At 42.3% G+C, this 57,671-nt stretch carries 50 protein-coding genes and 1 tRNA gene; 30 read left to right on the top strand and 21 right to left on the bottom strand.

The annotated features are described in order from the left end of the window. Nucleotides 1-49 precede the first annotated feature (49 nt). The 7 genes from EGI32_RS00800 (at nucleotide 50) to EGI32_RS00770 (ending at nucleotide 5,377) form a co-directional block, all read left to right on the top strand. Nucleotides 50-121, top strand: a tRNA-Met gene (locus tag EGI32_RS00800). A gap of 128 nt (nucleotides 122-249) precedes the next feature. Next, on the top strand, nucleotides 250-687 hold the full coding sequence (locus EGI32_RS00795; protein ID WP_255153446.1) for a lipocalin family protein: 438 nt from the start codon (nucleotides 250-252) through the stop codon (nucleotides 685-687). Nucleotides 688-761: 74 nt separating this feature from the next. Then, nucleotides 762-1,631: a GTPase Era gene (gene era, locus EGI32_RS00790; protein ID WP_255153445.1), complete on the top strand. Its 870-nt coding sequence runs from the start codon at nucleotides 762-764 to the stop codon at nucleotides 1,629-1,631. 167 nt (nucleotides 1,632-1,798) lie between these two features. Then, nucleotides 1,799-3,106, top strand: a complete 1,308-nt coding sequence (der, locus tag EGI32_RS00785; protein ID WP_255153444.1) for a ribosome biogenesis GTPase Der — start codon at nucleotides 1,799-1,801, stop codon at nucleotides 3,104-3,106. Between the two features lie 213 nt (nucleotides 3,107-3,319). Beyond that, nucleotides 3,320-3,586, top strand: a complete 267-nt coding sequence (locus tag EGI32_RS00780) for a hypothetical protein (RefSeq protein WP_255153443.1) — start codon at nucleotides 3,320-3,322, stop codon at nucleotides 3,584-3,586. 202 nt (nucleotides 3,587-3,788) lie between these two features. Beyond that, nucleotides 3,789-4,007, top strand: coding sequence for a hypothetical protein (locus EGI32_RS00775; RefSeq protein ID WP_255153442.1), 219 nt, complete (start codon nucleotides 3,789-3,791; stop codon nucleotides 4,005-4,007). After that, nucleotides 3,983-5,377, top strand: coding sequence for a deoxyguanosinetriphosphate triphosphohydrolase family protein (locus tag EGI32_RS00770; RefSeq protein ID WP_255153441.1), 1,395 nt, complete (start codon nucleotides 3,983-3,985; stop codon nucleotides 5,375-5,377). The genes EGI32_RS00775 and EGI32_RS00770 overlap by 25 nt, the downstream gene beginning before the upstream one ends. An 18-nt stretch (nucleotides 5,378-5,395) precedes the next feature. On the opposite strand, the gene EGI32_RS00765 is transcribed toward EGI32_RS00770, so the two are convergent. From EGI32_RS00765 to EGI32_RS00740, 6 genes are all read right to left on the bottom strand, one after another. Then, nucleotides 5,396-6,436, bottom strand: a complete 1,041-nt coding sequence (locus EGI32_RS00765; protein ID WP_255153440.1) for a PfkB family carbohydrate kinase — start codon at nucleotides 6,434-6,436, stop codon at nucleotides 5,396-5,398. Nucleotides 6,437-6,445: 9 nt separating this feature from the next. Further along, the gene (locus EGI32_RS00760) at nucleotides 6,446-7,576 is read right to left on the bottom strand and encodes a hypothetical protein (protein ID WP_255153439.1); all 1,131 of its coding nucleotides are present in this window, start codon (nucleotides 7,574-7,576) and stop codon (nucleotides 6,446-6,448) included. A 1-nt stretch (nucleotide 7,577) separates the two neighbouring features. After that, nucleotides 7,578-9,458: a hypothetical protein gene (locus EGI32_RS00755; RefSeq protein ID WP_255153438.1), complete on the bottom strand. Its 1,881-nt coding sequence runs from the start codon at nucleotides 9,456-9,458 to the stop codon at nucleotides 7,578-7,580. Then, the gene (locus EGI32_RS00750; protein WP_255153437.1) at nucleotides 9,455-10,555 is read right to left on the bottom strand and encodes a hypothetical protein; all 1,101 of its coding nucleotides are present in this window, start codon (nucleotides 10,553-10,555) and stop codon (nucleotides 9,455-9,457) included. The genes EGI32_RS00755 and EGI32_RS00750 overlap by 4 nt, the downstream gene beginning before the upstream one ends. Then, nucleotides 10,521-12,464 carry a hypothetical protein gene (locus tag EGI32_RS00745; RefSeq protein WP_255153436.1) on the bottom strand — a complete coding sequence of 648 codons (1,944 nt, stop codon included), beginning with the start codon at nucleotides 12,462-12,464 and terminating at the stop codon, nucleotides 10,521-10,523. Before EGI32_RS00745 ends, EGI32_RS00750 begins: the two co-directional genes overlap by 35 nt. Before the next feature lie 117 nt (nucleotides 12,465-12,581). Further along, complete coding sequence (locus tag EGI32_RS00740; RefSeq protein ID WP_255153435.1) at nucleotides 12,582-13,133, bottom strand: hypothetical protein; 552 nt, start codon at nucleotides 13,131-13,133, stop codon at nucleotides 12,582-12,584. 198 nt (nucleotides 13,134-13,331) lie between these two features. On the opposite strand from EGI32_RS00740, the gene EGI32_RS00735 reads away from it, so the two are divergent. Beyond that, nucleotides 13,332-13,562: a helix-turn-helix domain-containing protein gene (locus tag EGI32_RS00735; RefSeq protein WP_255153434.1), complete on the top strand. Its 231-nt coding sequence runs from the start codon at nucleotides 13,332-13,334 to the stop codon at nucleotides 13,560-13,562. 47 nt (nucleotides 13,563-13,609) lie between these two features. Here the strand turns inward: EGI32_RS00735 and EGI32_RS00730 are convergent, their stop codons facing one another. Genes EGI32_RS00730 through EGI32_RS00705 form a run of 6 tightly spaced genes read right to left on the bottom strand, consistent with a single transcriptional unit; the run spans nucleotide 13,610 to nucleotide 17,664 of the window. Then, on the bottom strand, nucleotides 13,610-13,843 hold the full coding sequence (locus EGI32_RS00730; RefSeq protein WP_255153433.1) for a hypothetical protein: 234 nt from the start codon (nucleotides 13,841-13,843) through the stop codon (nucleotides 13,610-13,612). A 16-nt stretch (nucleotides 13,844-13,859) separates the two neighbouring features. Further along, nucleotides 13,860-14,075 carry a DUF3606 domain-containing protein gene (locus EGI32_RS00725; protein ID WP_255153432.1) on the bottom strand — a complete coding sequence of 72 codons (216 nt, stop codon included), beginning with the start codon at nucleotides 14,073-14,075 and terminating at the stop codon, nucleotides 13,860-13,862. Between the two features lie 47 nt (nucleotides 14,076-14,122). Beyond that, on the bottom strand, nucleotides 14,123-15,289 hold the full coding sequence (locus EGI32_RS00720) for a hypothetical protein (RefSeq protein WP_255153431.1): 1,167 nt from the start codon (nucleotides 15,287-15,289) through the stop codon (nucleotides 14,123-14,125). Between the two features lie 40 nt (nucleotides 15,290-15,329). Beyond that, a complete protein-coding gene (locus tag EGI32_RS00715; RefSeq protein ID WP_255153430.1) occupies nucleotides 15,330-16,412 on the bottom strand; it encodes a hypothetical protein in 1,083 nt (360 codons plus the stop codon). Between the two features lie 54 nt (nucleotides 16,413-16,466). Then, nucleotides 16,467-17,120, bottom strand: coding sequence for a hypothetical protein (locus EGI32_RS00710; protein WP_255153429.1), 654 nt, complete (start codon nucleotides 17,118-17,120; stop codon nucleotides 16,467-16,469). Beyond that, complete coding sequence (locus EGI32_RS00705; protein ID WP_255153428.1) at nucleotides 17,113-17,664, bottom strand: RNA polymerase sigma factor; 552 nt, start codon at nucleotides 17,662-17,664, stop codon at nucleotides 17,113-17,115. Before EGI32_RS00705 ends, EGI32_RS00710 begins: the two co-directional genes overlap by 8 nt. A 573-nt stretch (nucleotides 17,665-18,237) precedes the next feature. Between EGI32_RS00705 and EGI32_RS00700 the strand changes: the two genes are divergently transcribed. The 14 genes from EGI32_RS00700 (at nucleotide 18,238) to EGI32_RS00635 (ending at nucleotide 38,421) form a co-directional block, all read left to right on the top strand. Further along, nucleotides 18,238-18,360, top strand: a complete 123-nt coding sequence (locus EGI32_RS00700; protein WP_255153427.1) for a hypothetical protein — start codon at nucleotides 18,238-18,240, stop codon at nucleotides 18,358-18,360. 12 nt (nucleotides 18,361-18,372) lie between these two features. Further along, nucleotides 18,373-18,957: a hypothetical protein gene (locus EGI32_RS00695; RefSeq protein WP_255153426.1), complete on the top strand. Its 585-nt coding sequence runs from the start codon at nucleotides 18,373-18,375 to the stop codon at nucleotides 18,955-18,957. A gap of 11 nt (nucleotides 18,958-18,968) precedes the next feature. Next, nucleotides 18,969-19,379: a hypothetical protein gene (locus EGI32_RS00690; protein WP_255153425.1), complete on the top strand. Its 411-nt coding sequence runs from the start codon at nucleotides 18,969-18,971 to the stop codon at nucleotides 19,377-19,379. Between the two features lie 414 nt (nucleotides 19,380-19,793). Then, nucleotides 19,794-20,213 (top strand): DUF5675 family protein, encoded by a 420-nt coding sequence (locus tag EGI32_RS00685; RefSeq protein ID WP_255153424.1) that lies wholly within the window; start codon nucleotides 19,794-19,796, stop codon nucleotides 20,211-20,213. A gap of 39 nt (nucleotides 20,214-20,252) precedes the next feature. Further along, nucleotides 20,253-20,471, top strand: coding sequence for a hypothetical protein (locus EGI32_RS00680; RefSeq protein ID WP_255153423.1), 219 nt, complete (start codon nucleotides 20,253-20,255; stop codon nucleotides 20,469-20,471). Continuing rightward, a complete protein-coding gene (locus EGI32_RS00675; protein WP_255153422.1) occupies nucleotides 20,471-20,659 on the top strand; it encodes a hypothetical protein in 189 nt (62 codons plus the stop codon). The genes EGI32_RS00680 and EGI32_RS00675 overlap by 1 nt, the downstream gene beginning before the upstream one ends. Nucleotides 20,660-20,718: 59 nt before the next feature. Next, on the top strand, nucleotides 20,719-21,114 hold the full coding sequence (locus EGI32_RS00670; RefSeq protein ID WP_255153421.1) for a hypothetical protein: 396 nt from the start codon (nucleotides 20,719-20,721) through the stop codon (nucleotides 21,112-21,114). A gap of 392 nt (nucleotides 21,115-21,506) precedes the next feature. Beyond that, nucleotides 21,507-22,943, top strand: a complete 1,437-nt coding sequence (locus tag EGI32_RS00665) for a hypothetical protein (RefSeq protein WP_255153420.1) — start codon at nucleotides 21,507-21,509, stop codon at nucleotides 22,941-22,943. Nucleotides 22,944-22,977: 34 nt separating this feature from the next. Then, nucleotides 22,978-25,887, top strand: a complete 2,910-nt coding sequence (locus EGI32_RS00660; RefSeq protein ID WP_255153419.1) for a hypothetical protein — start codon at nucleotides 22,978-22,980, stop codon at nucleotides 25,885-25,887. A 128-nt stretch (nucleotides 25,888-26,015) separates the two neighbouring features. Beyond that, nucleotides 26,016-30,476 carry a DUF6443 domain-containing protein gene (locus EGI32_RS00655; protein WP_255153418.1) on the top strand — a complete coding sequence of 1,487 codons (4,461 nt, stop codon included), beginning with the start codon at nucleotides 26,016-26,018 and terminating at the stop codon, nucleotides 30,474-30,476. Nucleotides 30,477-30,482: 6 nt separating this feature from the next. After that, nucleotides 30,483-30,977: a hypothetical protein gene (locus EGI32_RS00650; RefSeq protein WP_255153417.1), complete on the top strand. Its 495-nt coding sequence runs from the start codon at nucleotides 30,483-30,485 to the stop codon at nucleotides 30,975-30,977. Nucleotides 30,978-31,652: 675 nt separating this feature from the next. Further along, the gene (locus EGI32_RS00645) at nucleotides 31,653-31,862 is read left to right on the top strand and encodes a hypothetical protein (protein WP_255153416.1); all 210 of its coding nucleotides are present in this window, start codon (nucleotides 31,653-31,655) and stop codon (nucleotides 31,860-31,862) included. Nucleotides 31,863-32,116: 254 nt separating this feature from the next. After that, the gene (locus EGI32_RS00640; protein ID WP_255153415.1) at nucleotides 32,117-35,656 is read left to right on the top strand and encodes a T9SS type A sorting domain-containing protein; all 3,540 of its coding nucleotides are present in this window, start codon (nucleotides 32,117-32,119) and stop codon (nucleotides 35,654-35,656) included. A gap of 134 nt (nucleotides 35,657-35,790) precedes the next feature. After that, nucleotides 35,791-38,421: a T9SS type A sorting domain-containing protein gene (locus EGI32_RS00635; RefSeq protein ID WP_255153414.1), complete on the top strand. Its 2,631-nt coding sequence runs from the start codon at nucleotides 35,791-35,793 to the stop codon at nucleotides 38,419-38,421. Between the two features lie 194 nt (nucleotides 38,422-38,615). Here EGI32_RS00635 and EGI32_RS00630 read toward each other — a convergent pair whose 3' ends face one another. Then, the gene (locus tag EGI32_RS00630) at nucleotides 38,616-38,975 is read right to left on the bottom strand and encodes a hypothetical protein (protein ID WP_255153413.1); all 360 of its coding nucleotides are present in this window, start codon (nucleotides 38,973-38,975) and stop codon (nucleotides 38,616-38,618) included. Further along, complete coding sequence (locus tag EGI32_RS00625) at nucleotides 38,965-39,537, bottom strand: RNA polymerase sigma factor (protein ID WP_255153412.1); 573 nt, start codon at nucleotides 39,535-39,537, stop codon at nucleotides 38,965-38,967. The genes EGI32_RS00630 and EGI32_RS00625 overlap by 11 nt, the downstream gene beginning before the upstream one ends. Before the next feature lie 208 nt (nucleotides 39,538-39,745). Between EGI32_RS00625 and EGI32_RS00620 the strand changes: the two genes are divergently transcribed. Continuing rightward, nucleotides 39,746-40,501, top strand: a complete 756-nt coding sequence (locus EGI32_RS00620) for a C40 family peptidase (RefSeq protein WP_255153411.1) — start codon at nucleotides 39,746-39,748, stop codon at nucleotides 40,499-40,501. On the opposite strand, the gene EGI32_RS00615 is transcribed toward EGI32_RS00620, so the two are convergent. The 7 genes from EGI32_RS00615 to EGI32_RS00585 all read right to left on the bottom strand — a co-directional run bounded on the left by EGI32_RS00615 (nucleotide 40,498) and on the right by EGI32_RS00585 (nucleotide 46,943). Then, nucleotides 40,498-40,920 carry a sulfite exporter TauE/SafE family protein gene (locus tag EGI32_RS00615; protein ID WP_255153410.1) on the bottom strand — a complete coding sequence of 141 codons (423 nt, stop codon included), beginning with the start codon at nucleotides 40,918-40,920 and terminating at the stop codon, nucleotides 40,498-40,500. The genes EGI32_RS00620 and EGI32_RS00615 overlap by 4 nt on opposite strands. 16 nt (nucleotides 40,921-40,936) lie before the next feature. Then, nucleotides 40,937-41,482 (bottom strand): inorganic diphosphatase, encoded by a 546-nt coding sequence (locus EGI32_RS00610; RefSeq protein WP_255153409.1) that lies wholly within the window; start codon nucleotides 41,480-41,482, stop codon nucleotides 40,937-40,939. A gap of 102 nt (nucleotides 41,483-41,584) precedes the next feature. Further along, nucleotides 41,585-41,986 (bottom strand): hypothetical protein, encoded by a 402-nt coding sequence (locus EGI32_RS00605; protein WP_255153408.1) that lies wholly within the window; start codon nucleotides 41,984-41,986, stop codon nucleotides 41,585-41,587. Nucleotides 41,987-42,093: 107 nt separating this feature from the next. Next, the gene (locus EGI32_RS00600) at nucleotides 42,094-42,642 is read right to left on the bottom strand and encodes a DUF4878 domain-containing protein (protein ID WP_255153407.1); all 549 of its coding nucleotides are present in this window, start codon (nucleotides 42,640-42,642) and stop codon (nucleotides 42,094-42,096) included. Between the two features lie 152 nt (nucleotides 42,643-42,794). Beyond that, a complete protein-coding gene (gene kduI / locus EGI32_RS00595) occupies nucleotides 42,795-43,625 on the bottom strand; it encodes a 5-dehydro-4-deoxy-D-glucuronate isomerase (RefSeq protein ID WP_255153406.1) in 831 nt (276 codons plus the stop codon). 10 nt (nucleotides 43,626-43,635) lie between these two features. After that, nucleotides 43,636-45,903: a chondroitinase-B domain-containing protein gene (locus EGI32_RS00590; protein WP_255153405.1), complete on the bottom strand. Its 2,268-nt coding sequence runs from the start codon at nucleotides 45,901-45,903 to the stop codon at nucleotides 43,636-43,638. 5 nt (nucleotides 45,904-45,908) lie between these two features. After that, nucleotides 45,909-46,943, bottom strand: coding sequence for a LacI family DNA-binding transcriptional regulator (locus tag EGI32_RS00585; RefSeq protein WP_255153404.1), 1,035 nt, complete (start codon nucleotides 46,941-46,943; stop codon nucleotides 45,909-45,911). A 321-nt stretch (nucleotides 46,944-47,264) separates the two neighbouring features. Here EGI32_RS00585 and EGI32_RS00580 point away from each other — a divergent pair, with 321 nt between their 5' ends. From EGI32_RS00580 to EGI32_RS00550, 7 genes are read left to right on the top strand one after another with little or no spacing between them, the layout of a single operon-like run. Further along, on the top strand, nucleotides 47,265-48,020 hold the full coding sequence (locus EGI32_RS00580; protein ID WP_255153403.1) for an SDR family NAD(P)-dependent oxidoreductase: 756 nt from the start codon (nucleotides 47,265-47,267) through the stop codon (nucleotides 48,018-48,020). 18 nt (nucleotides 48,021-48,038) lie between these two features. Continuing rightward, nucleotides 48,039-50,234 (top strand): heparinase II/III family protein, encoded by a 2,196-nt coding sequence (locus EGI32_RS00575; RefSeq protein WP_255153402.1) that lies wholly within the window; start codon nucleotides 48,039-48,041, stop codon nucleotides 50,232-50,234. 30 nt (nucleotides 50,235-50,264) lie between these two features. Beyond that, complete coding sequence (locus EGI32_RS00570; protein ID WP_255153401.1) at nucleotides 50,265-50,633, top strand: cupin domain-containing protein; 369 nt, start codon at nucleotides 50,265-50,267, stop codon at nucleotides 50,631-50,633. A gap of 20 nt (nucleotides 50,634-50,653) precedes the next feature. Continuing rightward, nucleotides 50,654-51,652, top strand: coding sequence for a right-handed parallel beta-helix repeat-containing protein (locus EGI32_RS00565; RefSeq protein WP_255153400.1), 999 nt, complete (start codon nucleotides 50,654-50,656; stop codon nucleotides 51,650-51,652). A gap of 22 nt (nucleotides 51,653-51,674) precedes the next feature. Next, the gene (locus EGI32_RS00560) at nucleotides 51,675-52,973 is read left to right on the top strand and encodes an MFS transporter (protein WP_255153399.1); all 1,299 of its coding nucleotides are present in this window, start codon (nucleotides 51,675-51,677) and stop codon (nucleotides 52,971-52,973) included. Between the two features lie 24 nt (nucleotides 52,974-52,997). Then, nucleotides 52,998-56,408, top strand: coding sequence for an S-layer family protein (locus tag EGI32_RS00555; RefSeq protein ID WP_255153398.1), 3,411 nt, complete (start codon nucleotides 52,998-53,000; stop codon nucleotides 56,406-56,408). Between the two features lie 9 nt (nucleotides 56,409-56,417). After that, nucleotides 56,418-57,626 carry an alginate lyase family protein gene (locus tag EGI32_RS00550; protein WP_255153397.1) on the top strand — a complete coding sequence of 403 codons (1,209 nt, stop codon included), beginning with the start codon at nucleotides 56,418-56,420 and terminating at the stop codon, nucleotides 57,624-57,626. Nucleotides 57,627-57,671 lie beyond the last annotated feature (45 nt).

Below are 57,671 nucleotides of genomic sequence, written 5' to 3'. Positions count from 1 at the left end.
TAAAAGTATAATTTTTTGGCTACAAACTTATATAACCTTATTTTTGCACCGCGAAGTAGAGCAGCGGTAGCTCGTCGGGCTCATAACCCGAAGGTCAGAAGTTCGATCCTTCTCTTCGCAACACAGAAGTCCCGTACAGTCGATGTACGGGACTTTTATTTTTCCAGCTTCTTTCTTTATTAGTTTTACCCGGAATTGTCTGTCTGGTTTTTTTATACTATTTTTAAAAAACTAATCTATTCTCACATTATGAAAAGAATTCTTTTAATCCTGTCCCTTGCGGCATTCACATTTTTCGGCTGCAGCAAGAGCAATGACCCGGCACCTGGTTCAGGCTGCGAACTGAATGAAACTAATCTTGCAGGTTCTTACAAGATAACGGCCATCACTTACAAACTGTCGTCCTCTTCCCCTTCAATAGATATTTTTGAAGATTACCTCGAACCATGCCAGCGGGATGACGTATATATACTTCAGGCCGATAAAGTACTCAAATACAACGATGCAGGTGGGTCATGCGATCCTCCCGGCAGTTACACAGGTGTTTGGAACCTTTCCGCAGGAGTTGTAACTATTGATGGTCAGGCATTTACAGTTACCAATTTTACCTGTAACAGTATTACCGGTACAGCTTCCAATATACAAGTTGCCGGTGATAAGGCAACCTTCACATTTACAAGACAGTAATCCCATTAAAATAAACTACTTTTGCCGGTCAATTTAAAAGACCGGCTTTTTGTTTTTTATAAAGTATAGTTTGAATGAAAGTAGGATTCGTAAATATTTTTGGTAAGCCCAACGCAGGCAAAAGCACGCTGCTCAATGCATTGATGGGCGAAAAGATGGCCATCGTGTCGCATAAGGTGCAAACAACCCGGCACCGCATCAAGGCCATCCTTACCAGTAAGGATTACCAGGTGATCCTTTCGGATACACCCGGCATCATCGATCCCAAATACAAACTGCACGAAAAGATGATGCAGGCGGTAAAAGGCAGCCTCGAAGACGCGGATGTGGCCCTGCTCATTGCCGATGCAAGGGAAAGTGTAGACGAAAGCCATGCTATTTTCCAGCAATTGAAACTGAAAGCGCCGGTGATCGTGGTGCTCAATAAGATAGATGCGGTAAAAGATGAAGAAGCATTGAAAGCCAGCAAAGAGTTTTATGCTGCGCAACCCTATTGCAAAGAAGTGGTAAGCATCTCCGCTTTGAAAAAACAAGGCGTGGAAGAATTGCTGCAGCGCATCCTTTCTTACCTGCCCGAAGGGCATCCTTTTTACGAAGGCGACGACCTGAGTGATATGCCTACGAAGTTTTTTGTAAGCGAGCTTATCCGCGAAAAGATCTTCCAGCTTTACCAGGAAGAGCTACCGTATCATGCCACCGTGCTGATACAGGAATTTAAAGAAAAAACCACCCTCATAAAGATCAGGGCCGATATCATCGTTCACCGCGAAACCCAGAAGGGGATCATCCTGGGCGAAGGTGGCAGCATGATCAAACAATTGGGCACACTGGCAAGGAAAGACATTGAAGAGTTCCTGGGAAGCAAAGTTTTCCTGGAACTATATGTGAAAGTGAGGCCGAAATGGAGGGACAGTGATTTGTTTTTGAAAGAATACGGATATTAGCTGAATGGATAATGGATAATTTTATAATGGATAATTTTTTTATCAGAGGGATCATTATCAAATTAAACATTATCAAATTCGACAACAACATGGAGAAGGTTCGAGACGTACATAAAATGCGAATCGGAAACATTATCCATTATCAATTATAAAATTATCAATTAAAAATGAGTTTTACATTAGCAGTTACCGGCAGGCCGAATGTCGGTAAGAGTACCTTCTTTAACCGCTTGCTCGAACAGAGGAAAGCGATCGTGGATGACGTCAGCGGGGTTACCCGCGACAGGCAATACGGCGTGGCCGAATGGGTGGGCAAATCCTTCAACGTGATAGATACCGGTGGGTTTGTAACCGGCAGTAATGATGTATTTGAAACGGAGATCCGCAAGCAGGTGCACATCGCCATCGAAGAGGCGAATGCCATCGTGTTCATGGTAGACGCCTCAACAGGCATCACCAGCCTGGATGAAAGCATGGCCGAACTGCTGCGCCGCAGCCCGAAGCCGGTTTTCCTGGTGGTTAATAAAGTAGATAACCATGCACGTTTGCTTGAGGCCAGCGAATTTTACAGCCTCGGTTTCGAGCACATATTTTTTCTCTCTTCCATCAGCGGGAGCGGCACCGGCGAATTGCTGGATGCGGTAACCGACCTTATAGTAGAAAGCGAAGAGCCTAAATCGGATGATCTGCCAAAGTTTGCCATCATCGGTCAGCCGAATGTAGGCAAATCGTCTTTGCTCAATGCATTGGTGGGTTCCGAAAGAACGATCGTGAGCGATATCGCCGGCACTACCCGCGATACCATTCATACCCATTATAATTTATTCAATAAAGAATTTATCCTCATCGATACCGCGGGTATCCGCCGCAAGGCGAAGGTGCACGAAGACCTGGAATTTTATTCCGTAATACGGGCCATCAAGGCAATGGATGAAGCCGATGTATGTATGCTGCTGCTGGATGCCGGCAAAGGCATTACCGCACAGGACCTTTCGATATTTTCCATGGCGGTAAAAAAAGGAAAGGGGATAGTAGTGCTGGTAAATAAATGGGACCTTATTGAAGATAAAGGCACCAATACCGCCCGCGATTACGAAAAGGAACTGAAGCAGCGCCTGGCGCCGTTTTCCGATGTGCCGATCATTTTCATTTCGGTAACCGAGAAGCAGCGTATCTTCCAGAGCATCGAAACGGCCCTGGTGGTGTACGAAAACCGTCAGCGCAGGGTGGCCACTTCCAAACTCAATGAAGTGATGCTGAAAGCCATCGAGCAATACCATCCGCCGGTGGTGAGGGGTATTGCCATCAGCATAAAATATGTAACGCAGTTGCCAACCAGGACGCCTACGTTCGCCTTCTTCTGTAATTTCCCGGACGATATCAAAACGCCTTACCAGAACTACCTGGAGAATAAACTAAGGGAGAATTTTGATTTTAAAGGGGTGCCGATCCGGTTGTTTTTCAGGAAGAAGTAGGGGAGAGACCACCGACCACCGACGACGGACCACGGACCACCGACGACGGACCACGGACCACCGACGACGGACAACCGCTATCATCCCATCAGGACTGTCATCCTGAGCTTGTCGAAGGATATATCATAAAACAATATTTTTTAAAAGCGCTCCGTTCAACCGGGGCGCTTTTTTGTACGGTACGGGATTTGTAACTTCATCGAAAAAAAAATCATGAAAAATATTCTTTCGGTAATTATTCTGGCAACGGTTTTTAGTTGTACGCAGGCAGATAAGGCCAAAACAAAAGATGTGCTCGACAACACGGCCGATAAAGTAAGCGATGGTGCCGATAAAGTAGCAAAAGATCTTAAAGAATTTGGCGATACCGCCAAGGTAAAGCTGGACAAATTTGCGGATACCGCTTCCGACAGGCTGAAGAAAGCAGGCGATACCATATCTGCGAAGTTTAAAAGGGTGAAGAAGGAGGTGGTGAATTAATATTTTGGAATTCTTGTGTGAGATGACAAAAATTATCAAAAATAGTAATTTTACCATTTTTAAAAGTTTGAAAGTCATTTATATACAAGAATTACACATTTCTATTTGTATTTGTACACAATTCTTTATTAAATTTATGAAATCTCAAAATCTCCAACCAATTTATTGAAGTATATATACCTTCAAATTACATCTTACAACAATGGAAGAATCAAAAACATCTCCGCAAAAGATTCAGTTTAATGATCCTGTTATTGAAGATATTAAGAAGAAAATAATTGAAAATATAATGATCAATTATTTCGAACCAATACCTTCTATCCAGGATCATATTGCTGCTAATTATGTCCCTACTCAAAAAGAAAACAAATCTTCTGACGAAAAACAGAAAGTTGAATGTATCAAAAAGGAGACGAAGTAAAAATACTGAAAGAGACTGAATCTGTTTTAGGGGAGGAGAGTTACCGTACTTGTTATCGACGCGATTATGCTAGGGTTTTACACAGCCATAGTTTTCGCCGTTTACAGGGGAAACAACAATTATACCCTGGCCTAGAGTCCGATTTCTTTCGAAGCCGATTAACCCATTCATTAGAAGTTGCACAAATTGCAAAATCTATCGGAATTCGTTTAAATTCCGAGAATGAAGATTTAAAGAAATTTGGTTTTGAAATTAATACTGATATTCTTGAATTTGCCGGATTAGCCCATGACATCGGGCATCCTCCGTTCGGGCACAAAGGTGAACACGCATTAGATGATATGATGAAAAGCTTCGGTGGATTTGAAGGTAATGCACAAACTCTTCGAGTTTTGACTAAACTCGAAAAAAAGTTTAAACCGGAGGAACATAGGGTTGGTCTAAATCTTACTATGAGGTCTCTAGCCGCAATATTAAAGTATGATAAAGAGATACCGTTAAAAAGAGAAGATGATGAAAAACTTTCTAAAGGATATTATTTATCAGATCGCGAACTCATAAAAAAAATTAAGGAATCAGTTTTAAATGAACCTGATTATACCGGAGAATTTAAGACCATTGAATGTGGTATAATGGATTTGGCAGATGATATTGCTTATTCAGTATTCGACTTAGAAGATGGTCTCAAAGCAGGATTCTACACTTTATTTGATTTTATCTATTCACAAGATCGAAGCGTATCAGAAACCATTTTTAAAAAGGTCGCAGAAAAATTGGGTAAACGGGGTATAGATGGGGTGACAGAGAAAACCGTATACAAAACAATCGAGGATATCATTTATTTTCTATTTGGTTACCCCGACATCCCTGAACAAGTAAAAACATTCGGACCTCAGGAGCAGATCAAATTCTTTAATCAATTTTATTATTCCTTAAATTTAGCTTATGGCCAAGAGGGTCGACTAAGAACTCAAACGAGCAGCCACTTAATTGGCAAATTTATCCGGGGTATAGAGTTTGAGTTTAACGCAGATTTTCCACAATTGTCAAAAGTAAAATTTAACCCCGATATCTTACTTCAAGTTGAAACATTAAAGCTTTTTGTTTATGAATTTATTGTCAATTCACCACGTATTCTAATAAGTGAGTTGAGAGGTTTTGATATCGTTACAAGTATCTTTAAAGCGATACAAATAAATCCTAAGCTTTTGCCCAAAGAGAATTTTACATTTTATGTAGCTACGACTGACGAAGTCAGAAAAAACAGAATAATTTGTGATTTTGTTGCGGGGATGACTGATAGATATGCAATAGAGTTTTATGGAAGATTAAAATCTATGGATCCTGTGACTATTTTCAAAGAATATTGATTGGTGTTTAATAAAGTTTTACAATGTTTTATACAACGATGAGATTTTACGACTTGTCTTTTTAATATTATATTCGGAGGTAAAATCATTCTTTATTAGCTCTACTTGCTCATGTGATTCAACTATATTTAGAATATAAGAAAGCATTTCACTTCTAGATATATTATACATTAAACCCCGAGCCCCCTCATAAGTACAATTTAGTGCACTTAATGCTTGGCCAAAACGAAGTGATTTTACAATCTCTTTATTACTAATGAAATCTATATTTTTATTTAAATTGTAAAGAGTATTTATAACTCCAGCTGTACACCAATCACCTGCTCCAGCGGCATCAACGAGATTGTCAATAGAATAGCCATTAACCGAATGCCATTTCTTTTCCATTGATCTCCTATATTGCAATCCTTTTTCACCTAAAGTTTCTATTTCTAATTTGACTCTGCATTTTTCAAATAATTCTGAGTAGTTAGTAATTCTATCAGATGAAAACTTTACAATATCTGCAACCTCTAAGCATTCTGTAAAACCTTTGATATCTTTAGCACTCGAAGGCTCAAAAAAAATAATTGCGCCTTCAGTTTTGTAAAGTTTAGCGAGTTCTATTGAAGCTCTGTTTATCCGATCAAAGTAAAAGATATCGGTTTTTTTTCTAGTATTAAAGATAGAATCTACAGATTTGGCAAGGCAGGGTTTATATGATGGGAGATATTTTCCATCTTCAGGATTTCTAAATTCAAATCTATGCTTAGGAAACCCCTTTCTATCTTTTAAAATTCTATGAATGATTATCGGTGTGCTTCCATCGTCAGAAACGCTTATTAAATCGGAATTGACTTTCCAATTATGCAGATCCGCAAGTAGAAGTTCTGTTGCTACAGTTTTTGATAATCTGGCTATGGGGTATGAAGACCATCCTAAAAATCCTAAAATAGCATTTACATTACCACAGGAACCTCCAGCTAAAAATTGAGTAGGGGTATCATTTGTGTCACTTATAATTACATCCAAAGCTACTAATCCGGCACCAATGCAGACCGGATTTGATTTATGTTTCATTCTATAAAATTATTGTTGATAAGGTTCACCGGCTAGCCAAATTACAAAAAGTTTGCTTTCCTTTTTCATATCTGCTAGATTTATATTTTCGTCAAGTTTATATCCATGAGAATCTACGTTTAAAACTCCAACCCCAATGTCTTTTACCTTTAATTCATATGCTGCCATAAGGGTGCCAATTGATAACAATTTGCTGGAAAATGTGGACAAAACAGCTTTACATTCGCCTATTTCTTTTAAAGACTTTTTGTAGTTCTGGATTGCTGTGCTTAAGATCATATATGCTTCAAATGGATTTTGCTCAGGAACATACATAATATTTTGCTTTTCAACACCAATCTCATCAAAAAGTAATGAATGATATTGAATCATCAAACTATCCGGTCTCCTGGGATCTCTGCTAGGAAATGGGAATATGGGACATGTCTCGTTGGGTGCAAGATAACTGTAAGCTTTTTGAATGTGTGGTAATTTTTCTTCTCCTAAGATTGGCATCCAGATTAGGGGTTCAAAACTATCAGTTGAAGATCGGTCAATTTCACCTCCGAAGCCATGAAGGAAATTTAATTCTTCATCAGGCGTTTCATCTTTTGTAGCTTTATCAAGAGCCGGATTTTCCGCAACCGTTATGAGTAGATTAGTTTTAGCGTATTTTATATCAGAATCAATCAGTGTCAGAAGTTTGCCAATCATAGAAAAATAAATGCCCCTGGGCAAAGCGCTTATATCTACAATTATATCTGTGTAATTCGAGATGTCAATGTCATCAATTATTTTAGCTGCCTTTCGATCACCAACTCTCCTTTTACTCCTCCCAGCTTGTTGCCAGAGTTGGATTTGTTTTATAATAATTTTATCTGGGGGTAATAGGGAATTGAGTTCAGCAATGTTTTCGTCAACCATTGTTTTATAGTTATGCGAAAATGAATCTGAACCTTCATCGAAAGTTATAAGTAGACAAGTAATATCTAAATCTGAGTTATTATGTAACAACTCAGTTAGAGTTATGTTCATTCTTATATCGAAACCTTTGCTCATGATTATAAGAACTTTACTCTTTGAAGTAAAATGTTGAGAAAAACAATCTTTAACATCCTTTCCTTCTAATAATACATAGGGATTCCAACGGAAATTATTCATATTATTTTGTCCATTTTAGTAGTTCAGAGGGATATCGATGACGAAATCCCCCATAGGAAAAGGGCAGGTTGTAGCGTAGACATATCCAGCGATTTAAATAATAGATAGTCCATTGTTGATTTTCCTTTCCTTGCTTGGTAATTCTTTTTTCTAAAATATTATATGCTAAGCAAGTTGAGATAACATTAACTAATGGTAAAAACACTTTGTCTTCCTTCCAATGTTCATTTTCGATAAGTTTGTTTTCTTTGTTTTCTTTTATAGAAAAACCTGTGACTCCTGGAGCATATGGAGCGTTTGGTTTATAGGTTTCTTTTTGAAAAAAAACTGACAAATTATTTAGAAATTTTAAAACAATATCAGAATACGGAAGTAATCTTATTTGTTCATTCCATTTACTATCAGCAATCTTCCTCAGAAGTTTTTCCTGTTCAGAAGCATCTAAGCTTATATTTTTATCTGAAATTTTCCGGGAAAGCATTATTTCGTACAAATCTCCAGCAAAGGATAAAAATTGTTCAATGTTGTTTGATGAGAGCTTTACTAGATTTTCAAATCCATAATAATAAGGTATCTTATTTTCAATTGAAGCAAAAAGGATAGCTGCCGATAAAATTTCACCTCCCAATTTTTGTTTTAACTCTTCTTCAATAAGAGGAAAATCGAATGCCAGTTGTGCCTTGCCAATTGTTCGAGCAATTATTATTTCTATCTGTTTAGCTAAAATCAGTTTATCATAAGACGTCAGTTGCTGGCTATAATTATTAAAATATGCAATCCACTGTTCGAACTTAGGTCCGAGCGAAACCATTGAGTTTATTTTCTCTTCTGATTTTTTAAATGAAGAAATGAACTTTTCTTCAAAATTAATTTCTTTCAAATGATCTTCTAAAAAATCTTGGAAAGAAGTTACATTTTCAGATGACATCATTGCTCTTTTATCAGCAATATTTGCAACAATTGTTTTAAACTTATTGGTTCCCTGCCAAACTTCTTCTAAATTTATTTCATCATAGTCTCTTTTGATAAAAGAGCCTAAATTCCTTTCAACATCGAATGCATCTAGTCTTTCTGCAATCCATATATTGTTTGCCGATCGCTGGATGGTTAAATATCTTATTAGAAATTCTCGCTGTGATTTATTTAACTTATGAGCATCGTCAAACATGAACAAAACTTTCCCCTGGTAGGGATTGCCTTGGAGAAATAGATTTGAGGGTTGCATTAAACTAAAGGCGAATAATTCATTGTGCCCATTAATACGGTTTTTAATCGGCAAAAAACTATCTATCGCACGAAAGACATTTCTTTCGATTTCCGCAGCCCAGGAAAACAGCTCGGTTCCACTAATAGGAAATTGTAAATCTAAAAATGAGTAATCAAATGGAGAAGCGTTTATCGATATATCATCTAAAGTTAATGTAGGATACAAATTAAGTATGGAGCGCAAAGTTGATAGAATTACACGAGAATTGATAAGAGCAAAAAACATATTTTTCTTTTCACCTTCAGAAACATCTAAGTCCTCTATCACTTCATAATTTCTAGCACAGCTAATGTATACGCCAATAAGATAAATTTTTCCTGAATTATCAATTATGTCTAATTTTTTAAGGTAGTCTAAAATTTCTTTGTAATAGGCTGCCGATTTATTATTAGATAAAGTAAGTAAACTATAAGGTTCAAATATTTTTAAAATAGACGTTTTCCCAGCTCCTGGTGAACTTCTAATGAAAAGAATGTTATTCCATAATTTTCCGTCAGTATTTTTTTCCAATAGTTCATCGAGAATGTACGGGCTGTACATTTTCAAAAAGTTATTTTCTGTTTCTAGTTTTTCTGTAGCCCTTATTTTAAAAGGATTTCTATATCTGTTGCTCATTCTCTATGTCTTGTCACTCTTGGGAATATTCCTCGAAATTGGTCATTCTCAGGATACCACCATAGAATTGGTAATGAATTGTTAGGAGTATTGTGGTGTAGAACTAATGGTAATGCGCATTCGTCAAAACCTAAATAATAATGTAAGTGCTTTCCCTTCTTGAAATGTCTATCTAATATCTCACTTGTAATATACTTTTTGGAAATGTCTAATAAGTCCTTATTAGATTTTGCTTCACTTTCAAATACATCTTCTATCACTTGAATCGCATCAACGGAAAATTCAAAATGCAGGGAATTTATTTGCTGCCACTCTTTTATCTGTTTTTCTAAATAGTTTAAAGAATCTCTTCTGGCAATATAAAAAATTATGTGAAGGTCGAAAGATGAACTGTCTATCAATTCCGAAAGTACCGATACCTTGTTTTCGGCGATTTGAATGTTGAAGATTAATCTTAAAAATTTAATAATTTTTCCTGTTAACACACCGTCTTCTGTTCTCGCATAACTTAGTCCGCTACCTGTAAAATCATCAATTAAATAAACGCTTTGGAATTTCCCTGAAAATCCGTCTTTTTCTAACTCTGATAACAAATCATCTTTTTTCTCTGATGAGATAAAATATGAAGAAAATACTTGCTCATTACTAATACCGCTGCTGCGTCGTAGTAAATCGATCTTGGCGCCATCACTGACGCCCAGAAATAGGGACTTTCTTAAAATCTCTTTGTAACTAATATGATTTCGAAGCTTAGTGACTAAGTAAAAAGGAATAGTTGTTTTTAACGATACCTTTCGCAATAACCAAGGATTAATTTTTTGAGCAAAGCAGATATTGACTAGATGTGTAATTTGATCAGCAGTAATAAATATTAGATTTTCTTTAATAAAGGAATATGCATATTCACGTTCTTTTGAATCAAACTGGCTTAGCCATTGCGCTAGACTTTCGGTGAATCTTATTCCTGGTGAGAATTGTTGATATTCATCATACTTGAGATTGGCCATAGCTTGTATAAGGGGCCTTTCTTGGGCTACTTCTTCGGCCGACCAATTCATAACTTTAATTAGTAACTTTTCCGCGAGAATTGATCTCATAATAGTTAAATCTAAACCCTTCAGAACTTTTTTTCATCAAGGACAAATAATATTGAGTCGCAAGAATATTTTTTACACTTGGTTCAGCAAGATTCCAACAAGAATCTTTGGAAGCTGACACTTCATCAACACTTAAAGAGTGAGGCGTAGATAAAAGCTGATGGTCATTTCCCGGCCATCTACCTTTATCACCAATACATAAAATATTTCTGGCAAGCTTACTTTCGTTAACTAAAGTAGTACATTCTTTTATAATATTTAGTTTATTTGTATTTTTTTGATTTATTACATCCATGGAGTGAGAAGATTCTAACACTTGAATATTTTGTTCATTTAAAGAAATGATAAAATCTATTACACTTTGTCGAACTTTCTGCCAGTTTTCTTTATCACAGATTTCAATCGTAATTTGGTGAGGTTTTAATTCAGGGGTTATAGGATATAAAAATTCTTCTTCAATCAACCGATTGAAAATTCTCTTTAAGGTAATGTCTGGTTTTATATTTTTATTAGGGATTTCAATTTGTGACAGGTTTCCGATATCACTACAATTATAATATCCAATTAAAACCTGATCCCAATATTTTTTTTGAACAATTTTTTCCAAATCTTCTCTTACAGATTTGCCTCGACCCGTAGCGATCCCAATAATAATACCCCAAGATAGAAGCGTATTGAGATATTCGCCAATTTTCTTATTGACACCAGTAAAGCGTTCTTTAGCGGAACAAAGTGTTCCATCATAATCAAAAATAATAGCCCCGTATTCAATACTTGTAAGTCTTTTAACAAATGAATCGTAATATTTACTCCAGTAATTTAATTCTTCTGTTCTAAAATTTTTTAGCGAGGAAAATCCGCTTTTTCGTAAAATGGCAACTTCCTTATTCTTACTGAAAACGTGCTTAGTAACTCCGTATATTTTTTTATAATTTAAGTGATATAGTTTGGAACCATATGCGGGTACTCCTGGTCTACCAGGATCAATTCCTTGTTGATCCCCTAACTTATTGATAAAAAGAAAGGCTTTTCTTAATAATTCTATACTCGAAAGAGAATTGTCTAATTCTGAAGAAATTAATAAACGAGGTATGCCATTGGGCAATAAATCAATTGTTTTTATGGCTAAATCTTTCTCTTGAGGTGTAACAAGAGCAATTATCGCGGAATTATTATTCCGTTTATCAAACCAATTGTGCCTTCCATGTCCAAAATTTCTGTAGTCAGAAAATAAAATATTAGCGAGACCAGCTTCTGCTAACTTAGATTCTAAATCTACAGCTATCGAATGGCCCCAACCACCATATAGGACGACGAATGTATATTCATGATTGACTTGCTTGAAAAATTCGCTGATAGCATTGTTGAAAATTTCGTCCTCTCTTAAGATATCTGCTGTAAATGAATTACCTAAATTGAAGGTTTTATATAAAATAGCATAAAATGCCATTAAACTATTAGTTGCTAAAAAACCATCTTTGCCTGAAGGTAAGTGAAATTCAAAGTGTCGACTAGTCGAAATTGTGGACGCTAATTTACTTAACGGACTATTAAGCTTCATACATAAACTAAATAGTTTAGATGGTTCAGATTCACTTGCTATTTTGTACGAAAATAGAATATCAGTATTTCTTCCACTGGCGCTGATAAACATAACATTTGAATTACGTATTGCATCGCGGGAATAAAATAATTCCATTGGTGTAATTGCTTTTGCCATCATCCCTTGTTGTTGATATAAAGAAGCGAGATAACTACAAGCACTTAAGGAGCCACCAGATCCGACTATAAAAAGTGGTGTTGCCAAGTTCTCAAAAAGTTCGAAGTGTAAATTCGAAATATCCTGGGTCATTGCCCAGGAAAATGTGTCTTCAAGTTTCTGAATTTCAGAAGCAAACGGTCGTCCCATGGTGTAAATTTATAATCAAATAATCGTAAAATCTTTAAAAGCCAAATATACCACCGAAATACTAAACTATTTAGTATTTCGGGGTATATTTGTAAATTTTTGATTTTTGAGTCGGTGCTAACCTTCTCTTATCTCCACTAACCATGCTCCTTCGACAATCTGCGTCATTATCTCCTTCCATTGTATCACTGTTTCTATTGGATACCATCCCTCAACAGTACCAGTACTCAATGCTGCTTCCGTAAGTTCCTGCAGCACTTGTTCCCATAAGGGTATCTCAGTAATCTTATCCAAAGCCCAATAAGGATTCAGGTATTCTTCTGCGCTTAAATGCCTTGGGAAACATTCCCATTCGCTACGCTCTGCCCAGCCGCCAGCGTAATGCTCTGGTAGAGGTTTATCGGCGGTCTGATGAAATAGTACCGGTGATATTTTTTTACCCGTGCTGTAGCTGATAATTTCTGCAGCCGAAAACAACCGATGCAACTGTTGAGAATGAAAAAGAATATTACTTGGTGCGGTCTTTTTATAATACTTCTCTTTGCATGCCCAGGTATACATCCTGTCAAGATCTTCAAGGGCTTCATGAAGATGGTAGGTACTAAAAAATTCGTGGATAGCCTGGTAGGCTTCTTTAAGCGAGTAGATGCGGTGTGAGTAAAGTTTCATGTGTTGTATTATTTGATGGTGAGCGGCACATCAAATAATAGCAATAAAGTTCTCACATCTTCATGCAAGAACTTTATTCTTTCCTGTGCTTATATGTACCAGATTTCAGAACGGAAAGTTGACAGAATAAAGATAAGGAATAAAAATAACATAAGAGTAATTTATCGGGTAATTTTTTTTTAGTCTATTTGCTTTATTATGGCTGAAATAAAAAATGAAGAGTTACTCCGAAAAATCGCAGTTGTCATGAAACAACTCCGTGAAAAAAAAGGTGTTTATCAAATGGACGTTATCGATGATACAGGAATTCACGTGGGACGAATTGAAACTGCCGCAGTAAATATTTCTATTAGTAGCCTGGCTGCGTTGACCGATTATTTTGAAATAAAATTATCCGAATTTTTCAAAATGGTTGAGAAGGTACAATAAGAAACAGGATGCTGTAAAACAGCATCCTTCACACATAAAAATAAGTTTTAATGCCAAACCGCATTTGCCATTTTCCATTTAATACATCTTTCTTTCACCGCCCATAGCAGGTAAGCTCGTAATGCGCTTTCATCCAATTCGATCGCTGCATTATAATACATTTCAAATACAGCCATGCTAATGCTGTCGGCCGCTGGTTTGGATCCCGTCAGGATTCTTGCGTACCTTGTTAAGATAGCATCGTAACGAAAAGCGATATTAATCAGGGTACTTAGTTGCATATAATTCAGTTTAGCGTTATTTAATTCCATAACATCCCAATACAAAGCGGTGTTTTGCTTTAATGTATTTCACAATATTTTTTCGCATAGGCCCGGCCGTCCGTATTGCTCCGCTGATAGCCTGGTGACTCAGCATGTGAAAGGTACGGTGCAGATATTCCACTTCTGAGGGGTCAGCGGCTGCTACGCGTATACGGTCTTGTTTGCCTTTGAGTTTTTTGTTGTCGGGCATAAAAATTATTTTAAGAATTGAAAGATGTTTTGGAATGTTTGTGCCAACTAATGCTCCCGTGCTTTATTAAAAAGATCCATCAGCTTTACCTGCAATTTGCCTGCAACGGATGGTTCGGGTGTGTAGGATTTATTTTGAAAACTTTTGATGGAAATTTCCTTCTGTCTTTTTGTGGCGAACGACCGCACAGCAGTACGCATTACAGTCAGGTAATTCTCATTGACGATCATACCGCACTCCGACATCAGCATAAACAACAAAGCCAGCTCATCTACCGAAAAAGACAGCTCGATCTTTTCGTGCATTTCCGGTACTCGTGGCTGCACTTTGTCCGCCTGTAATTCTCGGCCGGGCGACAGGTAGCAGCCAAGTTCTTTGGCCAGGTGTTGGACCACTACACTGCCTATATCAGGTAAATGTGGATGAAAACTATCGATATCGCCGCTATGCAATCGCTCAATAGAAGAGATGGTACCGGATAAAAAATTGTACCGTTCTTCTTCAGGTAGCAACACTGCGGCCTGCAGCACAGAACGTAAGCAGATTTCTACCGCTTCATGCGTATTGAGCCTCAGTCGGATCAAGAGCAAAACACCATCCTGATCGGTACCCAATTTTCCAAAACATTTTTTCTGAAACAGGCTGCGGTATTTGCGCAAGTATACCAGGTGATAATGTGATACCCTGCTGCCGGGTTTCAAAAATTCTGCTACGGGCAACAATAATTGTTCTTCGATCAAGTAATTGATGGAAGTTTTTTCCAATTTTGAATTCAGCGCCTGCTTGAAAATGAGCACCTTTTTTTGTTTCCGTTGTATCACATAATCCGGAATCTTTTGGTAGATGTTGTAATAATCGCCAAAGTCAATGAAGATATATTCCAGTAACCGTTTGAGTACGTACTGCAACCGCACATAGTAAGCATGAACCGGCGGTTGTAACCCTGCTGCTGATCCCTTGTTCAGCGATTGAAGGTAGAGCTGCAGCATGTCCAGGGCACGGGTAGTATCCCGCTGGCAGAGCGGTACAAGGGTAGCCAGCCTTTGTATATTTCCATCTATTAGTAATTCGCGAAGCAATGCCCGGGTATTATTGACGTACTGGCAGATGGCGGAATATTCTTCTTCTGCCACCATTGCTTCGATCTCTTTGCCGATGGCTGGCGAATAACTGGTTTGCAGCGCTGCCACTGCCAGGTCCATTTCGTATTTCATAACAGCTGGTTTAAGTAGTAAACAAAAATGTGTGGTGATCTTAAAAAGATTGGGTAATGCGGAAGCCGGGTGATACATGCCGGAACAGGTTGGTAAAATAGAAGACTGGTTCAATACTAAGTTTTCCTTTGCCGGTGCTGAACCCGGCAATGCCTAATTTGAAAGTATGCTTGTCGAATACATCGCCACTTCGTTTAACAAGATAAGCTAGCGTGAGGTTGGGGAACACACCCACTATGTTGTTGTTCGCCATATTGAGATTTTTGGTTCTGTACCTTAATGTTATAAACTGATTCGCGTACGTGCTGTTATGCCCATCCTTATCTGGCTGAAAGGTGAAAACAGTTTCGTGCCCCAGCCATATTTCTTCGCGAATGTAATTTTGTTCAGTGATCATACCGATGCCGACATTTACAGATGGGGTAAAGTGATCACGATAATTTTGTGCGCTGAAAGAAATGTTGGCGGTAAAACTTCGCTGGAGTTTTCTTTCGTCGTAGGCACGAATGAGTTGCAGCTCCGGGTACTGGTTGGATGTCCGGAGACCGTTGATGCCGGGGTACCAATGCCGGTTATTATTGGCATCGAGGCTATCAAACATTTTGTGATATTGCCCGGTATTAAAATTGGCGATTTTCCGGAGGTTATTCAATACCATGGTTATTTTTAAAAACGATGGAGGATAATTGTACGCCGTTGGCAATACCCGATGCACATTAATAAATACAGTGTCCTGCAAAAACTTTACAATGGAGTGGGTGCTGTCGTACACCAGTATACGCCGTTCGCTGGGCGGGGTGGAGCCCCAGCCTACACTACGCAGCAGTGTATCGTAAAGATTGATTTCCATCGTTCGGGCATAGTAATCACTTTCCAGGCTGTCTTCAATTAGTTTAAACGATTGTACAGCAATCTCCATCAGGGAGTCAATGTTGTAGTGCAGTGTGGGTGCATAACGATCATACACATCAATCCTCATTTTGTTTCCAATCTTCAGGTCAATAAAATAGGTGTGGCTGTAGGTTTGTAATTCTATCGCCCGGCTTTCATCAGGAGTTTTCACTTGTTGGGCATTGAGTAAGATTGGAAACACCAGGAGAATGAGAAAGAATAAAGTTTTCATCTGTTTGAGTTTAAGGTTAAAAATGTTTGGAAATTATTTTTATTGTCGTGGCTGTCAGCGATATTTTTTAGAAGCAGAGTCTTTTTGAGCGCTCAGTTTCTGCTCATATATTTTATCCGCCCTGCGTTGAATCACATTCAGGATATCGTTGTGATCTACCTGAATCGGCCATTGCCTTTTCAATTGGTTGCTGTCTCGCCGGAAAGGGTAAGTCACCAGTTGCCAGTCGGGAACAGGTAGTAACGTATCATGTTCCCTCTTCTGTAGATTCGTAACCGGGGGTTGGGTAAAACCAACGGTAACGGCATTTTCAGTTCTGGCAGTTGCTGCATCCGAAATAACTGCCGGATTTCTTTTCGACTCACTGATATACCTCGTTTGGCTGTCAGTAGAAAAAGTAGTTGCTAGATTGCCCGGTTTGTTGGCTGGAATTTTTGCAGGCACTGCCGGGGCCGCTGTTACCGGTTCGATGGCAGGAGGCATAGTACGCTGGCTAAAAAATATTCCGCCGATGGTGAGCAGGCATGCAACAGTACATCCGGCCGCTATCCATTTTTGCAGACGTTTTCTGCGGCGCCGGGCATACTGCCCAAGTGCGTTACCGATGAAGAGTTCTACGGAAAGCCTTTCCCATATCTCGTCCTTGCAGGCATCGATAAATTCATCGTCACTCATGTGTTCGTAATTGCGATAGTTGTTGTTAGTCATGAAAGGAATTTTTATGAGGGTTTAATTTTTTTTGTAAAAACTCTTTGCCCCGGAGCAGGTAGGAACGTGATGTGTTGTTGCTAACCCTTAGCCTTTCCGATATCTCACTATGATTCCAATCGAGCATAACATTGAGAATCAAAACCATCACATATACATTATCCTGATATTTCATTACATATTTCATCAGTATAGCCCCATCCATCTTTTCTTCCAGTCGACTTTGAGTATCCTCGGGAACGCCCAGGTCATATTCTTCGACTGGCCGCCATTGCATCTTTTTTTGTCTCCGCTGCCTGAGTATATATACATTACCAAAGCCGGCCAGCCATTTAAATACCGAACTTTCTCCAGCGTATTCAAACCGGTGCAGGTTTTTAAAAAATGCCTGAAAACTTCCCATAACTACTTCACGGGCATCTTCCCTGTTTTTAAAATGTTTCAGACACAACTGCATCATCGGTTTGTGATAGCGGTCAAATAGTTTTTGCTGGGCATCCGCATCAAAAAGCAGGGCCTCTTCTACCAGGGTTTTTATATTCATTTGGGTTCGTTTAATAAAATCGCCTTAGAGTATTCACCAGTTTTGAGGAAAACGTTGCAGAAAAAGCGACTTTTTTTTAAAAAATTTTTTAGCTCATACTGTCACGCCCTTGCATCAACAGCTTTTGCGCCGCCAAAAACGGCTATTTCAATCCGTCATGCAAGAAATTTCGCGGGGAAAATCAACAGATAGTTCGGGGAAAAACACCGGACATTCCGGGGAAAAACAACAGAGAAGTCCGGGAAAAACCTCAAACTTCTGTCCGGCACCCTTGCTGAATTTGGGGGAAGCACAGGATTATATCCCGGCTAAAAGCTGAAAAATCCTCTTAAACTACCTCAAAAAGGGTTGCAGATTAGCCCCAAAAAAGCCCCCGTTTTGCATCTTTTTTCGCCTTTTTTTAAGCCTTTTTTTTTGGCTGTAACCCCCGTCAATACTCAATTCTTCAAAAGGGTTGATCAACCCTTGCAACTGTTTTTGCAGGAAAAATAGCTGGTGCTTTGCATTCTGAAAACGCGGTGAGCGGCACGAAGAGGAGAGAGCAGACAAACAGAAAAAAATTAAATCAAAAAAATGAAGCGATTTCTGAAAAGCGTACCCACTTCTGAAATGGAATTTGAAACGGTCACGAAAAACGTGATCGGTTTCAAATCAAAATGGAAAGTGGGTACGCTTTTTCAGAAACGCTTCATCTGAAACCGCACATATATGGAAACACTACGCGAATACCGATTAAAGGTCAACGTGAGCCAGTTGGTAATGGCCGAAATACTTCAAACTACCCGCAGCCAGATAGCAATGGCAGAGCGAGGAGACCGGCCGCTGCCGCCGACAGCAACCCGAAGGCTGAAAATAATGCAGTCGCTCACCATCGATCTTTCAGCAACCAATGGGCTGGAACTACCGGAAATCAATCCGGCTGAATCATCGCTGGCAGAAGAAGCCCTGGCAGTATGGGAACGCCGCCTGCAGGACAACAATTATCTGCGCTATCGATTAAATGCAAAACTCTCTGATATGAAAGAAGCATTTGCGGCAGTGTGTGCTTTACGCCTGGAGTGGCATAAGGCAGCCATCGCCATCAGGGAGAGTGGAGGCAGCCAGGCGGAGATTGATTACTTCAACAACAAACAAAAACACATTCAACCAAAAATATTGACCTGTGGACGGATTGCGCAACTCCGGCTGCAGTTATCAATCGACTTGCTTTTGGCCGAAGCAAGCCTTTTAAACCAATACCTCTTGTCGGCGACGGCCGACAAGGGATCGCCTATGGAGCCTATTGTCCATTAAAAAACACCGTCATGAACTATTCAGTTCAATTGCTGACCACCGTTGAAAACTGCGACCTCGTTATCGAAGCCGCCACGATGGAAAGATCCGAGTTGGAGTTTAAAAAATACTCCCTCGAAAAAAAGCGCAACACCAGTACCAACAACACCGCTGCCATTGAAGCCGAAATACCGGCGGTGCTGGCGGAGATCTCAGCGTACGAAACCGTACTGCTAACCTTGCCCGAAGGTGAGGCCAAAGAAGGGATGGAAGCCAAGCTGGTAAAGGCCAAGTACAAACTCTTCCTTCTCCAACAAAAACGTGCCAGCTATGGGGTGATCGCCGTGCTGGGAGTAGAACTGGAGATAGGATCGGTAGAAGCCAGCATCGCGGAAATTGTGGTGTACATCGCCGCAGTAAATGCGAGAAAAGCGGGTTTGTAATTGCTGTGAAGGCTGTTGCTAACCTTCACCATTGCACCAGGTGACAACGGACTGCAGCCGTTATTGCCTCCCGCAAGTTGGAATGTGCCTGTGCTGTGTGCCGCCGAATGGCAGGAGGAGCGTTCTGATTTGTCACGAATGCACGAATGAAATGCAAAAAAGAATCGATTCTTAGTTTTTATATGCGGATGCTTCTGCACACCGCATTTGATAGTGCCCGCCTCTATGGTCACATTCATCATCAGGGAAAAACCTGTAAATAAAACTGGTGAGTGATCTAAAGGCTGGCACCTATTTTCAAAAGAATAAGCAGGTGAAGATGATACAACAGGGTAGTGATAATAAACCTGCCACATAAGCTATGTACTTGCTCCTGCTTATTCTTTTTCCATTCAATCATCAAAAGCCAGTGTTATGGAACTGGAACTCAAACGAACTTACTTGCCCAAAGGAACGAATGGCGAATTGTTTTTCAACTCTAAAAAAGTATGTGCAACTATTGAACTGCCATGGAAAAATAACAAGCCAGGAATGTCCTGCATACCCGAAAAAAGATATCAGGTGGTAAACCGAACAAGTAAAAAGTTTGGGAAACATCTCTGGTTATTGGATGTACCGGGGCGATCACTCATTTTGATCCATCCTGCCAATAATGCTTTGAAACATTTGAAGGGATGCATCGCACCGGTTTCACGGGTAATAGGTGCAGGCATAGGCCAATCATCAGTACTGGCATTGAATAAGTTGCTGGCATTGATAGATGTCCATGCCAAACAAGACAAGGTTTACATCACCATCAGTAGCATCGATGCAACTCCCAAAGTGCAGCGGTAGCCACAAGGTGAAGGCAACCAATTATGAACTTTTCAACAGATGAACATGAATCAAGTGATCACCCGGATGAAAAAGAAGACACCCACGTTCTTCAAAAAACTCCGCAACATCGGCCTCGGGCTGGCCGCAGTAAGCGCCGCCATTGTGGCCGGGCCGGTAGCCTTACCGGCCATTGTAATTAAAATAGCGGGATACCTGGCCGTGGCCGGTGGCGTTGCCACCGCCGTAAGCCAGACTGCCGTAAAACGCGACAGCTGATGGATAACTCTTTTTTCAACAGCCCCACCAGGTCAGGCACTGCCGGAGGGCTGCTCACTGTACTGCTCATCAACATTGCCGGCAAGGACGTATTAAAAACAATCGTACTGGCGGCGATAGGAGCTACGGTAAGTTTTTTGATCTCACACGGCTGGAAGCTGTTGCTGAAAAGATGGAAACGTCCTTAACGTTTCACCAGGCCGTACCGCTAGTGGCGGTGCGGCCTTTTTTTAAAAATTTAAACATCATGAACTACATACTGGAAAAAATAACGGATAAGAAACTGATGGGCGAGGTACTCCAATTTTTAGAGAATTATCTTGCTGAACTAGGCTCGAACCAGGAGACTCTTCTTAGATCGAGAGAATACCTACTCAACCGCCATATCAAACTCAGCGTTGAGAAAAACGATGTGCCCGACGAATTGGAAAACCTGCTTGAACATCTTATAGAAATTGATGATCATACGGAACGAAGATTGCTGGTGGAAATGCGTAAGGTCAAAGCAGACAGGCAGAATCGTAAAATAGAGAAATGCAGCCCGAGGGCGATTTTGTTTGCGGAGATGCAGATTAATAGCAAGGAGAAGGAAGTTGATGAGGTATTGAAACTGATTTTTAGTTGTAAAAATGCGCAGTTGTGACAGGAAAGGGTTCTGGTGCTTTTGGAAACCTCTGATAAAATTTGACATTGTAATCATTATGACGAACGCAAACCAGTCAACTTTAGCAAACACACTAAAGCTGGTAGCAAGCCGTGGCACACAATTGCGCAGTACAACCAACGGCGGCGAATACGGGGCATGTATAGATTAATAACAGTTATTGCCAAAAGGCTGCACTTATTTCAACTCCTCCGTATTTTTACTGCTGCACCATTATTTAAATGTTACAGGTTTGTTTGTAATCGAGTAACGGTAATGGTTTCAGGGTAGAGTGGGTTGGTATTTTTACTTGATTTTTTTTACACGCAATGTTAATTCAGAAAAAAAAATTAGGTTCGGGGTGTAATTCTTTATCACCCTAAACTATCAACATGAGCACTCCTAAGCTCATAATCCTTGGTACATTTTTTACACTCCTAAGCCATGCATTGTTGGCGCAGGCAGATAGTACTATGGCTACGCTCAAACAAATTCCCGATAAATACATTGACCAGGTAAATAAAAAAATTGACAAGTACACGCATCGCCTTAACTCCAAAACGGAGAAAACACTCGTGAAACTTTGCCGCTGGGAAAACCGTGTGCACATACTGTTACAGAAGACAAGCCCTGAAACAGCTCAGCGGTTATTTGCCAATAAAGACCTCACGTTTGCAGGCCTGTTGGAAAAACTTCAAAAGGGAAAAACAATAGCGGCTAATACTACTTCGCAATACAATGAATACCGCGATAAACTAAGCACCGGCCTTAAATACCTTGAACAACAAAAAGCGCTGATCGATAGTAATGTGGTAAAACCGGTGAAGGTTACCAGGCAAAAGATGGATGAACTTGAAAAGGACATAGCAGAAACGGAGGCTATACAGAAGTTTATCAAAGAGCGGAAACAACAACTCATCAGTGAATCGATCAAATACATAGGCAAGAGCAAATACCTGAGTAAGATCAATAAGGAAAGTTATTACTACGTGGAAACGCTTAAGAACTATAAAGAGATTTTTTCCGATTCTAAAAAAACAGAACAAACTGCCAAAGAGCTCCTGAATAAAATTCCGGCCTTTCAAAAATTTACCCAGCAGAACAGCATGCTGGCTTCTCTGTTCGGCGCCCCAGGCAATTACGGCACTCCACAGAGTCTTGCCGGACTTCAAACCCGCTCCAGTATAAACAGCCTGATCCAAGACAGGCTTGCCGCCGGTGGCCCCAATGCCCAAGACATGATGAAACAGCAGATGCAGGCGGCACAAGCGGAAATGAACAAACTCAAAGACAAGGTATTAAAAGCCGGTGGCAGCAGCAGCAGCGATGAGTTGCCGGATTTTAAACCCAACAACCAACGCAGCAAAACCTTTTTGCAAAGGCTCGAATACAATTTCAATGTACAGTTTGCCAAAAACAATCTGCTCCCTTCTACTGCTGATATCGGGTTGGGGATGGGGTACAAGATCAACGATAAGAGCAGTGCGGGTATTGGTATGAGTTATAAGCTGGGCATGGGATCAATTCAGCGTATCCGCTTCACGCATCAGGGCATCGGCCTGCGCAGTTACGTGGATTGGAAAATGAAGAAAAATATTTTCATCAGCGGGGGTTTTGAAATGAACCATATGGCTGCTTTTCAAAAGATCAGCGAGCTGAAAGACAAAAGTGCATGGCAGCATAGTGCCTTGATTGGCTTGAAAAAGAAATTGCCCGCAAAAGGCAAACTGGTGAAGAATACACAAGTACAATTATTATACGACATACTGTTCCGTACACATATACCTATTAGTCAGCCTGTGGTATTCAGGATGGGGTATGGATTTTAAAAAATTGCAAATAAATCAGTATTAAATCAAAGCTATGTTTAAGATTATTTTACAGCTGAGTTTGTGTTCTTGTATCTTTTTGGGGGTTAGTTACGCACAACCAAAGCCTGCAGATGTATTGCCGCCGTCACCCAGGGCTTCTGCATTTCACTTATATGGAGATTATCCGGTAAGTTTTTCGAGAGGTTTAGCCAACATATCTATTCCACTTTACACGATCAATGTGCATGGAAAGGAATTTCCAATCACATTACGCTATCACCATTCAGGAATTAAATTTTACTCTACCGAGGAATCCAATGTAGCAACAGGCTGGCAGATAGATTTTGGAGGGCTTATTTCTGTAATGAAGCTCGGAAAAAATGACTTTTCCCGGGCTTTTACTACGCATTCATTTTCTTCGTTCAGCGAAAATGTCAGGACTGACTTTGATGAACTTCAGAAGATTTTTTTTAATAACAATCTGACCAGCGAACTCGATGCCCAACGTGATATTTATTCCTACGACTTTTTCGGTAATTCTGGAAAATTCATTTATGATAACTTAAACAATAAGGTTAGCAAGTTCGTTTATAATAATCTCGATTTTAAAATGGGAATAACGAATAACTTATTGAGCTATATTGACGCTTATGATGAAACGGGATTACGTTACCGCTTTGGTAAAAATTTGGTTGCAAATACTGCTTATGCTGAAAGTAGCGGTGGTAGCAGTACCTCTCTGTTATTAACGGATGTGGAGTTTCCCGAAGGAGATAAAATCAGTTATATCTATAAAGCTGCCGCGGGCGGATATAGAACTACTCCTGCCCATTATGCAAAAGTTGTGGACTATTTGCTCGGCACTGCGCCGCCAACTGATCCAACTGGAATTGTGGCAGGGCCACAGGTTTCTGTAACACCCTATTCAACGATGATAATACAGGAGATAACCTTTCCTAACGGGAAGGTAGTATTTAGTACAGGTACAGGAACTGAAAGGATTTCACAGATTGATATTTATAACAACACAGGGATTATAAAAACAATAAAATTTAACACCACTGATTTTGACGGTCAGCAAAAAAGGTTTTCACTCAATTCTTTGGAGTTCAAAGATCCGGCAAATAACAACAGCTCGGTATACTCGTTTGAATATAATACCGGTCGTTTTCCCACAACCGCTAATACTACCGGGCTGGATTATTGGGGCTATTACAATGGCCAGACATCCAATGTGACATTGGTGCCTAATTTTTCTATTCCCTACAGAGAAAATGTAAATGATGTTCCTGCTAATCGCCCGATCTATTCAGTACTTTCAGCCGGTTGTAACAGAAATGTGAACGAAACACTTATGCAAGCATATATCCTCAAAAAAATCACTTATCCTACCGGAGGTAACAGTCAATTCTTTTACGAGGCTAATAGGTGGGGAGCTACGAATAAGCTGGGCGGAGGGTTGCGAATCCAAAAAATAATTAACAATGATGGGGCAGGAAACTCTACCACCAAAACATATGAATATGGGCAAGGATATCTGGAACTAAATCCGGAAACTTCGGAAAACTATTTAAGTGGAACGAGAAATTGGGGCCAAACAGTCAAGACAACCCCATCATGTCTTGTTACCGCATACTCTTACCGGACACGCTATTATGCCGCAGACATGAATGGTTCACTAACCATGGGTGGAGGAAACCAGGTTGTTTATTCGGACGTTACGGAATACATAGGAACAGCCAGCCAGAATACAGGTAGAACCAGGTATAAATTTGAGAATTATGGCAATGGCTATGCGGGGTTTAACAGTAATGACCTCTTCGTGCCATATCTCTCTTCGTGGAACAGTAACCGCTCAGGCAATCTGTTGGAAAAAGTAATTGAAAAGAAAAAGGATGATGGTAACTGGGATTTTGTACAAAAAACAACTAATACATATTCTTTTATATCAAAAGATGTATTGGAAGGCTTGAATATAGACAGGATTCTTGACTTGCCGGAGAGTTATACTGCATTGGCCTGCAATCCTACTTATACATTATATGGGGGTACATATATTAACTATGACGCCTTTATATTTTTTCGGGACAATTATTTATCCTTGCTACCTAATAAAACCTTATTCAGATATTACTCATATAGTATCCCTACAGGGTACTACAACTTAATGTCCACAACAACAGAATCCAAATCTTTAGATGGGATACTATCCACTACAACCAGCTATGTTTATGGCATTCCTGATTTTCTGCAACCTACTAAAGAAATCAGCCAGACAAGTAAGAATACTACTATCGAAAAACGCAACAAATATGTATTCTCATCGGGCTATGCAGGTGTTGCACCCTATAATGCGATGATTCTTAAAAACATGGTGAACCCGGTGTTGGAACAAAGTGTATATAGTGTAAACTCGGGGGTGGAAACCTTATTACAGACATCGAATACCATATATAAGCAATACTACAGTAATGTCATAAAGCCTGAAAAAAATACCATGTTTTTCGGAAATAATGCAAGTAATAAATACTCTTTGATGTACGATTACGATGTGAAAGGTAATCTCATTATGCAACGAAAAGAAAATGACGTACCGGAAATTTATTTATGGGGCTACGGCGGTAACTATCTTATCGCAAAAGTGGTTAATTCGGACTACGCTACCGTGAGCGGTCTTGTAGATCTTAACGTGTTGAATGACGTTAACAGTACCCAGGCCCAGGTCTTGGCCCAGCTGACAAATCTCCGCTCGGGTCTCGCTACAACTTCCGCACAGGTAACTACCTACACGCACAAGCCATTGATTGGAAAAACATCAGAAACTGATATCAATGGTCATACTACTTATTATGAATACGATTCGCACCAACGCCTGGCATTGATCCGTGATCAGGACAATAATGTTGTTAAAAAGTTCTGCTATAATTACTCAGGGCAACCAGTGGATTGCAGCAGCCCTTAACTACTACGTTTGCCATTGGCAATGAAAATCCAGTTATAGGATGTTTGCCTGTTGATCGGTATAATGTTACGATTTACAAGCCTACCGGCTCGTCATTTTGATTATCCGGAAGATAAAAAATTAACCAGATGAAACTTTTTAGAAGAAACCTTTCGCCAACCGTGTTGCTGATTTTTTTATTGTCTGCCCTGGGATTCACTTCCATCGGGCAACGTACTGTTCCTTCGGCATATCCGGGTGGAGTGAATATAAATTTTGTACGTACCTGGGAAGCCACTGCTCCGGAGCAGGATGGCAATGCATTGATAAGCCGTCCGCTGAGAGATGCGAAGATGACCACCCAATACTTTGATGGATTGGGACGTCCTTTACAGATGGTGATCAAACAGGGGTCGTTGGTTACGGACGGTTCTGGAGCGACCGACCTGGTGAGCCCGGTGGAATACGATGAATTTGGACGGGTACGCTATCAATATCTTCCTTACCCGGAAGCAAGCGCCAACACAGGGGATTTCAAAACCAACCCATTTGCGGCGCAGGCGACCTTTATGAATACCCAATACAATACCACCCAGGGCGATAGCTGGTACTATGGTCAAACTGATTATGAAGCTTCACCATTGAATCGTGTGCTTAAAACCATGGCACCGGGGAATAACTGGGTTGGAGCCGGGCGTGGGGTAAGTGTGCAGTACTCGGTGAATACGCCGACAGATGCGGTACGTATCTGGAACGTGACCAACCAGTCCGGTGCGTTCGGGAGTTATGCCAGTCCGGGGGCTTACCCAGCCGGCACTTTGTACAAAAATATCACAACTGATGAGAGAGGCAACCAGGTGATTGAGTTTAAGGATAAGGAAGGCAAAGTGATTCTGAGAAAAGTACAACTGACAGCGACCGCTGATTTGGGTACCGGCCGCGACCATACCGGCTGGCTGTGTACTTATTATTTGTATGACGATCTGAACAACTTGCGTTGTGTTGTACAGCCTCGTGGCGTGGAACTGATTAGCCCAACCTGGGATCTGACAGATGCCACGATCCTGGCCGAGCAATGCTTCAGGTATGAATATGATAATCGCAACCGGCTGATCATGAAAAAAATGCCGGGGGCAGGTCATGTCGATATGGTTTATGATGCCCGCGACCGGCTGGTAATTATCCAGGATGCGGCGATGCGGAGCGCGACGATACCTAAGTTTTTATATACCCAATATGATGAGCTCAATCGCTCGGTGGCTACTGGTATCTATGAAACTTCTAATTTCTCCATGGCAGATTACCGGACATTGGCTGCCGACAAAACTGATTTTCCGTGGAACTATTTTGGCACATCCATTATCCCTGAGCTACTGACCAATACTTTCTACGATAGCTATGCGTGGCAATCGACCTATACCACAGGATTAGCCGCCGGTTACGACAACGGGTACGACACTTATTTTGAACCGGTGAGTAATACCGTGTGGCCTTACGGACAATCCAACACCGCTACCAGCCAGCTGAAGAATATGGTAACGGGCAGTCGTACCAAAGTGCTGGGCACATCCACCTGGCTTTACACTGCGATATACTATGACGCTAAGGGAAGAACGATACAAAGCAAAACTACAAACATCCTGGGAGGGATAGATATTTTGACCACACAGTATACGTGGGCTGGTCAGCCGTTGGTGACGGTATCAAAAACCAATATCACCGGCACCAATGCCCAGGCCAGCGTTACAGTATCACGTATGAATTATGATGACCTGGGACGTGTCGTTTTAACTGAAAAGAAAATCAAAAATAATCTGGTTAATAGTGATGTGATGCCGACATATAAAAAAATCAGTAAATTAGCTTATAATGCATTGGGCCAACTAAAAAAGAAAAATCTTTCCCCTGATTTTAATAGTGGTTCAGGTTTGGAATCATTGAATTATGATTATAATATCCGCGGCTGGATTTTAGGTATGAACAGAGATTTTGCAAAAGACCTGAATACGGCTAATTATTTTGGTTTCGATTTAGGATATGACAAAAACGCTGGCATACTTATCAATAGCACGGGTTATGCTGCACCACAGTACAACGGCAATATAGCCGGCATGTCCTGGAAAAGCAGGTCAGATTATGAGAAACGTAAATACGATTTTACTTATGATGCCGCCAATCGGTTGATGTCGGCCGATTTTAACCAATATACCGGTGGTACATATAATAAAACCTCCAATATAGACTTTAGTTCAAAAATGGGAGATGGAATGAATCCAACTTCTGCTTATGATGCCAATGGCAACATTTTGCAGATGCAGCAATGGGGATTGAAGTTGAATGCCAGCGCACAGATTGATAACCTGACCTATTCTTATAACGATAATAGTAATAAACTTGCCAAAGTGAGTGACGGGATTGCAACAGCAGATAACGGAAAAATAGGTGATTTCAAAGACGGTTCTAATGGTGCCACTAACGATTATAATTATGATGCAAACGGTAACCTAAACCTCGATAATAATAAAGCGATCAGTAATATTATTTATAATCATTTGAATCTTCCTTCAGTTGTTGCTGTCACAGGAAAAGGAACAATTTCCTACCAGTATGATGCTGTTGGTAATAAGTTATCGAAATTGACCACCGAACCCAATGGAACTATATTATACAATGGAACGAATGTGAATACCAGTATTACTACCACTACCAGCTATATTGGGGGTGCAGTTTATGAAACTAAGGATTATGGTAACACTGCGATCCCGACCAGTATGGAACATACAAACCAGCTTCAGTTTATGGGACATGAAGAAGGGAGGATACGTTTCATTGCAGGAGCCAGTCCGGCTCTGGCTTACGATTATTTCGTAAAAGATCATTTGTTAAATGTCAGGATGGTGCTAACGGAAGAACAGAAATTAAATGTTTACCCTGCGGCCACGGTGGAGGGTATCCCTGACAAATACGTCAACTCGATGGTGAGTTATGAAAGCCAGTTTTATAAGATTGACAATACCAAAATAGTGACCGGGCTACAGATGCCTTCTAATCAGTCTTACTATAATTACAATGTAAACCCTCCTGGCAACCCCAATTATCCCGCTAACTGTAGTCCTACAGAAACAGACGGAAGTGCTAGTGTGTACAAACTAAACGCGACTACTAACAAAACGGGGTTGGAGTTTGTAATAAAAGTGATGGCGGGCGATAAGATCGATATTATGGGTAAGTCCTATCACACCAATGTCGCCTCTATAAGAACCAGCAATTCCACTTTGCTGACTTTGACGGAATTGATGACTAATTTCCTGGGATCACCTAACAATGCTGCTGCTATCAAGGGCTTTACAGCTTCCGGATTGAGCTCGGCAAACTCAGCCTTGATACCTTCCACATTTTTCAGAGGTGGATATTCCGAATCAGGGTCTACTACGCCAAAGGCTTATATTAATTATATATTTTTCGATGAGCAGTTTAAATATGTAGATGGGGGCTTTAGCCGGGTAGGTGTTAACGGCCAGGTGAAAGACCATTGGTCAGAGGATGCGGCTTTGCAAGGTATTAAGGTTCCTAAAAATGGATATATATTTGTATATGTAAGTAATGAGAGCAATGTCAATGTTTACTTCGACAACCTACAGGTAATACACAAGCCGGGAGCGATAGTTGAAGAAACGCATTATTATCCCTTTGGGTTGACCATGGCGGGCATATCCTCCAGGGCAGCCGAAACATTGGAGAATAAATTGAAATATAATGGCAAGGAGGAACAACGGAAAGAATTTAGCGATGGAAGCGGGTTGGAGTGGATGGATTATGGGGCGAGAATGTATGATAATCAGATAGGAAGATGGAATCATATAGATCCTTTGTCGGATAAAATGCGGCGGTGGTCACCATACAATTACGCTTTTGATAATCCCATAAGATTTATTGATCCCGATGGGATGCGGCCAGATCCAATTCATGACCCAAATGGTAATTTAATTGGGGACGATGGAAAAAAAGATAAAAAAATACATATTCTAATCAATAAAGAAGATGCGAATACTGTTCAAAAAGATGTTAAAGATGGGAAGACCCCTAATATCAACGGCATGGCTAAAGTAACATTAAATGGAGGGAAGAAAACTGTTGAAGGAGTAGAGAATTCAGTAAAATCAGAGAAATCTAATACAACTCCAAACGCAAAGGACAAATTTTTGCATGAGGAAGGGGGGCATACCTCTAAAGACGAGAATGGAAATATAAACATTGTACCTTGGACACCGGGAGCTAAAAAGACAGGAACTAACAATGCCACTATACCACCATTTAGTGGTAAAGAAATCCCTGACGGGGTCTTAGATTATTGGCATGTACATACACAAGGCACCGTAACTTCGACAGTTACGGACGAGAATGGAGATCAGGTTACTGCTACAACTCATGCGGAACCGAGTGGGCCTGCTCCGGCGGATAGAACGTTCCATGCAGAAAATACAATCAAATTGGGGAATTCGACGGCCATTCAAGTCGATACATACGGAGGGAAAATCATAGTGAATTTTTATTACGGTGCAGGTACTTATTTTAGTATGGACTACACCGATTTTTTAAAATTAAAATAACCTAAAATGTTATTGTATAAAAATATTGTTTTAATATGTATTTTTTTGTTTCTCGGATATTTTGTTAATGGCCAAGTCTTTTTATCGACAAAGGATTTCCAAAATTCAATATGGGCTGCAAAAAATGAAAATTTTGGATTTTATAAAGACGATACCATAACCTTAGTTAGAGTCGCAAAAAACATAGAGGAGAAAGAGCAATTCCGACCTGATCTTGCAAATTATTTTGATAACAAAAATTATATAGTTTTGGGATTTAAAGAAAAACAAGATTTGGAACTGAGTGAAACCAATGTAAAAGACTGGAGTATTGTTACAAAGGTTGGAAAATACAAATGGCTATTTCAAAAGAGAGGGCAGAAATTAAATTTCTTCTTTAATTCAAAATCTATTGGCTCTTTTAGAATAGTTTCGAAAAAACAAACAGCTATAAAATCAGGATTTACATATATTCAACCCAAATCGACATATGAAATATTACTGATTAGGTGTAAACCATAATTTTTACTCCCATCTGGCGTCAGCGATCCTGCGGAACACTTACGCTAGAAACTGACCAGAACTGGAGTTCCGCAGCATCCTTCTGACACGTGCGTTCCACAGGATCCCCCTTCTGGCACAAGAGTTCCGCAGGATCCCCCTTCTGGCACAAGAGTTCCGCAGGATCCCTTGTGCCTTTTCAAGGCAGTAGGTCTGCGACCGGGATAAGAACCAATACACTTCCAAAATCACTGCAATAACCAATGTGCAACAGAAAGCCACACTCGTCATTGATCTTATGTCGTCCAACACTCTTTTTCTTAAAAGATATTCAACCGTAAATATGTGCAATATCAATAAGCCCTTTTTGATTGGTAAAATAATGGATAGCACTACTGTATAGGTACTGCTCCGGCTGCAGGACCATGCCTGCCCGCACGGGATTGTAATGCAGTTGATCGAGCTTTTTGTTGCCGTTGTTGGTGTTATTACCAACAGCTATTGGGCTCCGTGGAAGTTGTTGGAGATAACTCCAATAGCGGCAATAAGTAGCGTCAACAGATAACGCTCAAATATTTTCCAAAAAAATATGTCTTGGCACAATAAAATACTTCTTTCCAAACATTTGCATTTTTAAAAATTGCTATTAGTTTTGCGGCTTAATTAATTAAAACCAACTTAAACCCAACCAAAACAATGAAAAAACTATTAGCGATCGTAGCGATCACCGCTTTCATGGCTGCCTGCAACGACGAAAAGAAAACAGAAGTTACTGTAACAACTGACAGCAACACTACAAAAATGTCTGCAGATACTACGACGGTAACCCCTGCAGCAAAAGACACTACTGTAAAAGTACCGGCCGACACTACAAAAGCAGCTGCTGATACTTCTAAAAAGAAATAATAACCTGGTTTAGAGATTAGTGTTTAGGGATTAGGGTTTAGGGCCCTTGCCGTTCAAACTGAAAAGTCTTTCTGAACGCTGATCCTTTCAACAAAAATGATATTATTTAAGGCCTTCCGGGATGGAAGGCCTTTTTTGTTAATTTTTTTGTAAATTAAGTTATTTTCCTTATTTTCATTTCCCAATCCTCCTTTGTAAAGATCCGCGTCTGTCCCTGCACACTTATCACATTTTATCTACTTAATCAATTTCGTATGAAGAAAATCTACTTGTTGTTCCTGATGGCCCTAAGCCTGTTTGGAGCAAAAGCACAGGTGATCCTGTCGGAAAACTTTTCCACGGCAACAGGCACAACACCCCCTGCAGGCTGGACCAATACGGCAGTGGGAACTACCACAGATCTGTGGTTTTTCAATAACCCGGGGGGCAGGACCATCACCGGTGGTACGCCGGGCTTTGCCGCACCTTTCGCCATCTTCGATTCCGATTTCAATCCTACCACTACAGGTGAAAATGCATACCTGGAATCACCCACTTTCAACGCCAGCGCTGCCGGTCCTTATATATTGGAATTCGACCAGCAGGTAAGGCATTTTAGTGGACAGAGCTGCGAAGTAGCCGTATGGAATGGCAGCGTATGGAATGTGGTAGCCACTTATACGGCCAGCCTGGGTTATCCTAATCCTGCCACACATACTTCTATCGATATCAGCACACAGGTGGGCACTTCCACTGCCGCAAAAGTAAGGTTCCGTTTCTCAGGAATCGATACCTGGTGGTGGGCTATCGACAACGTAACGGTTACAAAGGTTGTTTGTAATGCACCAACCGGTCTGGCCGTGGCATCCGTTTCGGAAACAGGCGCCACCATCAGCTGGACAGGTACCGGATCTTACATCCTTGAATATGGCGCTCCGGGCTTTACCCCGGGTACAGGCGCTACAGCAGGCACCGGCGGCACAGTGATCAACCCGGCTACTTCTGCACAGGCCATTGGCGGACTTAGTGCCGCAACAGCCTACCAGGTATATGTGAGGCAGAATTGCACCGGCACAGGAAACGGCTATAGTTCCAATGCAGGGCTCACCTTCACTACACCTTGTACCCCGGATCCGATACCATACAATATGCCGATAGAAGTAGTAACCGCACCGGCTTTGCCTTTGTGTGTGACCCAGGAAAATGTAAACAATGACGCCAACGCGTGGAGGACCTACTCGGGCATTAGCGGCATCACTGGTTATACTTATCCTGTGATCGGTTACCAATATAATTTAACCAACAACGCCAACGACTGGTTGTATACCCGTGGGTTAACGTTGACAGGTGGAACGAGCTACACGCTTACCTTCAAATATGGTAACGACCAAAGCATTTCAACTGATCCGGGATACTATCCTGAAAAGCTGAAAGTGTTATACGGTACATCGCCAACGGTAGCTGCCATGACATTGCCACTGGCAGATTATCCTACCGTAGCCAGCGCAACACCGCTCGCTGCAAGCATACAATTTACACCGGCATCTACCGGCACCTATTATATCGGCTTCCAGGCTTATTCCGACGCTAATAACGATTTCCTTTTGCTCGATGATATCAGCGTGATACCAACGCCATCCTGTATTCAACCAGTGGGGGTAACCGCAGGTTCAGTTACAGCAACCAGCGCTTCCATCTCATTTACCCCGGGTACTTCCGGCAGCTATATAGTAGAATACGGGGCGGTTGGCTTCACCCCTGGCACTGGCGCTACTGCCGGTACAGGCGGTACTGTTGTAACAGGAACGGCTTCTCCGATAGCGATCGCCGGGCTAACAGCTGCAACTACATATGATGTGTATGTAAGAAAAAATTGTACTGGTACCGGCGCCGGATTCAGCACCAACTCTGCTGTGGCTTCTTTTACAACAACACTCGATTGTACGGCCACTGTAGCATTCGATTGCGGGGTAACACAGACTGCCGCCATACCTGCAGGTACGGGTGGTTACGGTACCAGCGATTGCGGCTTCTCAGTACCAGGTAAAGAATTATTGTACTCTTTCACCGCTCCTGCTGCCGGCGAGTACCTGCTGGAAGTAACAGCGGTCAACAGCTCAGGCTATATCGATTACCTGTTCAAAGACGCTGCTGATGGTGATTGCGGCCCTACCGGCTGGACTTGTATAGCCGATGTGAACACTACCGGCGAACTGGGTACATTTACCCTTACCGCCGGCCAGACCATATTGCTGCTGCTGGATGCAGAAAGTTCTACGGGTGCACCTTCGCAGGATTTCAGGCTCGTATGCCCTGTACCTGCACCCGCAAATGATGATGCCCCAGGTGCCATCACACTCACAGTAGGCGCGGGTTGCACAGCTGCCCCTTACACCAACGAAGGCGCTACACAGGGTGCAACTGAGCCATATCCTTCCTGTATCAACACACTGGCTTCTTCCTCTCATACTGTATGGTATAAATTTGTGGCTACCGCAAGTGCCGTGAAAATTTCTACCGACTATGTGGATGGTACGCTGGATGATAGCGAGATCGGTTTGTTCAGCGTAGGGGATCCATTCAACTACGCTACATTTAATATTATTTCTTGTGATGACGATAATGGAATAGTAGCTGGAAAAAGTAACTCTATCTTGTATGCTACCGGGCTTACGGTGGGCCAGACCTATTACATCGTGATAGAAGGCTACAATGGAGCTACCGGCACCTTCTGCCTAACTGTAGACAACCTTACCAGCACCATGTTGGCAACAACAGCCAGTTGTGCCGCATCCCAGACCCCAACCGGTATTCAGACAGGTTATACCGGACAAGCAGGGTTGGTAGATGTGAATGGTAACCTGATAGCGATCGTAAGAAACCCGGCGGGTGGAATTGTGAATGGTTATAATGCTTCCCTGAACATCAATACCGGCGCAGTTCGCCAGGATGGCAATGGGCATTATTACCTCGACAGGAGCTATCTTATCAATAACACCCAGGCGGCTACTAACGTAGTGGTGCAGTTCTTCTTTACCAATGCAGAACTGGCGGCACTTACAGCAGCTGATCCTACGATCACCCTTTCTAACCTGGGCGCTTTCAAACAAACAGGTGCAGCATGTAATCCAGACTTCCTGGATGCGAACGGAACCGGCACAGCGCTGGGGCAATCTGCCTTCAATTCCCAGAATGGGGTAAACTGGATACAGGTAACCACACCTTCGTTCTCTAACTTCTACCTGAATAAGAACCTGACCGTATTGCCGATCAGCATCGAATACTTCAGGGGAGCGAAACAGGCTACGGCTAACCTGCTCGACTGGAAAGTAAACAGCACCAGCGGCGCCGTTACCATGGTATTGGAACGCAGTGCCGACGGACGCACCTACACCGGTATCCATACCGAAATGTCGGATGCATTGCGCCTGTTGCAGCCATTCAACTATACCGATGCACAACCATTGCAGGGCGTAAACTACTATCGCCTGAAAGTGACGGAGGCTTCCGGTAAAGTGACTTACAGCCCGATTGTGACACTGCTGGGCAAAGGCAAAGGATTTGAGCTCATAGCGGTACAACCTAACCCGGTATTGAACGAAGCCATGCTCAACATTACCAGCGCTGCCGCAGCTAAAATGGAAATACGGGTGACGGATATCGTTGGTAAAACGATCTCCACCCAATACGTAAGCGTGATTGGAGGTACCAATAAGATACCGATGAACTTCAGCAAACTTGCCGCAGGAACCTACCAGGTGACAGGTAAGACATCTGACGGTGAAATCAAGACCATCCGCTTTGTAAAACAATAATTTTCAAAAAAAAAATACCGATAGGAAACTGCCCACAACTTTGTGGGCAGTTTTTTGCGTATATATCATGAAAAATAAACTATTTTTGAACAGTTTTTAATTCGGGCATTTAGTGCCTCAAAACCTCTTAACGTATGAAAAAGATCTACTTTATCTTCATGATGCTCCTGGCAGTTGCGAACAGCGCTTTCTCCCAGATCACATCAACCGCCAGCGGTGGAAACTGGAGCAATACCGCCACATGGGTAGGTGGCGTAGTACCAGGCGGAAGCGATGACGTTATCATCGCCGATGGCGCAACTGTAACGATCAATACCGACGCATCTGCATTAAGTGTAACGGTAGGGCAAGGTACATCGGGCATCCTTCAATTTGAACAGGCCACTGCACGCACACTAACGGTAGGCGGCAATGTGACCGTTGCCGCAGGTGCAACTTTCCGCTCTTCGCTCGCAGGTACGCAGACAGGGCATCTGTTGACCCTTACAGGTTCAGTTACCAATAATGGCACACTCGATTTCAGCACCAATGGAAATACGGCAAGCGCCCTGGTAGAATTTACCGGAACTAACAGTGTAACTTTTGGTGGAACCGGCCCTATAACGGATATAGCAGAGATAACGATCGATAAAGGAACCACTCAAACTCCTGTAGTAGAGTTGAATCCGACGAATTTTACTTTCAAAGGAAATAGTATCACCCCGGGAAATGGCGACAATGCTTTTCTTAATCTGCTGAATGGAACATTTAAAATAGGGGGAACATTTGTAGCAGCCAATGGGCTTTTTACTAATGCGCCTACCACCAGTGATTATACAATTCCGGCATCAGCAAAGCTATGGCTCGCCAATCCAAATTACACGGTGGTTGCCCGTACCGGCAGCGCTTCTGTAAACGGTGCGCTTCAGATAGATGCCGGTACACTCAACATCGGTACACAGGATGCCAACCGTCTTTTTTACCAGACCGGAACTTTCATCACCATCAATGGAGGAACCATCAACCTTGCCAGCAGGATGACTTCACCGGCTGGTTTCGGATTGACCTATACTCAAACCGGCGGTACATTCAATGTATGTACCGTTGCCAACAGTAGCACCGGTTTCGCGAGTTTCCACATGCCTGGCCCCGATGGAGCCTTGTTTACGATGAGTGGCGGAAACATTATCATAGTAAATCCAAATAGCAGCGGAACCGGCCCACGCGACTTTCTGTTGCCGTTAGGCGCTCCCGAAATAAATATAACCGGCGGTACTGTACAGTTTGGTAATGCACTTACTCCTCCGGGATCTGCGTTTTTTGCCCAGGGGCAATTTCCCGACCTGGTGGTTGACAATGCCAACGGCGGTAATTCATTGACCTTACTGGGCAATGCTACCGTTAATCAAAATACGAATATTAAAACTGGCAGCAGCCTTACCACTTCAGGCTTTACTTACAGGCAGAATGGCCCGGTGTTCACCAATAGCGGAACTTTCGACGGAAGCTCTGCCGGTACCGTGCTGATCTTTCCTGCTGCTACCACGCAGACATTGAACGGTGACGGGGTGTTTACAGCTCCGCTGAACCAACTGATCGTAAATAACGGCGGCGGCTTATCCATTGCCAATTCGCTTCCATCTGAAATAGTGGTTAATACACTCAGTATGGCCAACGGAAATATCAATACCGGTGTAACCACGCTTACGCTTGGTACCAGCACTGCAAATACCGGTACATTCAACTATACTTTTGGAACGATCGTTGGTAAATTCAAACGATGGATCAATGCGGCTACCGGCACCAGGGATTTCCCGATCGGGACTTCTGTTTCGTTCCGCAATGCTTCTATCAACTTCACTACGGCACCTACCGCTGGCGGTACACTTACCGCCGAGTGGGTGAATGGTGCAGGTGGCACAAACGGTTTGCCACTGGTAGAGGGTTCTATCAATGTCAACCGGTCTTCCAGCGTTGGTTACTGGAGCATTGTAGCCGGCGATGGCCTTACAGGCGGTGTTTACACAGGAACTTTCACTGGTACCAGCCTCGGCGGTATCACAGACTACACACAGCTTGTTTTGATCAAAAGGGCCAACAGCGCAGCGCCATGGACGTTGAACGGAACGCATGTAACCACCACGGGGGATAATACCATCCCGATCCTGAGCCGTACAAACATGTCTGGCTTCTCCGAATTTTCAGCAGGTGGTGATGTAGCGGTAAACCCGCTCCCGATCAAGATCGAATATTTCAGCGGAAGGAAACAAAGCAGCAATAACCTCCTCGATTGGAAGATCAACTGTAGCAGCACAACCGGTGTAAGCATGACACTTCAGCGCAGCAGCGATGGCAGGAATTTTGAAGCTATCAATACACAGGAAGCGTCTTCATTGCGTTGCCTGCAGCCATTCGATTATACAGATGTTACCGCCACAACAGCTACTTCTTACTATCGTTTGAAAGTAGTGGATGTAGATGGTAAGATCACTTACAGCCCTATCGTAGCGATCCTCAACAAAGACAAAGGCTTTGAACTCGTAAGCCTTATGCCGAACGTGATCAGTGCCAGAACGATCCTGAATGTATCATCATCTATCGCTACCAGGATGCAGATCGTGGTAACAGACATCAGCGGTAAAGTGGTGAACAGGCAATCTGTTTCGCTGATAGCAGGAAGCAACCTGGTTCCGTTGAACTTCGGTGGATTGTCTGCCGGTTCTTACAACCTGAGCACATACACTGCAGAAGGGCAGTTGAAAACGACGAGGTTTGTAAAACAATAAAAATCTATGATCTGAGATGTATGATCTATGATCTATGATCTTTTTGGGTTTAACGAAGTTCAATTTTTGAAAGTCATTGAAGCTTAAAGAGATCATAGATCATACATCTCAGATAGATCTAACATCATCTATAAAAGAAAATGCCCGTAACTCTACGGGCATTTTCTTTTATAGATAAATCCAATTAAGTCTCATCAATGCGTCATTCTCTTCATCACCATGTACGTAATGATACAAACCAGGAGGATGAAAATGATGGCTACGTAAGTCCAGGTTTGCGGGGCAATGCTTTCCCTTCTTTTTCTTTTTTTCTTTTTATCCAGTTCTTTTTTCAGGTCGGCATTCAGTTGTTTCACGAGTTGCGGAACATCCTGTTTATTTTCAAACTGCTGCAATCCATCCATGGCATCGCTCATGAAAGGGTCGTCATTCAATGCTTCTTCCACTGCATGCTGATCCGCATGCGGCAATTCATTGTTAAGGTACTCCAGCAGTTTTTCCTGCTCGATATCCTTATTGAGGTTGGATAATATGTCTTTTAAATTATTGCTCATCTGCCTGCATTCGTTCCATCTGTATTTTCAGGTTGCGTTTGCCATTCTGTATGCTGCTCTTTACCTGCATGATGCTGTAACCCGTGCTTTCAGCAATTTCCTGGTAAGTTTTTTTCTCAAGATAAAATAAAGTTACGCAAACCTTTTGCTCTTTGTTCAATTGGGTCAGCGCCATTTCCATATGGTTGAGCCTGATGTCTTTCTGGATCGCCATACGTTTCTGTTCGGCATCATCGGAGGCGGCGGCGATATTTTCAGTGAGTTCAGTGGTGTATTTGCCTTTGTCGCGCAGTTTCATCAGGCAATGATTTTTTGCCACCATATACAACCAGCTCTTGAAATATTCTACCTTGTATTTCTGAAGTTCGTTGATCACTTTAAAGAAGACCTGTTGTACACTATCTTTTGCATCTTCTTCATTTTTCAGGTATTTCATGCATACACCCAATAATAGCATGGTATATCGCTGAAGCAGGATGCCCAGCAATTCATTGTCTTTCTCCTGGTAAAAGAGGTTCAACAATTCCTTATCATCAATATCGTTGTAATTCCTGGTCGCCAAAATGAAAAAGTAACAGTTGAAAATAAGTTAAGGCGTTTTAAAAACACTGTTGTCATCCTGAGCTTGTTGAAGGATATCCTTCGACAAGCTCAGGATGACAACGACAAGCTCAGGATGACAACAGGATCTGGTTTTATAAGTGCCGATCCTACATACAGATGTAAACTAATTCATTTTCCATAAATTCGCTGCGAGCAATATTTATTTTATGAAATATGCAGTCTGCATTGTACCCGTTGCCCCGGTTCGCCTGGTGGCCGGTCATCGCGAAGAGATGACCAGTCAATATATCTTTGGAGAAACAGGGCGGATAAAAGACAGCAACGACGAGGGCTGGATCTGGCTCGAATCCACGGATGACCAATATTCCGGCTGGTGCCGCGGCAACCAGTTCATGTTATCTGAAAATGCTTTTCCGCAAAATAAAAAATTTACCGGCGAATGGGTGAACGATATTTTCATCAATGGAAAAAAGATCCACCTGCCTTTTGCCAGCAGTTTATCACTGCTTGATCATTCCCTGCCGGGATTGGAGATCAGGTATCAGGGAAAGATCATCGATGCCGCGGCAACTCCGTTCCATGAAAAGAATATTCTGAAGTTATCTTCATTTTTTTTAGGGACCGGGTATTTATGGGGAGGTAAAACGGTATTCGGGATCGACTGCAGCGGCTTTGTGCAATCCGTTTACCGGCTTATGGATATCAGGTTAATGAGGGATGCCAATCAACAGGTGACACAAGGCGATACGGTCGGTTTTTTGGAAGAATCGCAATGTGGCGATCTGGCATTCTTTGATGACGAAACGGGTGCTGTGGTGCATGTAGGCATACTGCTCAGCACAAATGAGATCATCCATTCTTCGGGCAATGTGCGTATTGATAAAATAGACAACGAAGGTATAGTGAATGTGGATACAGGTTTGCGGACACATCGGCTGCGTACCATCAAAAGGATCTGTTAGTCCCTTTCTTCTTTGGTTACTTTATGAAGCGTGGCTTCGCCGGGAATGCTTTTATCAAAAAACAACATCTTGATGCTGATGAGCAGCATCAGCAGCGCAAAAATTTTCTTCACGGTCTGATTGGGAAGGCTCAGCGCTATCTTGCTGCCAAAATAACCACCGATCAAAAATGCCAGGGCCACCACTCCAACAGCACGAACATCTATATAACCTTGTTTGTAAAATTGACTCGCGGCCAATATTCCCACCGGCAATAACAGGATGCCAAGCGAAGTGCCCTGTGCCATTTTCTGCGAAAACCCGAGAAAATAAACGAGTGCCGGAACCAGGATAATTCCGCCTCCAACACCTACCATCCCGGCCAGCATGCCGGCAGCAAGCCCGATGAGTACCAGGATCAATATGACATGCATTTCCATTCTAACTTTTTTTACGTCAGCCATTTTTAGGGAACGTTTTGCTATAACGCCTGATGGAATCTTCGATGACATGATAAGCAGTCTCCTTGTTCTGGAACTCATCAATGATCACCGATTTATTTTCCAAAACTTTATATTGCTCAAAATAATTTTTCAGTACCAATACAAAATGATCCGACAATTCACTGATCTCACGGAGATGGTTAACCGAAGGGTCTTTACTTGCCACGGCAATGATCTTGTCGTCCTTTTCACCATTATCGATCATCTGCATATTGCCTATTACCGTAGCTTCTACAAGGCAAAGCGGCTGAATGCTCTGGCTGCAAAGCACGAGGATATCCAGCGGGTCACCATCTTCACCCAGCGTTTGCGGAATAAAACCGTAGTTGATAGGGTAGTGGAAAGAGGAATAGATCACCCTGTCGAGCTTCAGCAGCCCTGTTTCTTTATCGATCTCGTATTTGCAGCTGCTGCCCTTGGATATTTCTATCATTGCATTTACCTGCGCCGGTTCTTTCTTACCATAATGAGCGCCATGCCATGGATGTAAAACGTACATATCAATTAAGAATTAAGAATTAAAAATTAAAGCTTCCCAAATAATGAACTTCAATTCAACTTACAAACCTCAAAGGTTTGACTATTGACTATTCACTATTGACTATTCACCCCCTGAATAGGTATACTTAAAATCCACACTCCACAATTTGTTCACCCTTACAATCTTAATGTCCATCGGTTTGTGCATGTAAGAATTGCTGTAATTGATGGTGGTGGTAGAATCATTAACGTCCACCAGTTTGTTGATGGTATATTCAGCTTCTTTATATTTTTGTTTTTTATCCTTGTCCAGCGTGTTGTAAAATGATTTGTATCGATCGAACAGCTGGATATTTTGTGTGTCGTTCAGTATCAAACTTTCCGCGGTTTTGAAATCGCCATCCAGGCTTGCCCTGATGAAATCGCGGCCGGTATCGAGTGCAGTCTGAGGGCGTGAACCGGATTTAGTATTGCAGGCAAAAAAGCTTACCGCGACAACCAATAATATTATAATTTTTTTCATGTAATACAGGGAATTTAGGACGTAAAGTTAACCATCTTTCCCAAGCAATGAATAAAAAAGCCCCTGAATTGTCAGGGGCTCTTACTGTAATGAGTATTTGTCAGTTCTTATTGTACTTTTTGCAACTCCTTGTTCAGGGTATCCAGCGCTTTCATGCCTTCTTGCATACCTTCTTTCAAAGAATCCATATTGATCTTATCCAGTTCCTGCATACCTTTTTGCAGGCTATCCATTGGGTTGATCCCTTTTTCATTCATTTTTTCCATACCCATTGTCATCATCGAAGACTTGTCGAATGCAACTTTCCAGCTGCCATCTTCTTTTTTCAATGGCCAGTTTACGGTTTCGTTCGACCCTGTTTCTTTTACAGTAACGGTAGCTTTATCGCCATCTATTTTCACTTCGCCAAATTCCATTTTGCTTTTGTCGTATTTATCGAATGCTTTCGATCCTTCCGCTTTTGCAGACATTTCAATCAGGTCGAGCATGGATTTACTTTCAGCAGTCGCCAGTTTGCGGGCAGCAGCAAGGTCTTTTTTACCAAGTGCATCCATGAATTCGCTTAAAACGGCTTTTGGATCTCCACCTGAAGAACTTTTACAGCTGAAGAAAACGGCAGTTGACACAACCAGTGCCGCGAGGATAATTTTTTTCATAAAGAAGTTTTTTTTTGATTTTGCTCAAAAGTAATGGGAATATTTAATAAAAACAATAGAGAGCAGGTTTAGAAGTTTAGAGGTTTAGGATTTTAGAGTTTAGGTCGAACGAATTCTAAACCTCTAAACCTCTAAACCTCTAAACTCTTAAACTATCTCAATTCACCTACCGGTACCGCATCCATATCTGTAAACACCATGTTCTCTCCCGCCATCGCCCAGATGAAGGAATAATTGGCAGTAGCCACACCACTGTGTATGCTCCAGCTGGGAGAAAGGATAGCCTGCTCGTTGTTCAAAAAAAGATGACGGGTTTCATTGGGTTCTCCCATGAAATGAATGATGCGCTGGTTTTCCGGCAGGTCGAAATAAAAATAAGATTCCATCCTGCGATCGTGTGTGTGCGGCGGCATCGTATTCCAGATACTGCCTTTTTTGAAATTGGTAACACCCAGCACCAGTTGACAACTTTGGATGCCATCGTTGTGGATATACTTGTTGATCACACGGTGATTGTTGTTGTCCAGGCTTCCCATTTCTGCAGGTAATGCTTCAGCCGGTTTCATCAGGCGTGTAGGGTATTCTTTGTGTGCCGGGCAGGAGAAGAAGATGAATTTTGCCGGCGCAGACTGATCATTGCTCGAAAAAATGATCTTCACTCTTCCCTTACCTATGTAAAGGCAGTCTTGTTTTTCAAGCTCGAATTTTTCACCGTCAACTTCTATATTACCGGTTCCGGCGATATTGATAATACCGATCTCACGCCTGTCGAGAAAATTTTCAGACTTCAGCTGATCGTAAGTTCCCAGTTGTAACGATTTGCTCACGGGGAATGCAGCGCCTACTACCATACGGTCGTAGTGCGTATACGCACATTCGATGGAATCGGCTACCAGCAGGTTTTCCAGTAAAAAATTTTCCCGGATGCCGGCAGTATCATATGTTTTAAAATCGCGTGGGTGTACCTGGTGAAAGATCTTCATGTTCAGTTTTTTATGGTGTGATATTATTTTTTTCTTCTACAAATTTATTGGTAATGATTTTTCCGGAAGAGATTATCTTATTATCAGCGAGTGAATGTGCGGCCCTCACTGCATCCTCATATTGTATCAGGATTGCATCTTTGGCACTGCCCGTAAATTTATTGCCGGTGATAAAAGATACCTGGGTGCCGTAAAGCTGTATCAGTGGCTGGCTGGCACTGCAGTTCGTTATTTTATTGCCTGCGAAAACAAGCAGCGGCCCCATCGTACTTTCATCATTTCCCCCACGGAGCATAGTTAATAATTGTCCCCTATTGTTGGCAAAATTATTATTACTGAATCTGATCTTCTCAACATTGTAATAACCCTTCTTGTCATTCTCATTCGAAAAATCGAAGATGGTTCCTGTTATGTTTTCGAAAGATGAATTCAACACCTTTATGCTGTCGATCATCGTAGACTTAGCCGCAGTGAAAAAACTGCCGGCACTGTTTTTTATTTTCGAATTGATAACGTTGAAATTACTGTGGTTGCTGGTTCCTGTAAGATCGGAGCTGATAAAAGTACCTGCCTTCAGGCTTTCGAGATTTACATTAAAGTTATTAAATACCAGTCGGCCATTTCCTTTGAGCTCTATTAAAGCAGGCAAAGTCTCACTACTACCGATGAAAATTTCTTTGTTCATCGAAGTGATGGTAACATCACCCCTGATAAGAAGCGGTTGGCTGAATGGATAATCCTTTCCTGTGAGTTGCAATATGATCGGGTTTTCAGAAGCTTTCGAAAGTTGTGCGATCAGGGTTGCTGCATCAGGGCAGTTGACCATTATGCTTTTTGGTAAAACCAATTTTTTATTGCTGAACCATTTACTGCCGGTAGAGGTTTTGGCATTCAGCAGCACCGCAGCATATCTCTTATCATCCCTGTAACCAGGCCGGGTACTGAGTTTGCCCGAAAGCCTTTTAGCAGCGATCACAGACAAAGAATCATTTTGTCCGGTGATATCAATGGCTGTTTTAGCAACATAAGCAAATGGAGCTGTAGGCAGTCTTACCAACGAAATGGATTTATCAAAACCACGTCCTAAGTCCTGCGATACAGATTGGTTTACATAATTATCAAAAAAGAAAATGCCGCTGATATCATCAAAAGCGTTGTAGATCTTTGGATCAAGTTCATTATAAAAAATATTTTTTCTGAAAATGACTTCATGTGGCGTCACCGACCTTTCAGTATCGCTGCCTTCGCAAAAACTGATCGGGGTGCAGTCGATGAAAGTATTGTTCATTACCACAGCATCCGAAACTTCCACATAACGATTGGCCGGCGAATTGGGTACGCCATTCATCAGCGATAGCGGTGATCGGAAGCTGGTGCCGCGGCATTGGTAAAATAAATTATTCACCACCCATTGTCCTTTGTTGATGATACGAACACCGCCGGTACCTGCTTTGTTATTGCCCAAAAAAATATTATTCTCAACCGTGTTGTAATTGCCATGACGCAGAACCACGCCGCCCTGGCATTCTTTGAAAAGATTGTTGCGTACCACGTTGCTGCCGGATTTGATGGAAACGATCTCAGTTTCCCCATCACAATGCTCAAAGAAATTATCGGTGATCCGGGTGTTGGAATTAAATTCGCAATGCTGCGAAACGCCCACACGTATGATCTCTCCTGAGTTGGAAGCGAGGGGTAAACGAACTCCAAAATAGTTGTGATCGATGGAGTGGAAATTTTCGCGGCTCCTTTCATCATCTAATAGTACGGCTAACAATACGCCCATGTTTTTTTTATTGAGAAATGAGCAGTGATCGATACGGTTATTTTTGCCTGAAAACGATATCCAGTAATTTTCATCCATCCTTTTCGGATTATTGAAATCGTTTATAACGGTATTGGTTACACGACAATTATTTGCCAGCTGATCTTTATCGATCCTGAAGTTGATAACTGCGTTTTTACCGGCATATCCACGGTTGAAATACCATCCGTCTACCACGATGAAATTTCCACCCAGTTCCAGGCTGGAATTCCCTGTTATCAGTACTTTGCCAGCCGTTTCAGCTTTGAAGCTGATGGGGTTTTCTTTTGTCCCGCTGCAGTTGAGTTCGATCTTCACATCGTTCCATTCACCATTCTGAAGAATAATGATATCTCCCGGTCTGGCATTTTTGTTGGCCGCTTTTAATTCATGGAGGTCTTTCACTTTTATGTTTCCAGCCAGCGAGCATACACTCATCAACAGGAAACAATGGAATAGCAATAATCTTAGCATAGTCGTTATTTTGTAAGTTTGTTTTTTTTCAATCGTTGAGATGATTCGCGGATGATCAGTTTCGGTTTTAATATTTCCACCACCGAACTCATGTCTTCATTGTTATGCATCATCTCAATAAATAATTTGGCCGCTACTTTGCCTATTTCAAATGAAGGCTGATCAACACTGGAGATGCTTGGTTGCAGCAGGCTGAACATCGGCTCGTTGTTAAAGCCTACCAGTCCTATATCTTCGGGCATGCTCAACCCTTTTTCCTTGATGGCGAGCATAGCGCCGATCGCCATGCGATCGCTGATCGTGAAGATTGCATCAGGCCTTTTTTTCATCGACAATAATTCCTGGGTGGCGATGTAAGCATACTCCTGGTTGAAATCACAATTAATGATAAGATCGGGATCGATCTTTACTTTGTGTTTCTTTAAAGCGGTAAGATATCCTTCGAGCCGGTGGTTGCTGATCTCCAGGTTTTTCGGCCCGGCCAGTATGGCGATGCGTTTATAGCCCTGTTCTATCAGGTGTTCTGTTGCCTGAAAGCCACCATCCTTGTTATCGAGATGCACAGTGGGCGCTTCAAGAAATGGGGTCACACGATCAAATACCACCATGGGCATCTTCTTCGCCTGTATCTTTTTTAAATGATCAAACACTTTTGTTTCGCTGGATACAGACACGATGAAACCATCTACCAGGCTTTCAGACAAACGTTTGGTATTGACGATCTCTCTTCCGAAAGACTCGTTGCTCTGGCACACCATTACTGTGTAACCCGCTTCCAGGGCCACTTCATCAATGCCCTTTACCATCGTGGATAATACATAATCAAGATTGGGAACAATCACGCCGATCGTATGCGTTTGTTTTTGCTGAAGACTGAGAGCGAATTTATTGGGCTGATAATTCAATTCTTCGGATAAGGATTTCACGGCGTTTTTTGTTTCGGCACTCACGTCGCTCGCGTCACGTAAAGCACGGGAAACTGTTGAAGTAGAAATTTTGAGTATCCTGGCAATGTCTTTTATCGTGGCAGGTTTATTCATGATGGCAATGTTTGTGTAAAACTAATGCAAAGATTTTACGGGATTACCGGTAGCGTTACCGGTTGCGTTCCCGCCCTAAATATTTCTATCCTGTGAAAGTTTCAAGCGATTTCGTTAGAATTAATCTAAGCTATTAATCAAATAATTAGATATTTTGAAACGGGCTAAAAATCTGTGCGATGGTAATTCAGGTTAATATTACATTGCTAAAATTGCCATTGAAGAGAATAAAAGTTTTTGTAATATCTCGCCTGAACCTAAAGGGTTCATCAAAAAGCAACCTACGCACAACCATTACTTCATACATAAAAATATATAAGCATGAGTTCAATGACAGGTAAAGTGGCCATAGTTACAGGTGGTGCAAGGGACATCGGCCGCCAGGTTTCCATCAAACTGGCACAACAGGGTGCAAAAGTCTGCATCAATTATTTTGGTAATAAAGAACTGGCGGAAGAAACGCTGGACATCATTACGGATGCAGGTGGCGAAGCGATCATTGTGCAGGGTGATATGACAAAAGCTGCGGATGTAAAAGCCGTGGTAGAAGCCTGCACAACGGTGTTTGGCGATAAGGTACATATATTGGTAAATGTTGCCGGCGGGATCCTGGGAAGAAAACCACTGGCGGAACTGGATGAAGAATTCTGGGATGCAGTGATGGATGTAAACCTTAAATCGGCCTACCTCGTTACCCGTGCTACCGTTCCATTTATGACCGAAGGTGGCGCTATCGTAAACTTCGCTTCGCAGGCGGCACGTGATGGCGGCGGCGGCGGGGCGCTTGCCTACGCAACTGCAAAAGGCGGTGTGCTGACCATGACAAGAGGGCTTGCAAAAGAACTGGGCCCCAAAGGTATCCGCGTCAATTGCGTTTCGCCGGGCATGATCAACACTACTTTCCACGATACGTTTACCAGGCCGGAGATCAGGACTAATGTGGCTGCTGCCACACCTTTGCGCCGGGAAGGAAATGCTGCTGAAGTAGGCGACCTGGTAGTTTACCTGGCAGGCGATGCTTCTTCATTCATCAATGGAGAAAGCGTGGAGATCAATGGTGGTACATATTTCGCGTAAGCTTATTAAAAAAATTGAATGAAAAGATTGTTTGTCATATTTGTCTCGATGGCCATTGCTTTGGTAACAAAAGCACAGCATCCTGTTACTTTTTTTACCAGGGCGGAATTGCCCGGTATCAAAAGCGCATTGAACAAATATCCATTGCTTACTGATTCGTATGCCGATATAAAAAGGGAGGTGGATCAATGGCTCGATAAAGATGTGGATGTGCCTTTTCCAAAAGATCCTGCCGGCGGTTACACACACGACCGGCACAAGGCTAATTACATGCTGATGTTCAACAGCGGTATTTTATATAACATTACCGGTAATACTAAATATGCTTTGCTGGTAAAAAAGATGTTTCTGAAGTATGCGGTGCTCAACCCCACTTTAAAAAAACATCCGCAGGCAACCAGCAGTTCTCCGGGACATATTTTCTGGCAGGCACTCAATGATGCCAATTGGCTGGTGTATTCAGGCATGGCTTATGATCTTATCTACAACTCTTTGTCTGCGCCAGAGCGCACTGTTATCGAACAAGGTGCCTTTAAACCCGAAGTAGATTTTTTAACCAAAGACCTTTCTTCCTGGTTCAACCTCATACACAATCATGGGGTGTGGGCCTGCGCCGGCGTTGGGATTGCAGGTATTGCCACCGGCAATAAAGATTGGGTTGACATGGCTTTATATGGTACGGATAAAAAAGGAAAGAGCGGGTTCATTGCACAAATGGACGGACTGTTTTCTCCGGATGGATACTACACAGAAGGCCCGTACTACGTACGTTACGCGATATTGCCGTATTATCTTTTCGCGAATTCATTGGACCATGCAAGGCCCGAATTGAAAGTGTTCCAACATAGGGATAATATTTTGCAAAAAGCATTGTTGGCTGGATTGCAACAAACCAACCTGGATGGAACTTTTTTTCCACTAAATGACGCGATGAAAGAAAAAGATTTCACTTCGAATGAATTGGTTTCGGCGATTGATATTGCCTGGAACGTGTATGGAAAAAATGAAGGTTTTCTCACTGTTGCAAAAAAGCAGGACCGTGTGCTGATACATAAAGGAGGGGCTTCCATCGCGGCCGCCATTGCATCGGCAAAAAATATCCCTCCTTATTTTCCTTACAAAACGATTGAATATACCGATGGTGTAAAAGGTGATGAAGGTGGGGTGAGTTTTTTACGGAACGGGAAAGACAAAAATACCACTACACTTATTTATAAGTATACTTCGCATGGCTTGTCACACGGGCATTTCGATAAACTCAATATCAACCTTTTTGACAAAGGGAATGAGGTGATTTCCGATTATGGCTCGGTGCGTTTCATTGGTGTGGAACAAAAATATGGCGGCCGTTACCTGCCCGAAAATAAAACATACGCTGAGCAAACCATCGCACACAATACCATCACTGTTGACGAAACTACACAGTTTGGCGGCAAAGAAGAACTGAGTGAAAAATTTCATTCAGACAAATTGTTCAGCGATATTAAAAATCCGAATGCACTTGCAGTAGCTGCAAAGGAAGACAATGCCTACAAAGGTGTGCATCTCCAACGTAATGTCTATATGCTGCAGTTGCCGGATGGTAGAAAATTCATCGCGGATATTTTTAATGCAACATCAAATGAAACGCATCAATATGATCTGCCTTTTCAATACAACGGAACCGTCATCAGCACTTCGTTTAAATATGACGCGAATACCAAAAAGCAGGAAGTGCTGGGTAAAAAGAATGGCTACCAGTTTTTATGGAAAGAAGCGGAAGCTGGCGTGAAAGATTCGTTGATACAGTTTACTTTCCTGAATAAAAATACTTATTACAGCATTTCGTCTGCTGCAGATACGGCAGGCGTATCATTGTTTTTTACCCGTAGCGGCGCCAACGATCCCAATTTCAATCTTCGCCGTGATCCCGCCTTCATCATTCGCAAAAGCGGCGCCAGCAAGGCTTTTGTTAATATGATTGAGATACATGGGAATTTTGATCCCGTGGCAGAATTCTCTTCCAACTCATATTCTTCTGTAAAAGCGATCAACATTTTACGGAACGATGAGCAATATTCTGTAGTGGAGGTGCTGATCAATGATAAAAAATTATTGATCGCACAATGCAATAACAATTTTGAGGCGATACAAAAGCATCAGCTAACGGTGAATGATAAACGCCTGGAATTTACGGGACCTTACCAGGTGACCTATGATGGAAAATTATTTTAATTAAAAATTCTGAATATAAAACTAACGACAATGGAATCAACCGCAACTATTGAAAACTCAACCGTATTTATTTACAACGAAGATATTCCCTGGGAAACCGTAGGCGAGGGGGTGAAAAGAAAGATCATGAGTTATGATGAAAGGGTAATGCTGGTGAAGGTTGAGTTTGAGACCGGGGGTATCGGGACCGTGCATCAACACTATCACACGCAGATCACTCACGTTGAACGTGGTGTATTTGAAATAGAGATCGCCGGTGAGAAAAAAGTACTGAAATCCGGAGATGGCTTTTATATTCCACCTCATGTATGGCATGGCGCAGTATGCCTTGAAGCAGGTGTGCTGATAGACATTTTCAGCCCTATGAGGGAAGATTTTATAGTAACAAAAACCGCATAATTTTTATCCGGGTGAGATACATGCTACATATCGCTTTTTTATTATTGTCATTAACCTGTGGTGATAAGATCATGGCAGGTACTGCGATGCACCTGCAAGTGCGTAGGGTTGATGTGTCCACTTCGGCAGAATTGAAAACAGCGTTGGAAACCGCCAGGCCGGGTGATGAGATAGTATTGGCTGATGGTGTGTATAAAGGAAAATTTGTAGTGCCTGTAGGAATAAACGGAACAGCATCAAAGGTCATAACGCTTACGGGTAGCCGCCATGCAATATTGGATGCCGGAAGCATCAATACCGGTTATGTGTTTCATTTGCAGGGGTCGTGGTGGTTGCTTAAAGGATTTAGTGTTACCAATGGATTGAAAGGGATCATTGTTGATGGCGCCAATCACAATGTACTGGAGGATCTGAAAGTATCTGAAACGGGGGAAGAGGGAATTCATCTGCGAAAATTCAGCAGCCATAATATTATCAGCAAGTGTATCATCAGCAACACAGGATTGAAGACGGCGGATTATGGTGAAGGAATTTATATCGGCTCAGCAAAAAATAACTGGGCAAAATATTCCAATGGAAAACCGGATCTGTGCGATTCCAATACAGTCACGGAATGCCGCATCGGGCCTGGTATCAGCGCCGAATGTATCGATATAAAAGAAGGTACAACGGGAACGGCTATACGAAATAATTTTTTCGATGCCGCCGGTATTACCGGTGCTAACAGTGCCGATAGCTGGATAGATGTAAAGGGCAACAACAGTATCATTGAAAATAACACCGGTACGAATCCCGGGAATAATGTTTTCAAAGATGGCTACCAGGTACATTGTGCGGTAAACGGCTGGGGGAATAACAATGAATTTAAAGGAAATATTTCTACCGTCAACGGTGCCGGTTATGGCTTTAGCATACAATTGAGCGGTAGCAACGGTACTACTGTTGGTAATAAAGTGTACAGTAACAATACAGTGAAAGGTGCTGCCAGTGGAATAGCGGATATTCCATTGAGCAATTAATTAATATCGATAAGGCTTCTATATGAAAGTAAAAGGACTACGTTGGTGGATCATCGGCCTGATAGGCATTGCAACGGTTATCAATTACATCGACCGGAGCGCCATCAATTATATGTGGCCTTATATCTACAAAGAATTCGGCATTGCGGAGGCCGATAATAAAAATGCGTTGGCGCTCATCACTACTTTTTTTATGGTGGCATATGCGATAGGGCAAAGCGTTACCGGTAAGATGATGGATGCTATCGGCACAAGGCTTGGAATGGCAGTATCAATAGTGGGGTGGAGTATTTCGATCGCTCTGCATGCTTTGGCAAGATCGCTTATGTCGTTTAATATTTTTCGGGTAATGCTGGGCGTTAGTGAGGCCGGAAACTGGCCAGGCGCTACAAAAAGCAACGGGGAATGGTTTCCGCCAAAAGAAAGGGCAATTGCGCAGGGAATATTCGGTGCAGGAGCTTCGCTCGGTTCTGTGGTTGCAGCACCAGTGATTGCAGCCATTTACCTGGCTTTCGGATGGCGTGCTACATTTGCCGGAATTGCTGTATTGGGAATAGTATGGCTGATTCCATGGCTGATCATCAACAAGGCTACACCCGACAAACACCCGTGGATCACTAAAGAGGAACTCGATCATATTCAGAACAAAGGATTGGAAAAAGCTGTGATCGTTACTGAAGAAAAACCATATACCTGGAAACAGTTGCTTCAATTTAAAAACACCTGGGGTATCATCGCTTCGCGTTTTTTCATCGACCCGGTATGGTGGATGTTCCTAACATGGCTTCCTACTTTTTTGAAAGAACAATTCAATTTTGATTTGAAACAGGTCGGCGCTTTTGCATGGCTACCTTATTTATTCGCGGCCATCGGCGGACTCGCGGGAGGATTCTTTTCATCCTGGCAGATCAAAAAAGGGATACCTGCGGTGAAGGCACGCAAGAATGCCATCACAATTGGTTGTGTCATCATGCTTGCCGGGCTTGTAGGTATCGTTATCTATCTCGATCAACTGAAAGATAATACCGACCTGGCGTTGACGCTCATCAGTGCTACATTGTTTGGTTTTCAATTCCTGATAAATAATATCCAGACTTTGCCTTCCGATTATTTCCACGGAAAAAATGTAGGTACCGTTTCAGGGATGGGGGGCACTGCCGCAGTGCTGGGTACGATCGTAATAACGAACCTTGTACCGGTCATTACCAAAACAGGATACAATTCATTTTTTGTATTAGGGGCGCTACTGGTTCCGGCCGCGTGGCTTTGTATCACATTCATATCATCCAAAAAAATTACTGAACATAAAACGATTGCCTAAACAACCCTGATTAAATCTGCTGTTATGAAAAAATTTTTATTGACTTTTGTTGTGATGTTCGCTGCAGTGGCCGCCTTCAGCCAAACCTATTACTGGGTAGGTGGTACAGGTCCTGTCAGCTTCACTTCCAATGGCAACTGGAATACCGCACTGAATGGTTCGGGAACCACGAGGGGGGCGGCTTCCGCATCCGATATCCTGATCATCGATGGTACCAACATCGGTGGTACTGTTCCCACAACCGGAACGGTTACAGCTACAATAAGTTCAACAACGCTCGGCCAGTTGAAGATCACCGGAAATGCCAACGTTTTTTTTCAGCGCCCCACGGGCGGGGGAGGAACCGGTACAATGACGGTGAGTGGCGCAGCAGGAGATGACTTTGTGATAGATGCCGGATCGTCACTTACCATCAATTCGCCTTTGGCGGATGGCAGTGTAGTGATCGCATTGCCCGCAGGCAGCACAGGAAATATTTCTGGAAATCTTTCTTTATCGAATACGGCACAACACAGGATCACCAATCAAACGGCAGGAGGTTTCGTATTTAACAGTGGCGCAACATTTACAACTAATCTCACGCCGGCAAGTGCGGTATATGCATTTGGCAGCAGCACGCAATCTGCGCCGGGTAGTGTTGTTTTTCTTGCAGGAGCAAATCTTATATTTAACGGAGGGTATAGTCCTTTAGGAAATAATTCTACTTTCTCGGCGGTTGACTTACGCCCGGGCAGCAACTGGCATCATCGTGCAAGCAATGCTGTAAGCGGTTTTGGCTCTTTTGCCGCAGGCAAAGGATATGGAAATTTGTTGGTGGAGAACGGCGCTTCTTTTTTGTGCGATGGTCCTTTATACCGGATCGGTACATTGAATGTGGAATCCGGCGCAACATTTCGAACACACACCAGCGGGCAAACGGCCGTGTTGGGTGATCTTATCATAAACGGGACTTATACCACCAATGCTGGTACCAATGTGTTGGTACTTGGTGGAAGCGGTACACAAACCATTTCCGGCACAGGAGATATCATAGCACCTTCTATCATCGTGGGGGATAATTCCAGTGTGGTCTTGAATCGCAGCCTGGAAGTAAATACATTGCTGAATGATTTTGGTGATATTAATTTTAATACTTCACAGGTAACCGGTACCGGTACATTCACTTCCAGAACGAACACGACGGCAGCTGCATTGAATGGAAATTTTGTTGCCGGCAGTTACCAGGTCACGGGCATCACCGGCACGATGGGTAGTGTCAACGGCCTTACAGTAACAGGTGCGGGTATCCCTGCCAATACCACTGTGGTCGGGTCTTCGCCGGCAAATGCTACGATCAATCTTTCGCAACCGGTAACCGCAGCAGGCACAGGAGTAGCTTTGGCATTTCTGAATGACACGGCAACATTGGCTACCAGCCATGCAAACGGGATGGATACGCTCACAGGTTCTGTAGTTGTTACCGGAACCAAATCTTTCCAAAGCGGAACTAATTATATCATCAACGCGGCCACGACCACTCCTTTCGGGATATCATCGGGTTCTACCAATACCTTTATCAATGCGGGTTTTGTAGAGATCAATGCACCGGTTACTGCCAACAGGGGAATTACCTTACTGGATCATTTGGGCATCAATGCCAAACTCACATTACGTCCGTTAGACACAGTACACATCGTTTCAGGTGCTTCCATAACGGGGGCATTCGGACTAAATAATTACATCGCTACTACAGCAAATACGACCACCGGCGACCAGGGCATCATACAATACGACGGCCTTGCCACCTCTGCCATCATTCCTGTCGGTACGGCTTCCGATTATCTGCCGGTAACATTAAACCCGGTGAACCCATCCGCGTTTACTGTTGCCGCATTCGAAGGTATTACTACCAATGGAACCGTTACTGGTACTACATTTACACCATCTCAAAAACAATCTGTAGTGAATGCCGTATGGAATATCAACAGGATAACGGGAACGGGTAACGTAGATCTTCAGCTGGGATGGCAGCCCGGCCTGGAGGGTTCTACTTTTACCACTTTACCAGGAACCGACATTGGTATCATTTATAACAATGGGGTAAATTTTTCGCAACCATTGGCCCCCGGAGATAATGTTGCCAACATTGCAGCGGCTACTGTAACCGGTTTGGGCGCTTATGCGATAGGCTCTGTTCCGCCAACACAGCCATTCATCTTTAATACACTTCCTGTAAAAACTTATGGGAATGCTGACTTCAACGGCGGTGCAGTCAGCCTGAACACCACACAACCGATCGTGTACAGCAGTGATAACAATGCTGTAGCAACTATTGTGAACGGCGACATTCACATTACCGGTGCGGGAACTGCGGTGATCACTGCCAGCCAGGCCAGCGACGGATTTTATCCGGCAGCAAGTGCTACACAAACGCTTACCGTAAATAAAGCGCCGCTTACTATAACTGCTGAAAATAAAATAAAGTTCTTTTCAGCCCCGGTACCGGTACTAACGTTTACGTATAGTGCTTTTGCTTATGCAGAAACTGAAGCTGTGCTGCTTACTCCCGTAAATATTTCTACCAGTGCTACAGCCGCATCTCCGGTGGGTGATTACCCGATTGTGGTGAATGGCGCTACAGCCGCTAATTATGATATCACTTTTGTGAACGCGATACTCTCTGTGCAGGCACAACAAGCGCAAACGATCACTTTCAATACACTGCCGCTGAAAAATTATGGCAATGCCGATTTCGCCATCGGAGCAACAAGCACCAACAATACCATTCCGCTTACCTATGTAAGCAGCAATACCAATGTTGCCACTATTGTTGGTACAAGTATCCACATTGTTGGTGCCGGAACAAGCAACATCACTGTATCGCAGGCAGGTAACCTTGGATATACCCCTGCAACTGATGTAACCAGGACGCTGACGGTAAATAAAGTTCCATTGACCATCAGGGTGCGTGATACCGCTAAAGTGGAAAGGACAGAAAACCCTGCTTTCACTATTACCTACACAGGTTTTGTATTGGGCGAAACTGTAGCAAATCTTACTACTCCTCCGGTGGTATCCACTATTGCAGGGTTAAATTCCGCTCCGGGTTATTATGTGCTCACACCAACCGGCGCCACATCTGGTAATTATAATATCACCACTACTAACGGGAGGTTGACAATTTTTCCGGCAACTGATACTACACAACAATACCTCAATGTATTTATGACGAGCAGTTCGAATATGACAGTAAGAGTTTATTCACCCCGGCCAAGGCTTGGTGATATCACTTTGGTGAACATGGCCGGGCAAACCGTATTTGTCCGCAACCTCTTTATGCCAAAGGGTTTCATCAATTCTTTCATCGATATGTCGCGTTTCCCGTCAGGTATTTATGTAGTGGTGATAAGAGGAGATGGGGTTTATCTTAAAAAGACTGTAGCAGTTGTAAAATAAAAATCTATTATGAAAGGATCAATATTATTCATTGCATTCATTTGGTTCGCAGGTTTATCTGTTTCGCTTGCGCAACAAGCCCCAACGGTTTTTTCTATTGATGCAGGGATATTACAACGTAATAAAACACGCATCAAGAAAAATGACGAGGGTTTACTTCCTGCGTACAAAAAATTGTTAAAGGATGCTGATAAGGCACTTGCGTTTGGCCCGGTAAGTGTGATGGAAAAAAAGAATGTACCGCCAAGCGGCGACAAACATGACTATATGAGCCTTGCTCCATACTTCTGGCCGGATCCTTCCAAAGCAGATGGTTTGCCTTATATAAGAAAAGATGGACAGACAAATCCGGAAGTGAAAGAATATAAGGATAAAGAATACCTGCCCAAACTATGTGAGATCGTGCATACGCTTTCACTCGCTTATTATTTTTCCGGCGACGCGAAATATGCAGGCCATGCATCAAACTTACTTCGTGTATGGTTCATAGATACTGCCACAAAAATGAACCCGAACCTCAATTTTGCGCAGGCAATGAAAGGTCACAATACAGGCCGTGGTGCAGGTATGATCGATACCCGTCATTTTGTAAAACTGATTGACGCCATCGGTTTACTGGCTGGTGCAAAAAGCTGGAAAGATTCCGATCAGGCTTCCATGAAGAATTGGTTCAGGCAATATCTTAACTGGATGCAGACGAGCAGGAATGGGGTGGAAGAAATGAATGCCCAAAACAATCATGGCTCCTGGTATGATGCACAACGATTGTCCATCGCATTATTTCTTGATAGCGCAGCTTTGGCCACGAAAACCGTTGAACATGCGGCGGCACGTCTTGATAAACAAATGGACGGGTCAGGGAGATTTCCCCGGGAAATGGAACGCACGATATCGCTTCATTATTCAACTTTTGTAATGGATGCGCTTTTTGTGATCGCAAAAATGTCGGAAAAAACGCCGGCCGATTTCTGGAATCTTGTAACGCCATCCGGCAAGTCGTTGAAAAAAGGGTTCGATGAACTGCGCCCTTATCTTGCGAAAGAAAAACAATGGGATGGCCCACAGATAAAGCCTTACGAGTACGATGAAAGTTATCCCATACTCTATTATGGTAATAAAAAATATGGTTGTAAAAATTGTATCACAACTATAAAAGAGATTGCGGCAAAGGATGCTGCAACATTAAGACTGAAACTATTGACCGATTCTGATTTTTAAAATAATAAAGACTGCTGTTATGAAAAAAATTCGTTGCTTGATTTT

It is taken from the genome of Ferruginibacter sp. HRS2-29, assembly GCF_024343615.1.
In the GTDB taxonomy this organism is placed as follows: domain Bacteria; phylum Bacteroidota; class Bacteroidia; order Chitinophagales; family Chitinophagaceae; genus Ferruginibacter.
Note: the sequence above shows the minus strand (reverse complement) of the source record. Positions and strands in the feature narration are given on the sequence as shown.

Coding starts and splice junctions, on each gene's coding strand:
- EGI32_RS00795 (WP_255153446.1), top strand. CDS start 250: ATGAAAAGAATTCTTTTAATCCTGTCCCTTGCGGCATTCACATTTTTC.
- era (WP_255153445.1), top strand. CDS start 762: ATGAAAGTAGGATTCGTAAATATTTTTGGTAAGCCCAACGCAGGCAAA.
- der (WP_255153444.1), top strand. CDS start 1,799: ATGAGTTTTACATTAGCAGTTACCGGCAGGCCGAATGTCGGTAAGAGT.
- EGI32_RS00780 (WP_255153443.1), top strand. CDS start 3,320: ATGAAAAATATTCTTTCGGTAATTATTCTGGCAACGGTTTTTAGTTGT.
- EGI32_RS00775 (WP_255153442.1), top strand. CDS start 3,789: ATGGAAGAATCAAAAACATCTCCGCAAAAGATTCAGTTTAATGATCCT.
- EGI32_RS00770 (WP_255153441.1), top strand. CDS start 3,983: ATGTATCAAAAAGGAGACGAAGTAAAAATACTGAAAGAGACTGAATCT.
- EGI32_RS00765 (WP_255153440.1), bottom strand. CDS start 6,436: ATGAAACATAAATCAAATCCGGTCTGCATTGGTGCCGGATTAGTAGCT.
- EGI32_RS00760 (WP_255153439.1), bottom strand. CDS start 7,576: ATGAATAATTTCCGTTGGAATCCCTATGTATTATTAGAAGGAAAGGAT.
- EGI32_RS00755 (WP_255153438.1), bottom strand. CDS start 9,458: ATGAGCAACAGATATAGAAATCCTTTTAAAATAAGGGCTACAGAAAAA.
- EGI32_RS00750 (WP_255153437.1), bottom strand. CDS start 10,555: ATGAGATCAATTCTCGCGGAAAAGTTACTAATTAAAGTTATGAATTGG.
- EGI32_RS00745 (WP_255153436.1), bottom strand. CDS start 12,464: ATGGGACGACCGTTTGCTTCTGAAATTCAGAAACTTGAAGACACATTT.
- EGI32_RS00740 (WP_255153435.1), bottom strand. CDS start 13,133: ATGAAACTTTACTCACACCGCATCTACTCGCTTAAAGAAGCCTACCAG.
- EGI32_RS00735 (WP_255153434.1), top strand. CDS start 13,332: ATGGCTGAAATAAAAAATGAAGAGTTACTCCGAAAAATCGCAGTTGTC.
- EGI32_RS00730 (WP_255153433.1), bottom strand. CDS start 13,843: ATGCAACTAAGTACCCTGATTAATATCGCTTTTCGTTACGATGCTATC.
- EGI32_RS00725 (WP_255153432.1), bottom strand. CDS start 14,075: ATGCCCGACAACAAAAAACTCAAAGGCAAACAAGACCGTATACGCGTA.
- EGI32_RS00720 (WP_255153431.1), bottom strand. CDS start 15,289: ATGAAATACGAAATGGACCTGGCAGTGGCAGCGCTGCAAACCAGTTAT.
- EGI32_RS00715 (WP_255153430.1), bottom strand. CDS start 16,412: ATGAAAACTTTATTCTTTCTCATTCTCCTGGTGTTTCCAATCTTACTC.
- EGI32_RS00710 (WP_255153429.1), bottom strand. CDS start 17,120: ATGACTAACAACAACTATCGCAATTACGAACACATGAGTGACGATGAA.
- EGI32_RS00705 (WP_255153428.1), bottom strand. CDS start 17,664: ATGAATATAAAAACCCTGGTAGAAGAGGCCCTGCTTTTTGATGCGGAT.
- EGI32_RS00700 (WP_255153427.1), top strand. CDS start 18,238: ATGAAGCGATTTCTGAAAAGCGTACCCACTTCTGAAATGGAATTTGAA.
- EGI32_RS00695 (WP_255153426.1), top strand. CDS start 18,373: ATGGAAACACTACGCGAATACCGATTAAAGGTCAACGTGAGCCAGTTG.
- EGI32_RS00690 (WP_255153425.1), top strand. CDS start 18,969: ATGAACTATTCAGTTCAATTGCTGACCACCGTTGAAAACTGCGACCTC.
- EGI32_RS00685 (WP_255153424.1), top strand. CDS start 19,794: ATGGAACTGGAACTCAAACGAACTTACTTGCCCAAAGGAACGAATGGC.
- EGI32_RS00680 (WP_255153423.1), top strand. CDS start 20,253: ATGAACATGAATCAAGTGATCACCCGGATGAAAAAGAAGACACCCACG.
- EGI32_RS00675 (WP_255153422.1), top strand. CDS start 20,471: ATGGATAACTCTTTTTTCAACAGCCCCACCAGGTCAGGCACTGCCGGA.
- EGI32_RS00670 (WP_255153421.1), top strand. CDS start 20,719: ATGAACTACATACTGGAAAAAATAACGGATAAGAAACTGATGGGCGAG.
- EGI32_RS00665 (WP_255153420.1), top strand. CDS start 21,507: ATGAGCACTCCTAAGCTCATAATCCTTGGTACATTTTTTACACTCCTA.
- EGI32_RS00660 (WP_255153419.1), top strand. CDS start 22,978: ATGTTTAAGATTATTTTACAGCTGAGTTTGTGTTCTTGTATCTTTTTG.
- EGI32_RS00655 (WP_255153418.1), top strand. CDS start 26,016: ATGAAACTTTTTAGAAGAAACCTTTCGCCAACCGTGTTGCTGATTTTT.
- EGI32_RS00650 (WP_255153417.1), top strand. CDS start 30,483: ATGTTATTGTATAAAAATATTGTTTTAATATGTATTTTTTTGTTTCTC.
- EGI32_RS00645 (WP_255153416.1), top strand. CDS start 31,653: ATGAAAAAACTATTAGCGATCGTAGCGATCACCGCTTTCATGGCTGCC.
- EGI32_RS00640 (WP_255153415.1), top strand. CDS start 32,117: ATGAAGAAAATCTACTTGTTGTTCCTGATGGCCCTAAGCCTGTTTGGA.
- EGI32_RS00635 (WP_255153414.1), top strand. CDS start 35,791: ATGAAAAAGATCTACTTTATCTTCATGATGCTCCTGGCAGTTGCGAAC.
- EGI32_RS00630 (WP_255153413.1), bottom strand. CDS start 38,975: ATGAGCAATAATTTAAAAGACATATTATCCAACCTCAATAAGGATATC.
- EGI32_RS00620 (WP_255153411.1), top strand. CDS start 39,746: ATGAAATATGCAGTCTGCATTGTACCCGTTGCCCCGGTTCGCCTGGTG.
- EGI32_RS00615 (WP_255153410.1), bottom strand. CDS start 40,920: ATGGAAATGCATGTCATATTGATCCTGGTACTCATCGGGCTTGCTGCC.
- EGI32_RS00610 (WP_255153409.1), bottom strand. CDS start 41,482: ATGTACGTTTTACATCCATGGCATGGCGCTCATTATGGTAAGAAAGAA.
- EGI32_RS00605 (WP_255153408.1), bottom strand. CDS start 41,986: ATGAAAAAAATTATAATATTATTGGTTGTCGCGGTAAGCTTTTTTGCC.
- EGI32_RS00600 (WP_255153407.1), bottom strand. CDS start 42,642: ATGAAAAAAATTATCCTCGCGGCACTGGTTGTGTCAACTGCCGTTTTC.
- kduI (WP_255153406.1), bottom strand. CDS start 43,625: ATGAAGATCTTTCACCAGGTACACCCACGCGATTTTAAAACATATGAT.
- EGI32_RS00590 (WP_255153405.1), bottom strand. CDS start 45,903: ATGCTAAGATTATTGCTATTCCATTGTTTCCTGTTGATGAGTGTATGC.
- EGI32_RS00585 (WP_255153404.1), bottom strand. CDS start 46,943: ATGAATAAACCTGCCACGATAAAAGACATTGCCAGGATACTCAAAATT.
- EGI32_RS00580 (WP_255153403.1), top strand. CDS start 47,265: ATGAGTTCAATGACAGGTAAAGTGGCCATAGTTACAGGTGGTGCAAGG.
- EGI32_RS00575 (WP_255153402.1), top strand. CDS start 48,039: ATGAAAAGATTGTTTGTCATATTTGTCTCGATGGCCATTGCTTTGGTA.
- EGI32_RS00570 (WP_255153401.1), top strand. CDS start 50,265: ATGGAATCAACCGCAACTATTGAAAACTCAACCGTATTTATTTACAAC.
- EGI32_RS00565 (WP_255153400.1), top strand. CDS start 50,654: ATGCTACATATCGCTTTTTTATTATTGTCATTAACCTGTGGTGATAAG.
- EGI32_RS00560 (WP_255153399.1), top strand. CDS start 51,675: ATGAAAGTAAAAGGACTACGTTGGTGGATCATCGGCCTGATAGGCATT.
- EGI32_RS00555 (WP_255153398.1), top strand. CDS start 52,998: ATGAAAAAATTTTTATTGACTTTTGTTGTGATGTTCGCTGCAGTGGCC.
- EGI32_RS00550 (WP_255153397.1), top strand. CDS start 56,418: ATGAAAGGATCAATATTATTCATTGCATTCATTTGGTTCGCAGGTTTA.